Below are 48,375 nucleotides of genomic sequence, written 5' to 3'. Positions count from 1 at the left end.
TCGAGGTAAGCGAGCATGGCCTCCGCATCCTCAGCGGCCTTCAAGGGGCTGGTTGTGGCCATCAGCGGTCCAAGGATTGCGCGAAAGTCACCCGCGAACACCGCCTTGGGCACGAATGGCCCGTAGGGTCCGTACCGGTAGCCCGACATCGAGGGCCGCATCTCGCAGATCAAGGCGCAGATCGAGGAGACCACCTCGGACTACGACCGGGAGAAGCTGCAGGAGCGTCTGGCCAAGCTCGCGGGCGGCGTCGCGGTGATCCGCGTCGGCGGCGCGACCGAGGTCGAGGTCAAGGAGAAGAAGGATCGCGTCGACGACGCCCTCAACGCCACCCGCGCGGCGGTCGAGGAAGGCATCGTCCCCGGCGGCGGCACGGCCCTGCTGCGCGCCAAGAAGGCGGTCGCCGAGCTGAAGAGCGAGATCCCGGACGTCCAGGCCGGCATCAAGATCGTCCTCAAGGCCCTCGAGGCGCCGCTGCGCCAGATCGCCCAGAACGCGGGCGTCGAAGGCTCGATCGTGGTCGGCAAGATCACCGACAACACCTCCTCGGAGACCTACGGCTTCAACGCCCAGACCGAAGAGTACGTCGACATGATCCAGGCCGGCATCGTCGACCCGGCAAAGGTCGTGCGCACCGCCCTGCAGGACGCGGCTTCGGTCGCTGGCCTGCTGGTGACCACCGAAGCCATGGTCGCCGACGCCCCGAAGAAGGATGGCGGCGCCCCCGCGATGCCGGGCGGCGGCGGCATGGGCGGCATGGACTTCTAAGTCCACATCACCCGTAGAGATGAGGAAGGGGGTCGCCGAGAGGCGGCCCCTTTTCTTTCGTTGTATCGAGATCCAAGCGTTGCGGGAGACACCGTCCAAATTTCATATTCGGCGCCTGTGATGGGCATACAGAGGAGCCGGATGCAGCCAACCGCCATGTCTAAGCCCGTCCACCTCGCCGTTTGGGTGAGGTCCTGCAGAGACGGCAGCGGCATGCTGCGGGCGTCGGATCCCTGCGCGATCTGTCCAGACGCGTCGCTTCCCTCTCCGAATTCCTGCTGACGCTAGGGCTACCCTCCCGGCATGGGGGGCAGGAGACGCGCGTTGCAGTTCCGAAATGATCTCGACAGCGTCGTGCGAAAACACGCGCCCGCACGACCGCGGCGTCTGGAACACCTCACCAAAACAAAAAAACGGGACGGCTCGCGCCGTCCCGTCGGTGGTGGTTCCTATCGGCCTAAGAAGATCGAGGCCAGTCGCTGGAGCAGGCCCCGCGGTGCGGGCGGCGGCTCAATCTGCCCAGGACCGTCCCCGATCTAAGCGTTGGCGGCGAAGGGGTGCTGCGCCGAGTTGCGCTGCTCGGTGACCGTCGCGGCCTTCGGCTCGCCGTTGACGGCGCGCTGGATCGACAGCTTGGTCGCCTCGTAGTTGTACTTCTGGATCTTGGCGTCGTCGGCCGCCTCCCAGTGGATGAACACGCCGACCAGGATGAACAGGTCGTCGGCCTCATCGGCGGGGATGATGCCCTCGGCGACCGCGTCCTGCACGGCCTTGGCGACGCCGTGCTGAGCCGGGCCGAACATCTGGACGGCCTGACGGGCGTCGTTGATGGTGACCTTGTTGAACATCAGGGTGTTGGGCTTGCACGGCAGGTTCGGCGCGATGACCGCGAGCAGGCTGGTGAAGCCGTGCTTGTTGTTCACGAGGCCGTTGCAGAAAGCCGTCTCGGCGGGCGAGCCGCGCGGTCCGATGATCAGGTCGATGTGAGCGACTTCGTTGCCGTCGCCGACGAGGGCTTCGCCAACCTGAACCTTGGTGATCTTCGCCATTCGGTGTCTCTCCCTGGATTCCGAAATAGGGCCGCGGCGCCGGACGATGCCAGCGGCCGGGAAGCCATCCTTGTTATCGGCGCCCGATCCTCCGGCCGTGCCGGTTGGGCCGAGCCGGTTGGGCCGGACAGCGCGCCGGACCCTACAGCGCGACCCTGCGGCTCACAACCCGCAAGGCCCTGCCGCGACGGAATTTCTATTGCTCCGCCCGGGGCACCACCGGAACGGGGGCGCGACTCAGGCCAACCCCGCCCCGGCCCTCGCGAGTGCGTCCCAGAACAGCGTCGCCACCGTGAAATCCGCGCTCGTGCCCGGGTTGAGGCCGCGCGCCTTCATCGACGCGTCGAGGGCGAGGAGCGGTCCGGCCGGCGCCCTGGCGAGATCGATCCCGCGCGTGGCTTCCGCGACCTCCCGGCGAAGATCCTCGGCGGCATCGGCACCGGCCTTGCGGGCCACGTGGCTGTCCGGCACCGCCGTGAGGTAGGCGAGATGCACGGCGGTCGTGCACCAGGACGGATCGAGCCCCCGCCGCCGCGCCTCGGCCAGCGCGGGCAGGCCGATCGCCGGGATATCCGCGAAGCCGGTGACGTAGGCCCGGGCGATCCGGTCCCGGTCGGCGGCCTCCTGCATCGCGTCGCGGAGCGCATCGGGCGGGGCGGCGGCGACATCGTGCCGGGCGGCCCGGCCGAGGCCGCCGGGATTGGCGATCCGAATCGCGGCGAAGACCGCTTCGGAATCGGCGCGGTCGAGGGCGTCCAGGACCGCCCCGAGCGGCTGCCCGCGCTCCGCCGCCGCCGCCAGCGGAGCGCAGAGCAGCAGGATGCCGAGATTGGTGTTCTGTCCGACCGCCGCCATCGTCGCGGCGATTCCGGCGCGGACCCGTGCGCCGACTCCGGCCCCGGCCTGTGCCAGAGCCGGTGCGGAGACCTCGGCGCTGGTGACGAAATCGGTTACCACCATGCGGTGCCCCGCCGCGAAGGCGTGGACGTTGCCGGGCTTGAGGGCGTCGAGTTCGGCGCGGCAAGCGGCCCGGTAGACCGTCCCGATCAGCGCCGGATCGAGCCGGGTCATGCCACCACGCGCCGCGGACGGCTGGCGCTGCGGACGGCGGCGAGGAACCCGCGGACGATTGCGGCGGCGATGTCGGTCTCGCAGACGGTCTGCAGCCCCGACCAGGCCGGCATGGAATTCACCTCCAGGATCGAAAAACCGCCCTCCCCGTCCTCGACGAGGTCGATTCCGGAATAGGCCACCCCGACCGCGCCGGCCGCCGCCTCCGCAAGCTCGGCGGCGGAGCGCGGCAACGCCCAGGGCAGCGGCCGCCCCCCCCTGTGGACGTTGGTGATCCAACCGTCGCCCTCGCGGATCATGCCGGCGACCGCCCGGCCGTCGCAGACGAACACCCGGTAATCGCGCCACAGGCCGTCCCGGCGCGGCATGTAGCGCTGCAGGTAATAGACCCGCGCCACCGCCTCCTCGTCGGGGAGATCCTCCGGTCGCTCGATCAGGGCGAGCCCCTCCCCCTGCGAGCCGAACAGCGGCTTGAGGACGAGCGGCGCCCCCGGCCGGGCCTCGGCGGCGACCAGGGCGGCGGCGGCCTCGCGCTTCGAGAACACCCAGGTGGCGGGTGTCGGCAGGCCGGCCCGGGCGATGAGCAGCGAGGTGGCCGCCTTGTCCACGGAGCGCTCGATGGCGGTGGGGGCGTTCCAGACGGTGACGTCCGCCGCAACCAGGGCATGGAGGACGCCGAGGCGCATGGTCGTCGCCTCGAAGGTGCCCCCCGCGATCGTGCGCATCAGCACGCCATCCGGCAGCGCGTCGGGGAAACCCGGGACCCGGAGCGGCTCGCCGCGGCCGGTGACGATGGCCACGTCGGCGAGCGAGAACAGAACCGGTTCGACACCCTGCGCCTGCAGGGCCGCCAGCAGCCGGTTCTTGTGCCAGGTGCCGTTATCGGCGGCGAGCCCGATGCGCATAGGGGGCCTGATCGTCACGGGAGAGACTGGTTTGCAGGGGTGGGCCCGGCGGGGTTGCCGCGCGCGGGTCCTCTCTGCCGGAGGGAGTGGACCCAGGTCGGGTGGGCGCATTTCATAGGCAGGTCCGATCCGCGCAAGCCTTGCCTTCTGACAGGCGCACCACGCTTTCCTCCCCTTGCGGGGAGGAAAAATGCGCTGTGTGTCAATGGCTTGATGCCGGGCGGTCCCGATGCGTAAGTCCCATAGCCCGCAGGGGGTTAGGGAGACGGGCCGCGGTGGCCGTGCCCCCTCTCGCGCCGCCCCGAATCGGGAGGCGGCGCGCAAGGCGCCTCAGGTGAAGGACGCATCCACCAGCGTCGGCTCCAGGCGCCCGCCGCGATAGGTGGCGCCGGAGCGGATCGACGTGACGATCGCCTCGGCCGGCGAGAACAGGGCGCCGTCGATCTTGTAGAAGTCGCCGTTCACCCGGCCGAAGATCTCGGCGAAGGGGGCGCCGTGATCGCTCGAGGTCGTGGACGGCAGCTGCTCGGCGAGCTGGCGGGCGTCCGCGTCGTCCGCATCCACGAACAGCTGGACGCGGCCGCCGTAGATGATCGCGTCGTTGGTCCGGCCCATCGCCTTGATGAAGTCCGGATGCGGCGGCGAGAGCGGCGCCGATCCGATCCCGTCCACGATGGCGTGCAGGTCGAAGCCAACCGTGTGGGCCTTGTGGAGCGCCACCTCCAGCACCCGGGCAACCACCTGGGTCGAGCCGGCGAGGCTCTGGGTCGGGGCGAAGATGAAGGTCAGATCCTCGGGCCGCAGGCCGGACGCCTCGGCGACCTTGGCGACGACGCTGTCGGGCGGCCCGCCGGCCGCCTCGAGCACCAGCGCCGTCCGGGTGGCGGAGTCGCGGTAGCCGAGTTCCTGGTACAGGTCTTCGACGGCCGCCACCGCCCGGCCCGGACCCGAGCCCAGGGCGAAGAATCCGGAGTCACCCCCGTCGTCTGCGAGGCTCCAGCCCGCATACTGGCTTCCGAGGCAGGCGAGCACCGGATCGGCGGCATGCACCGTCACCGAGTACGGCCAGGAGGCGATCGGCCCGCTCGGGGCGATGGTCACGGTGCCGAGGCCGCCGAGGCAGATCTCGGCGATGCGCCGCCCGGCCTCGATCGACCCCCTCGCCTGCGCGCCGGCATCGACCATGCGGGCGCCCCCGGCCGCCTGCGACACGGAAAGACGCAGGGTGGCGGCATCGGCCACGAACCGCTCGATCAGCGGCGCCGAGAGCGCGTTGACGCTGGGATAGGATTGGCTGGCACTCATCACAGGGCTTCCTCGGGATGTGTTTTCTTCGCCGCGTGGACGGCCCGCAGGCGCGCCGTTCGCGTCTCCAACAGGGCGAGCACCTCCGCCCGGTCCGCGCCTTCGGCCAGCACCGTGCAGAGCGGCGCGTCGCGGCGGACCGCCGAGCCGGGGCACGGGCGGTCGCGCACGTAGTCCGGCCAAGCGAGGTCCGGGACAGGCGCAAGCTCCCGATCGGCGTAACAGATCTGCGCGGCCGCTGCACCCGCCGGCTGCGGGCCGGGATCCGGCATGGCGCCGAGACAGGCCGCGATATGGGCGGCCAGCAGCGGCGTCGCGCTTCGGTCGAGGATGTCGAGCGTCGCCCCGGGGCGGGGATTGATCTCGGTGAGCCACCAGTCCGACCCATCGACCAGCACGTCGCCGCTGCCGAGCCCCTTCAGCCCGGTCGCGGCGACGATCCGCGCGATACCCGCTGCGATCGCCCCCACCATCTCGGTCGGGAGCGCTGGAGGCTTCCCGGCGCCCTGGACGAGTGCGCCGCCGTAGCGATAGGGTCGGATCGGCGTGGGGGCGCACCATTGCTCGGTGACGGCGAGAATCCGGATCGTGCGGCCATCGGCCAGGAAGTTCAGGGCGTGGGGCCGGCCCGGGACGCGGGCCTGGAGATAGTGCCCGTCCGGCGCCGGCGACCGGGGGGCCGGGCGGATGTGGCTCCCGCCGCTGCCGCCCGCCCGCTTGAGCAGCCAGGCGCCCGGCTCCGGCGGCGGGTCCCGGCGCACAGCCGGGTGCGGTACGCCGAGGCGTTCGCACAGGGCCGCGAAGGCGAAGGGATCCTTGAGCGCCGCCACGGTGCCGGCCCCGGCTCCGATCAGCCGATGCCGCCGGGCGAGACGCTCGATCAGGCCGGGCGCGTCCTCGAAGCCGCTGCCGAGCACGAGGCCGATCGGACGGGGCGCGGCCTCCGCGAGGGCCTCGATCGCCGCCAGCGTCGCCCCGGCGGCGGGCGCCGCGCCGAACCGGCCCGGCAGTGGCCGGTAGCCTTCGGCAAGGGCCAGCGTATCGGAATCGCCGAACAGGTCCGCCACGTAGGGGCGCAGCCCGGCGCGCCGGGCCGCCTCGGCCAGGGCGCGGCCGGCCTGGGCGGCGATCAGAATCGCCTCCGCCATCCGGGTCGGGCTAGCCGGCGATCTCGACGGCGAGGCTGTAGGCGTCGCGGAAGTCGAGGCAGAGCGGCGTGTCGGCGGCGAGCATCCGGTCGAACAGGCGCCGCTGCGTCTGGTACTTGACGTTGCCCACCGCGAGCGCCCCGATGCCCACGCCCTTGCCGGTGGGCAGCGGTACGTCCACGGCGTTGACGTCGATCCCCGCGATCCCCGCGGGGGGCACGGCGTTCACGTCCGACGCGACGAGGAGCTTCGGCGCCGACTCGAGATCCTCCGCCGTAAGGATCGGGATGCCCGCCGGGCCGGCCGACAGGATCACGTCGGCGTCGCGGATCGCGGCGCGGCGATCGTCCGGGGTCGTGCCGTCGACGGCACCGACCTCGATGCCGAATCGCCACTTCATGGTGAAGGCGATCTTCGAGACGCGCTCCTCGCCGTCGTGGCCGACGAGGACGGTCGTGGCCCCCTGCAGGGCGCCGATCACCGCGGCGACATAGGCGACGACGCCGGCCCCGCCGAAGATCACGATGCGCTTGCCGGTGAGATCCGTGTTGTATCGCTGCCGCAGGGCGCGGGAAACCTGGGCCACCATGGCGGCGCCGGTGGTGAACGAGCCCGCCGGGTCGGCAAAGACGTGGTTGACGAAGGGCGGCACGAAGGCCTTCTTGGCGCGGTCGACCATGTCGAGGGCGTCCTCGGCGTTCTTGCCGCCGATGAAGATGCCCGTGCGGGTGCCGTCGGCCGGAGCGCGCGAGAAGATCGAATCCTGCGTGAGCGAGACCACGTCGGCGAGGCTGACCTCCGTGTAGGTCACCACCGTCTCGAAGCCGGCATCCACGGCCATGTTCACGTCGAACGGGCTCATGTGCCGGAGCGGCGTCAGCATGTGGAGGATCGAGCGGGCCATGGAATCCTCGTTCGGCTTGCGACGGATGTGCCTGCGCACCGTCCAAACCCGGAGCGGCCCCCCGGGTCAAGTCCGGGCTGCGGGCTCAGCGCGGTCCGGTCACCGAAGCGCCGCTGTTGCGGCCCCGCGCGATGATGAATCGCAACGGACCGCCCCGGTCGAGGCTCGCCACGAGGGCGCGGGCCTCGGCCTCGGACGGAACCAGCGCGAAGCCCGTGGGCCCCCAGGAGGACTGGCCGTAGCCCGGGACACCCTGCGCGGCGACGCTGGACAGGGCCTGCGCCACCGCGGCGCTGGCATAGCGGCCGCCCTGGTGGGGGGCGAAGTGATCGCCGATCAGGTCCTGGATCCGGGTGATCCCCGCGCCGAAGCCCTGCGGCTCGGCCAGAGCCAAGGCGGGCAGGATCTGCATCAGCGCGATCCGGCAGATCTCCGCCGCCTGGGCTTCGGGGAATCGCGGCAGGTCACGGAACGCCTCGACCTCGCGGGTGCCGTGCACGCCGGACATGCTCGGATCGAGGATGAGGACGATCCGCCAGGCGTCCGGGTAGGGGAGCCGCGCGATCACCGGAGGCGGGCCCCCGTCCGCCCCGCGACCGCCGTCGACGACCAGCCCGCCTTCCGTGAAGGCGCAGAGCCCGACGCCGGACCGGTTGCCCCGGTCCAGGGTCGCCGCGAAGGTCTCCGGCGCGAAGGGCTCGCCGGTCAGGCGCGCCATGGCGGCCGCGACCGACAAGGCGAGCTGCGTGCCGGAGCCGAAACCGGCATGGGCCGGGATGACCCGCTCGACCGTGATCGCCACATCCGCGCCGCGCCCGAGATGGGCGGCGGCGGCCCGGGCGTAGCCGCGCACACGCTCGGCCTCGGGACCCTCCACCGCGAGATGCGCGGACCTGCGGGCAGTCAACGCGAGGGCGGGCGCGTCGATGGCAAGCCCGATACTGCCGAAGCGGCGGCCCAGGCCTCCGTGCAGGTCCAGGAAGCCGAAATGCAGGCGGGCCGGTGCCTCGACCCGCACGGCTCCGTCCGCCGCCAGCCTGTTCCGTTCGGGGACCCCGCCCAACACAATACCCTCGAATCCCGGCCCTCGAATCCCGCCGGCAGGCCGCATGATCGGCGCGCTTTTCACATGCGGCGCGGCGCCGGGGCAACGGGAACGGCGAGGTCGAATGACTCGACCCCCTTGCCGCGGTGCGCGGATGAATGCAAACCTAGGCCCGCGACGGCGCGCCGAGCTTGCCGCCTGCCCGGACCTGCCGGGCGGACGCGCCATTCCGATTCGGTGGGTAACCCTCGTCCTGAGGTGGACCCGCTTCGTCCGGTCTTACGGCCGTCGCCCGCTCCGAAACCAAGCAAGAACGTTGCGAGAGGGAGCATGGCAGCCTGGGTGAAGGGTGGCGCGACGGGCGCGGACACCGCCATCGAGGCGGCCGCAGCCCTGCTCGCAAAAGCGCGCGCGCCGGTGATCGCCGGCCTCAGCGCCGATGTTGCTGCGATCCGTGCGGCTTACGATCTCGCGGGGCGCATCGGCGCCTCCGTCGACACCGCCGGATCGTTCGGGACCTACGCCGAACTCGGCGCCCTGAGCCGGGTCGGCGCGCTGACCACGACCCCCGCCGAGGCCGTCGGACGCGCCGACGTGGTGCTGGTGGTCGGCGCCGCGCCCTGGCAGGCGTCGCTTCTCGAGCGTCTGATCGACGCCAAGCCGACGCGTGGCCGCGCCGCCGGATCGGAGCGCGCGTTCCTCGCGCTCGGCGCGAACGCCACCGCGTCGCTGGCCTGGCCGGCCGAGGGTGGCCTGCCTGAGGCCGTCGGCGTACTGCGCGCCTATGCCCGCGACCATCTCGCCGGCGACGCGCTGCCGGGCCAGATCGCCGCCCGGCTCGCCGCCGCCCAGTACGGCGTCCTGCTCTACGACCCCGCCGAACTCGGCGAGGCCGGTATCGAGATGCTCCAGGGCCTCGCCATGGCGTTGAGCGAGACCACGCGCTGCTTCACCCTCGCCGTCGGCGGCGTCGGGCAGGACCGGGCCGTGGTGCCGGTCTCGGCATGGCTGACCGGCCAGGCGCCGCGCAGCGGTTTCGGACGCCGCGTGCCCGAGCACGATCCCTGGCGGTTCGACGCCGCACGGCAGGTCGCCGCCGGTGAGGCCGATGCCGTCCTCTGGCTCGCCGCCGTGCCGGTGGCGCGGCCGGATTGGCTGTCGGCGGTCCCATCCGTGGCCCTGGTGGCGGAGGCAGAGGCGCAGGCCGCCGAGGTGGTGATTTCGGTCGGCCAACCCGGCCGCGACCATGGCGGCGTCCTGTGGAACGAGCAGCGCGCCGCGCTGACCTTCTGGCCGGCCTCGGCGCCGTCGAATATGCCGTCGGCCGCGACGGTGCTGGGCGCCCTCACGGAGCGTCTCGCCGCGGGTCAAGCGGCATCGAGGAGTGAACCCGCATGCTGAGCGTGATCCGGGGCGGGCGCGTCGTCGATCCGACCGCGTCCCGCAATTCCGTCGGTGACGTCTGGATCGAGGACGGACACGTCGTCGACCCGCAGAGCCGCGCGCCCGACGCGGTGATCGACGCGGCCGGCTGCGTGGTGATGGCCGGTGGCGTCGAGGTGCATTCGCATATCGCCGGCGGCAACGTGATCACCTCGCGGCTGCTGTTGCCGGACCTCTACGTGAGCGAGGCGGCGCCCGAGGGACATCCCTTCGCCCATGCGGGCGGGGCGGCGGCCTGGATCGGCTCCACCTACGCGCGGATGGGCTACACGACGGCCGTCGAGCCGGCGATGCCGCCGACTCATGCGCTCGGGACCCAGCTCGAGCTCGCTGACATCCCGCTGCTCGACCGCGGCGCCCTCACGGTGATGGGCAACGACGATCAGCTCCTCCAGTTGCTCCGCGAGCGCCAGGGTGGGAATGCCGTGCGCGACCTCGTGGCGCTCTCGGTCGCGCAGTCGCGCGGCCTCGGGGTGAAGTGCATCAACGCGGGCGGGGCGTCGGCCTTCAAGGACGGGGCGCTGCGCCTGTCGCTGGACGACGAGATCCCTTGCTACGGCCTCTCGACGCGGCAGATCATGGGCTCGCTCCTCGACGCGGTCGAGGAGATCGGCGTCCCGCACCCGCTTCACGTCCACTGCAACAACCTGGGCCTGCCCGGGGCGGACGACAGCTTCATGGCGACCCTCGATGCGGCGGAAGGCCGGCGCATCCACTTCGCCCACGCCCAGTTCTACGCCTACGGCGCCGTCGATCCGGCCAATCCGGGGACCGGCGGGTTCCGGTCGGCCGCCGAGCGGATCGCGCAGGCGATCACCGACAATCCGAACGCCACCCTCGATATCGGGCAGGTCGTGTTCGGCCAGACCGTGACCGTGTCCCTCGACATCCTGCGGCAGTTCGCCGGGCGGAAGGGTGCGAAGCCGAAGAAGTGGGTGCTGAACGCCGGCGATGCGGAGGGCGGCGGCGTGGTGCCGTTCCTCTACAGACCCCGGGGTCCGACAAGCTCGCTGCAATGGGCGATCGGCCTGGAAATCATGTTGCTCTCCACGGACCCAGAGCGGACGATCCTGACCACGGACCACCCGAACGGCGGGCCGTTCACCCAGTACCCGCGGATCATTCACCTGCTGATGGACAAGTCGGAGCGTGACCGCGAGATCGCGACCCTGCCCGGTGTCGTGGGTGAGCGCTCGAGCCTGCCCGGCCTCGAGCGCGAGTACACGCTCTCGGAGATCGCGCAGCTGACCCGGTCCGGACCGGCCAAGCTTCTGGGGCTCGCCGACCGCGGGCACCTGCGGGCCGGCGCCCGGGCGGACGTCGCGGTCTACCGGGACGACACCGACCGCACCGCCATGTTCACGGCCGCGAAGCTCGTCCTCAAGGATGGCGTGCCGATCGTCGAGGACGGCGAGGTGGTGGAGTGGCGTGCGGGCCGCACCCTGTCGCTGGCCGTCGAGTCGGACCGGGCCATGGCGACGCGCGCCGATGCCTATCTGACGGAGCGGTTCGGCGCGGGTCTCGACAGCTTCGCCGTGCCGGACGCGGCGTTCGGCGAGGGCACGGAGACCTTCGAGGCGGTGCCATGCCGGGTTTGATCAGCGGGGCGAGCCGCGGGATGAACGATGTCTGACCTCTCCCTCAACGGCATTCCGGTCGTCGATACCTTCGCGGAGGCGTTCGACGTGGCCGGCACCGCCATCGTCGTCACCAACGACACCGCGAAGTGGGCGATGATCGCCGCGACCACGATGACCGGCTTCGCCACGTCGGTGATCGGCTGCGGCGCCGAGGCGGGGATCGACGCCGAGCTGACCCCCGAGGAGACTCCGGACGGCCGTCCGGGCGTGCGCATCCTGCTGTTCGGCTTCGAGCCGAACGGCCTGAAGGAGCAACTGATCAAGCGGGTCGGCCAGTGCATCCTGACCTGTCCCGGCACGGCCTGCTACGCGGGCGTCGAGGGTCCGACCAAGATCAAGCTCGGCGGCGCGATCCGCTATTTCGGCGACGGGTTCGCGGTGGCCAAGCGCCTGCCGGACGCCTCCGGCAAGGCGCGGCGCTACTGGCGCATCCCGGTGATGGACGGCGAGTTCCTGTGCGAGGATTCCGTCCGCGCCGTGGACGGTGCGGTCGGCGGCGGCAACCTGCTGTTCCTCGGCCGGACCCACGCCGAGACGCTCAAGGTGGCCGAGATCGCCGTGGAGGCCGCCAAGGCGGTGCCCGGGGCGATCCTGCCCTTCCCCGGTGGCATCGTGCGCTCGGGTTCGAAGGTCGGTGGGCGGACCAAGGGCATGATGGCCTCGACCAACGACGCCTATTGCCCGACCCTGAAGGGCCGTGCGGGCTCGGCGCTCCCCGCGGAATGCGGCGTGGTGCTGGAGATCGTGATCGACGCCCTGACCTCGCAGGGCGTGTCCGATTCGATGCGGGCCGGCCTGCACGCGGCGACCGAGATCGGCGGCCGGCACGGGCTGGTCGCCGTGACGGCCGGTAATTACGGCGGCAATCTCGGCCGCCACCACTATCACCTGCGCGACCTGATCGCGCGCGACGATTCCAAGCCGGAGGGCTGAGCCGTGAGCACTCTCACCCTGCGCGCGGCGCCGCCCGAGCGGATCGACTTTCTCAACATCAATCCCCTGGCTCTGCGGGGCCTCTCTCAGGGCGAGGCCGAGCGGCTGGAGGTCGGGACCACCCGGACCGGCGTGCGCCTCGGCGACTGCTTCGCGGTCGCCCTCGACGGGTCCGACAGCCTGACCATCGAGGGCGGTCACGAGCGACTGGACCGGGTCGGCGCATCCCTGTCCGCGGGTACGATCCGGGTGACCGGCGATGTCGGCCAGCGCCTGGGCGCGGGCATGGCCGGCGGCAGCCTGACGGTCACCGGCCATGCCGGCCCCTACGCGGCCTCCGGCGCCACCGGCGGCACGATCACCGTGGAGGGCGATGCCGGCGACTATGCGGGCGGCGCGGTCTACGCGGCCAAGGCGGGACTCGACGGGGCGACGTTGATCATCCGCGGCACTGCGGGGGCGCATCTCGGCGACCGGATGCGGCGCGGGACGATCGTGGCCGGCCGCGCCGGCGCCTTCGCGGGCTCGCGCATGATCGCCGGCACCCTGGCGGCGCTCGCCGTCGGCGATCACCCGGGTCTCGGCATGCGCCGCGGCACGCTGGTGATCGGCGCGCATGGGCGGATGGCGCAGACCTTCGTGGAGACCGGCGCGCACGATCTCGTGTTCCTGCGCCTGTTGGCGACAGCCCTGCGCGGTCTCAGCCCGGAACACGCTGCGCTCCTCGGCCGGCCCCTGCGGCGCTACTCGGGCGACCTCGCCACGATCGCCAAGGGTGAGATCTGGGTCGCGGCCTGACGCCGCCTGGGCAAGGGGCGTGAACGCGCTTTATGCTCCCCCGCAAGCCGGCCCGTACGAGGCCGGCATTGCGGGACACGCCCATGCTGCTGCTGCTGTCGGTCTGCCTCGTCGCCCAGCCCTCGACCTGCCGCGAGGACCGGATCGAGATGTCCTTCGAGGCTTCGAGCCCCTTCGTATGCCTGCGCAACTCGCAGAGCGCCCTGGCGACGTGGCAGGCGTCGCATCCCGAATGGCACGTCGAGCGCTGGCGCTGCGTCGCCAAGGGCAGCGTGCCGAAGGACCTGTGACGGCGCCTTGGTTCCCTGGCCGGGGGGTGACATGCTCGCCCGCGCCATGAGAGCGGGACCGGAACCATGCGCTCGCTGAAGGTCCGCTTCGCGCTGCTGCTGGGCGGCACCGCCATCGTGGTCGTGCTGGCCGCCGCCGCGGCGCTGACGGCGATCGGTGCGGCCGAGCGCACGGTCGATCGGACCCTCGCGGCCCAACGCCGGCTGGAACTGCTGGCCGAATTGTCCGGCCGCCTCACGCAGTTCGGCCTCGCGGCCGTGGAGACCGTGGGCAATCCCGACGGCCAGCCCGAGGCGATGGCCATCGCCCGCGACAACGCCGACCGCGCCCTCAGGACCGTCGACGAGGCCCTGGCGACGAGTTTCCCGCCGAGCGACGATCCGGCCGACCGGATGCAATACGCCGCGCGGACGCGCCCGATGGCGCAGTTGCGCGCGGCCCGCGCCGTCCTGGACCGTCAGGTCGCCTTGATCAGCCGCCAATCCGATTCCGAGAAGCGCCAGGATTCGATCAAGGGCGCGCTCAATGGCTTCGGCGCCATGACGGGTCAGCCCCTGTCGTTCCTGATCGAGGCGGAGCGGCGCAGCATGGCGCTCGGCTCCGAGCAGGCCCGGGCCCTCTCCGAGCGCCTGCGCCTGGCCGCCGCGGCCGCGGTGATGGCAGCCCTGGTCCTGCTGGCGATCCTCTATCGCGGCGTCACCCGGCCGACCTTGGCCCGGATCGAGGAGGTCCGCCGGGCGGCGAGCGCCATCGGGCACGGCGCCCTCGACACCCGCCTGTCCGTGGCCACCCGGGACGAGCTCGGCCTGCTGATGACCAACGTCAACCGCATGGCGGCGCGGCTCGCCCGGCGGGAATCGCGGGTTGTGGCCGATCGGGCGGCTTTGGAGGATACGGTGGCGGCCCGGACCGCGGACCTGCGCGCCGCCAATGCCCGACTGGAGGCAGTCGACCAGTCGCGGCGGCGCTTCTTCGCCGATGTCAGCCACGAATTGCGCACGCCGCTCACCGTCATCCTGGGCGAGTGCGACCTCGCCCTGCGTGGCGCCACCCGCGGTGCCGATCCCGGGCCGGTCTTCGCCACGATCAAGAAGCGTGCGCAGCGCCTGAAGCTGCGCGTCGAGGACCTGCTGCGCGTCGCCCGCTCGGAGACCGGCGAGATCGCCTTCGACAAGCGCCCGCTCGGGCTTGCCCTGGTGCTGTCGGAGGCGGTGGACAACATGGCCTCCGAGGCCGCCCGGCGGCGCGTGGCGCTGGCCCTCGATCCCGGGGATCGGGACGTGGAATGCCTGGCCGACCGCGAATGGATCCGCCAGACGGTGGAGAGTCTCGTGGACAATGCCCTGCGCCACGCAACCGGACGGACCCGGGTCGTGGTCGCCCTCGCGGCGGGACCCGGCCCGGTCGGACGGATCACCGTGACCGATGACGGGCCCGGCCTGGGTGCCACCGAGGCCGAGCTGTTCGAGCGCTTCCGGCGCGGCAAGGGGCCGAGCCCCGATGAGACCGGCTTCGGCATCGGCCTCGCCCTGGCGCGCTGGATCGTCGAGCAGCATGGCGGCACGATCCGGCTGGGGGGCGGTCCCGACGGGCGCGGCGCCCGCGTCACCCTGGACATTCCGGCGCTCGATCCGGCATGGGAGGCGGGCACGGCCGGGGACGCGGCCGGCGACGCGCAGGTGAGGGAGCCGGCCGCATGACGCGGATCCTGATCGTCGAGGATGACATCGACATCCGCGGCCTCCTGGCCCGCGGCCTGGAGGCGGAGGGTTTCGAGGTCGGGACCGCGGCCTGCGTCGACGAGGCGCTGAAGGCGGCGCACGATCCCGCCCCCGGAGCGATCCTCCTCGACATCAACCTGCCCGACGGGTCGGGCCACGATGTCTGCCGATCCCTGCGGGAGGGGGGCTTTCCCGGGGCGATCCTGTTCCTCTCCGCCCGGGACGAGATCCGGGACCGCGCCGAGGGGCTGGCGCTCGGCGCCGACGACTACATCGTCAAGCCGTTCGAGTTCGACGAGCTGGTGGCGCGCCTGCGCACGCATCTGATGCGGCGCGAGCAGGCGGAGGCGCCGCGCTCACGCATCGTCGCGGGCAAGCTGATGCTCGACCTCGACACCCGGCAGGCGATCTGCGGCGAGGCCAGCGCCCGCCTCACCCCCCGCGAGGCCGACCTCCTGGCCATGCTGATGGCGAGCATCGGCAAGCCCGTGTCCAGGGCGGAGATCTTCGACCGGCTCTGGGCCAGCCAGGGCGGCCTCTCCCTCAACGTGGTCGACGTCTATATCGGCTATCTGCGCTCGAAGATGGCCGATTTCGTCCGCTACGGCGGCCCCGGATTGGTCACCGTCCGCAGCAAGGGGTTCATGCTCGAACTGCGTGGACCTGACTTCCGTCAATGAGCGACTGTACTTAGGTCCTAATTGGCAGGGTTTCCTGCGGGTTTCCGGGTGTTTCGGAAGTGTCTCACGAAAAATTTGGGAGGATCCGGCAACTTCGTGCTTGAAGCGGACGCCTGAATCGCCGATACCGGTGCCGCGCCGGAAACGAGAGCGCCATCAGTGTCTTAGGGTCCTCTTAGGATTCGCCGGACACTCGGTGAGGATAACGCCAAGGAGAAACACCATGAAGTGGGCTGCCCCCGTCGTGTCCGAGATCTGCGTCGGCATGGAAGTGACGAGCTACGAGTCGGCCGAGATCGACACCTTCAACTGAGTTTCACGGGCCGGGGATCTCGGGAGCCGCACCATGCGCGTCGTGATCCTCGGTTCCGCGGCCGGCGGCGGCCTTCCTCAGTGGAATTGCCGCTGCCCCATCTGCACATTGGCGCGGTCCGAGCCGGACCGGGTGCGGCCCCGGACCCAGTCAAGCATCGCGGTCTCCGCGGACGGGTCGGATTGGCTGCTGATCAACGCCTCGCCGGATATCCGGCAGCAACTCTTCGACAATCCGGACATGCACCCGCGCGAGGGTCTGCGCCACTCGCCGATCCGGGCCGTCCTCCTGACGAATGGCGACGTCGACCACGTCGCGGGCCTTCTGACCCTGCGCGAGGGCCAGCCCTACACGCTCTACGCCACCAACGGCATCCTCGACTCGGTGAACGCCAACCGCGTCTTCGACGTGATGGCCGAGGGCGTGGTCGCCCGGCGGGCAATCGGCATGGACGAGCCCTTCGAGCCCCTGCCCGGGCTGTCGGTGACGCTCTTCCCGGTTCCCGGCAAGGTGCCGCTGTGGCTCGAGGACGAGACCATGGAGATCGGCGCCGAGACCGAGACCACGGTCGGCGCCCTGATCGAGGCGGGCGGGCGCCGCCTCGCCTACATCCCCGGCTGTGCCCGGGTGACGGACGGATTGCGCGCGCGCATCGCCGGCGTCGACGCCCTGCTGTTCGACGGCACCGTGCTGCACGACGACGATATGATCCGGGCCGGGGTTGGCACGAAGACCGGGTGGCGCATGGGGCACGTGCCGATGCGCGACGAGAACGGTGCCATCGACGCGCTGGCACAGGTCGAGATCGGGCGGCGCATCTTCGTGCACATCAACAACACCAATCCGGTGCTGGTCGAGGGATCCCCGGAGCGCAAGGACGTGGAGGCGGCAGGCTGGACGGTGGCCCATGACGGCCTGAGCTTGTCGCTGTAGGGCGGCCATTCGGTGGACACGGTTGCGACCCGTGATTTGCCTGAGGCACCCTCACCCTGAGGCGTCGGCGTCAGCGGGCCGCGAAGGAGGGTTCTTTCGCGGCCGGCCCCACGCTCCGGCACCTCAGGATGAGGGTGTGATCTGGAGCCCGGTTGCCGGGCTCGCCATTCGCCCGAGAACGCAAGGGTCGGGCGCAAACCGGGATGACGAGCTCCATGCGCCCTGTGCCGCAGGCGTCTGTGCCGGGAAGCGTGATCTCGGCGGGGACCGAAGGTTGGGCGCGCCGGCTGCCGGCACTATATCGTACCGGAGCCAAGACATTCGCCCCGCACATGAGGGCGGGATCGGGATACAGGAAACGCGAGCCGAGAACGGACGCCGGAAACGCCATGAACGCAGCCTTCCCAACCCCCGATGCCGCCGAGAGCCAGCGTCTCCTCAGCCCCGAGGAGCTGGAAGCGGCCCTGCGCGACATCGGCGCGCGTCGCTACCACATCCTGCATCCGTTCCACCGGCTGCTGCACGACGGCAAGCTGTCGAAGGATCAGGTCCGGGCCTGGGCGCTGAACCGATACTATTACCAGGCGATGATCCCGGTGAAGGATGCCGCCGTCCTCGCCCGGATGACCGACGCGTCGCTGCGGCGGATCTGGCGCCAGCGGATCGTCGACCATGACGGCGACCATGAGGGCGATGGCGGCATCGAGCGCTGGCTGAAGCTCGCCGAGGGAGTCGGCTTCGATCGGGACTACGTCCTGTCGACGCGCGGCATCCTCTCGGCGACCAAGTTCTCGGTGGAGGCCTACGTCCATTTCGTCGCGGAGAAGAGCCTCCTGGAGGCGATCGCCTCGTCGCTGACCGAGATGTTCTCGCCGACGATCATCTCCGAGCGCGTGGCCGGGATGCTGAAGAACTATGACTTCATCACCAAGGACACGCTGGCCTATTTCGACAAGCGCCTCACCCAGGCGCCCCGGGATGCCGACTTCGCCCTCGACTACGTCAAGCGGCAAGCGACCACGCCGGAGCTGCAGCGCCAGGCGATGGAGGCGCTGACCTTCAAGTGCAACGTCCTCTGGACGCAGCTGGACGCCCTGTACTTCGCCTATGTCGCCCCCGGGATGATCCCCCCGGATGCCTGGACCCCCGGCACCGGCCTCGTCGCCGAGGTTGCTCCGGCCGGGGCAGGAGGCGGAATCCGCAGGATGGTGGCCGAGGACCGTCCGCGCCTGCCCCGCGGCGTGCGCCTGCGCCACGACGAGACCCGTGGCAAGTACGTCCTGCTCGCCCCCGAGCGCACCTTCGACCTCGACGACAACGCCGTGGCGGTGCTGAAGCTCGTCGACGGCAGCCGCACCGTGGCGGCCATCGCGGACGAGCTGGGCAACACCTACGCGGCCGACCCGCGGGCCATCGAGGCCGACATCCTGGTGATGCTCGACGGCCTGGCCGAGAAACGGGTGCTGGAGCGATGAACGCGCTGACGCCGAACCGGCCCGACCTGCCCGCACCGGTGGGTCTGCTCGCGGAGCTGACCCATCGCTGCCCGCTGCGCTGCCCCTATTGCTCCAACCCGCTGGAGCTCGACCGCCGCTCCGGCGAGCTCGATACGGCAACGTGGCAGCGCGTCCTCACCGAGGCGTCGGGCCTCGGGATCCTCCACGTCCACCTGTCCGGCGGCGAGCCGACGGCGCGCAACGACATCGTCGAGATCACCAAGACCTGCGCCGATCTGGGCCTGTACTCGAACCTGATCACCTCCGGGGTCGGCGGGGCCCTGTCCAAGCTGCAGGCGCTGTACGATGTCGGCCTCGATCACGTGCAGCTCTCGGTCCAGGGCGTCGATGCGCAGAATGCCGAGCGGATCGGCGGCCTGAAGAACGCGCAGCCCCAGAAGTTCGCGTTCGCCGCCAAGGTGGTAGAACTCGGGTTGCCGCTGACGCTGAACTCCGTGATCCACCGCGGCAACATCCACGAGGTGGCGGGCTTCATCGACCTCGCCGTCAGGATGGGCGCTAAGCGCCTCGAAGTGGCGCACACGCAGTATTACGGCTGGGCCTACGTCAACCGCGCAGCCCTGATGCCCGACAAGGCGCAGGTGGACGAGTCGATCCGCATCGTCGAGGCGGCAAGGGAGCGGCTGAAGGGCCAACTCGTCATCGATCTCGTGGTGCCCGACTATTACGCAAAGTACCCGAAGGCCTGTGCGGGCGGCTGGGGCCGCAAGCTGATGAACGTGACGCCCCAGGGCAAGGTCCTGCCCTGCCACGCCGCCGAGACGATCCCGGGCCTGGAGTTCTGGAACGTCACCGACCGTTCGCTCGGCGAGATCTGGCGCGACTCGCCGGCCTTTACGGCCTACCGCGGCACCGACTGGATGCAGGAGCCCTGCCGCTCCTGCGACCGGCGGGAGAAGGATTGGGGCGGCTGCCGCTGTCAGGCCCTGGCGCTGGCCGGCGATGCCGCGGCCACCGATCCGGCCTGCTCGCTCTCCCCACTCCACGCCAAGGTGCGGGCGCTGGCCACCGAGGAGGCGGCCGAGAATCCGCCGGATTACGTCTATCGGACGATCGGCAGCAACGTCCGGTCGCCGTTCGAGGAGGATGTGCACCCGTGAGAGTCTTTGCCACGAGCGCCCTGGCGCTGGTGCTGGCCGCGCTGCCGGCGTTTGCCGAGGACGCGCCGAAACCCGCGACCGTGACCCAGGCCAATGCGGGGGTGCCCGCTGCCGCGGATCTGCTGTTCGACCAGCCGCAGATGAAGAACGCGGCGCCGGGCTCGACGATCACCTACGATTACCTGCGCCGCTCCGGCATCGCGGGGGGGCCGTTCGGGCAGCCGTTGCAGGACACGGTGACGCTGAAGGTCGAGCCGGGGAAGAGTCCGGAGGCCCGGGATATCGGCGTCACCATGTTCTCCGGCCTGAACCGCGTTCCGGCCGGCCCCTTCGAGGACATGACCGGCAATCCGGTGGTGTCGCTGTTCTTGGAGAACCACCTGCGGGCGCTGGCCAAGGTCCTGGAGGCGAATCCGCGCTACCTGAAGCTCGCGATCCGCAAGGGTCTGCGCGACAACGCGACCGTTACGCCCACGAAGGTGAGCATCGGCGGTCGAGAGGTCGACGGCTGGCGCGTGGTCACGAAGCCCTTCACAGGCGACGGGATGGCGCAGCGCATGCGCGGCATGGACGACATGACCTATACCTTCGTGACCGTCCCGTCGGTCCCGGGCGAGATCGTCTCGATCGAGGCCTCGTCGAAGAACCCGGACGGCGGCGAACTGCTTGAGGAGAAGCTGAGCTATGATCAGAAGGCTGGCTGAACGCGGCGCGCTGGCCGCCCTCGCCCTGACCCTGTCGGGCCTGGCCGGCTGGGCCGCCGAGGACAACGATTATCCCACCGACGCCCGGGTCGACTACGTGTTCGGCTGCATGGCGGCCAACGGGCAGACCCGCGACAGCCTGCAGAAATGCTCCTGCTCGCTCGATCAGCTGGCCGCGATCCTGCCCTACGACAAGTACGTCCAGGCGAGCACCATCCTGTCCATGCGCCAGGGCATCGGCAACCGCGCCAACGAGTTCAAATCGACCAAGGTCTTCGACGACCGGGTCGCGGACCTCCGGCGCGCTCAGGCCGAGGCCGAGATCCGCTGCTACCACGGCTGAGACGCGGTCGAGGTGCGATGGGAGGCCGGCGTTGCGCCGGCCTCGCGATTCGCGCACACCGGCTCCCGAACCGCGCTCGTGAACGGGACCCGCACCGTGCCCCCCTCCTCCGGCCTGTCCGACCTGCTGCCCGCCCTCGGCGGGCGGACGCTGGTCATGGGCATTCTCAATGTCACGCCCGATTCCTTCTCCGATGGCGGCTTGTTCGCCGGTGAGAGCGCCGCGGCGACCCAGGCCGAGCGGCTGGTCTCCGAGGGGGCGGCGATCCTCGACATCGGCGGCGAATCCACCCGGCCCGGTCACGTTCCAGTCCCGGCCGAGGAGGAGCAGGCGCGTGTCCTGCCGGTGATCCGCGCCCTGGCCCCCCGGCTGGCGGTGCCGATCTCCATCGACACCTACAAGGCATCCACGGCCCGGCTGGCGCTCGAGGCCGGTGCCCGAATCGTCAACGACGTCTGGGGCCTCCAGCGCGAGCCCGATATCGCCACCGTGGCGGCGGCGCATGGCGCGCCGGTGGTGATCATGCACAACCGGGACACGATCGCGGCGGATCTCGACATCGTCGCCGACATGCTCGCCTTCTTCGAGCGATCGTTGACCATCGCGCACCGCGCCGGCATCGCCGATTCTGACATCGTGCTCGATCCGGGTGTCGGCTTCGGCAAGACCTGGGCGCAGCATCTCGAAGCGCTGAGGCGGCTGCCGGAGATCCGCGCCCTGGGATTTCCCGTCCTGGTCGGCGTCTCCCGCAAGTCGCTCCTCGGCCGCCTGCACGACCGCGACACCCGGCCGGCGGACCGGCTCACAGGCTCCCTCGCGGCCCATGCCCTCGCCGCGACGCTGGGCGCCGATATCGTGCGGGTCCACGACGTGGCAGCCCATGTGGACGCCATGCGCGTGGTCGATGCCGTGATGCGGCCGGAGGCGCATTGAGGATGGCGGGCGATCTCATTCGCGTCACCCGGATCGCCGTCTTCGGCCGACACGGCGTGCTGCCCGAGGAGGCGGTGCTCGGGCAGCGCTTCTACATCTCACTGGAAGCAAGTCTCGACCTCGGCGCGGCGGGGCGTTCCGACGATGTCGCCGGCACGGTGAACTACGCCGATCTGACGCAGGTCGCGGTCGAGATCGCCACCGAGCGGCGCTTCAATCTGATCGAGGCCCTCGCGGAGACCATCGCGGCTACGATCCTCGAACGATTTACGCGCGTGGAGGCGATCACCGTGCGCATCGACAAGCCGAGCGCACCGGTCCCCGCGATCCTGGAGGGCGTGAGCATCGAGATCGTTCGTCGGCGCGGAGGGCGCGGATGAGGGCTTATCTCGGAATCGGCAGCAATATCGGCGACATGGCCGCGATGCTAGACCGGGCCGTGGAGGGCCTCGCGGCGACAGCTGGCATCCTCGTCCTGGCCCGGTCAGCCGATTACCGGACTCCGCCCTGGGGCAAGACCGATCAGCCCTGGTTCCTCAACGGAGCGGTGGCCGTGGACACGGACCTCGACCCGCACGGCGTGCTCGATGCCTGCCTGAGGGTGGAGCACGACCTGGGGCGCGTGCGCGAGGAGCGCTGGGGACCGCGGGTGATCGACATCGACGTCCTGGCCTACGAGGGCGCCGCCATCGACGACGCACGCCTCGTCCTGCCGCATCGACACGTGCGCGAGCGGGCTTTCGTGCTGGTTCCGCTGGCCGAGATTGCCCCGGATCTCGTCATCGGTGGGGAGCGCGTCAGCGACGCGCTGGCGAAGCTCGACCGCACCGGGATCGCGCGCGTCTGAGCCGGCTCAGCGCTCGCCGGGCTGGGTGAGCTTGTTCTCCTCCTCGTCGAGGAGCGGCACGTCGTAATCGCGCAGGACCTTGTCGATATCGGCCTTGCGCTTGCGCAGCACCGTGTTGAGCGAGCGCTTCCAGTCGTTCTCGCCGAGCCGGACGCCCATGGCGATCCGGTAGGCCATAGGCGGTCGCTCCGGCTCCTTGAGCAGCGGCACGACACGCATCGGCGTGCCCGTCTGCTTGGCGAGCCAGCCGGCCGCCGGCCCCCAGAGAACGGCCGCGTCGATCTCCTTGGCGGCGAGCGCCGCGACGATCTCGGCGCCAACCGTCTGGTACTTGCGGGAGGGGTCGAGCTGATAGGGCGCGTAGGCCTTCATGGTCGAGACCAGGCCGAGGTCGCCCATCCGGTTCACGGGGGGCGTGCCGGCGATCACGCCGATGCTCTTCCCCTTCAGGCGCGGATCGTCGAGGGCGGTGACGCCGTCGAACTCGCCCGCACGGGTCACCAGGGTGTAGGCCGAGCGGTAGTAGGGGTTGGTGGTCTGGACGAGGTCGCTGCCAAAGGCTTGGCCCATGATCACGTCGCAGAGGCCGGTCCCGAGCGTATTGCGCACGAAACCCGGACCCTGGGTCAGCCAGTAGTAGCGGAGCTTGACCTTCAGTTCGTCGGCGATAATCGCCGCGATCTTGTTCTCGAAGCCGTCATCCTTGCGCTCGGAGAACGGCATGTTGCCCGGATCGCCACAGACGCGGAGCACGTCCGTCGTCACCGTGTCCGGAAGATGTTGAGCGAGGGCTCCCTGCGCCGCTGTCAGGGACAGGGCGCAGAGGGCGATCCGAGCGAGGGACGACATCAGCCGCCCATGCATTCCTTCTCGGCCTTCTTGGCCGTTTCGGGCTTGTCCTCGTGCTCGGAGGGACGAATACGGCCGATCGCTCCGGCGGCACGCGCCTTCAGATAGACGTAGAGGTCATCCGAGTAGCACATGACGTTCTTGTTGTCGCCGAAGGCCGGCATGACCTTCTGCTCGGAGGCGCTGACGTCCTGCTTGCCGCCGACCAGAATGCCGATGAATTCCTCGTAGGAGAGGTGCTTCAGCGAATCCTTGAGGGCCGGCGCATAGGTCGAGCCCATGCCATCGGGACCGTGGCAGACGTGGCACTCCGCGTGATAGCGGCGGTAGCCCGAGTAGGTGTACCAGTCGAGCATCTTGCCGTCCTGGGTCACGTGGAAGGTCGGGTGACCGTCGGCATCCGTGTACTTGCCGTCATCGTCCTTCACGGCAGCATCCGTCGCGAGAAGCTTAGGATCCTGCTCGGCGGTCTTGTCGTTCGCGTTCAGCGAATTGGCGAGCTTGGGGTCGGCAGCGGGCTTGGCATCCTCAGCATGTACGGCAACCGCAGAAACGGTCGCTAGGGCGAGGGCGGCGATAACCGGCCGCGTTACGATCTTGCTGAGGTTAAGCAACGCATCTGTCTCCCTGGAACGAGGCCCTTCGTCTCCCTTCGAGCCGTAGCCTCTTACAAACGAGTCTAATCATAAGGATGCCGGCGCGGAAGCCCGCGCCGGCACCATTTCCGTACTCTGGCCCTGCGGCCGATTAGTTCGGAAGAGCGAAGACGGTCAGCTGGCCGCCGAGGTTGGTGTACTGCGACAGAGCCGCATAGCCACCCACCGCGCCGAGGCCGGCGTTCGGGTCGGTCAGGCCGGCCGCGAGGCCGATGCCGGCCCAGCCGCCGACGCCCGAGAGGACGCCCACGTACTGCTTGCCCTTGTGCTGGTAGGTCATCACGTTGCCGATGATGCCCGACGGGGTCTTGAACTTGAACAGCTCCTTGCCGGTCTTGTCGTCGACCGCCTTCAGGTAACCCTCAAGCGTTCCGTAGAACACCACGTCGCCGGCGGTGGCCAGAGCACCGGACCACACCGAGAACTGCTCGGCGTCGGACCACTTGATCTTGCCGTTGACGCCATCCCACGCGATGAAGTTGCCCATGCCGCCGTGCGAGTTCGGGGCCGGGTACATCGAGAGGGTCGCACCGACGTAGGGCTGGCCCGGGGTGTAGGTCACCCGGAACGGCTCGTAGTCCATGCAGACGTGGTTGGTGGGCACGTAGAACAGGTTGGTCTTCGGCGAGAAGGCCGCAGGCTGCTGATCCTTCGACCCGAGGGCCGCCGGGCAGATGCCCTTGGAGTTAGTGTCCTCACCGTTCTGCTCGGTCGAGTATTTCGACACGACCAGCGGGCGACCGTAGGTCTTCGACCCCTTGTCCATGTCGACCTTGGTCGCCCAGTTGACGGCCGGATCGTACTTCTCGGCGACCAGCAGGGCACCGTTCTCGCGGTTCAGCGTGTAGCCGAAGCCGTTGCGGTCGAAATGGGTCAGGAGCGGCTGCTCCTTGCCGTCGATCTTCTGATCCGTGAGGATCATCTCGTTGATGCCGTCGTAGTCCCACTCGTCGTGCGGGGTCATCTGGTAGACCCACTTGGCGACGCCGGTGTCGGGGTTACGCGCCCAAACGGTCATCGACCAACGGTTGTCACCCGGACGCTGCTTGGGGTTCCAGGTCGAGGGGTTGCCCGAACCGTAGTACATCAGGTCGAGCTTGGGGTCGTAGGAGAACCAGCCCCAGGTGCAGCCGCCGCCGGTCTTCCACTGATCGCCTTCCCAGGTCTTCAGCGAGGAGTCCTTGCCGACCGGCTTGCCGAGGTAGGTGGTCTTCTCCGGGTCGATCAGCATCTGATCGTCCGGGCCCTCAGAGTAGCCGCGCCACACCTTCTTGCCGGTCTTCAAGTCGTAGGCGGTGACGTGGCACTGCACGCCGAACTCGCCGCCGGAGATGCCGACGATGACCTTGTCCTTGATCGGAATGACCGTCGCGGTGTTGGTCTCACCCTTCTTCGGGTCGCCGTTCACGACCGACCAGTTGACCTTGCCGGTCTTGGCGTCGAGCGACACGACGGTGGTGTCGGCCTGGTGGAGGATGATGGTGCCGTCGGCGTAGGCGAGGCCGCGGTTGACCGTGTCACAGCACATGACCGGGATCACGGACGGATCCTGCTTCGGCTCGTACTTCCAGACGATCTTCGCCTCGTGGTCGAGGTCGAGGGCGTACACGATGTTCGGGAACGGCGTGTGCACGTACATCATATTGCCGACGACCAGGGGCGAGCCCTCGTGGCCGCGCAGGACGCCGGTCGAGAAGGTCCAGGCAACCTGGAGGTTCTTCACGTTCGACGCGTTGATCTGGTCGAGCTTCGAATACCGAGTATTCGCGTAGTCGACGGTCTGAAGGACTTGCTCCGCCGGGTTGGCGATGCCCTTCAGCACGCTTTCATTGGCCAGCGCCGGCGCGGCCACTGCCGCGACGCCTGCGCCGAGCGCAAGGAGATGTACCGCTCTCATGGGTTCCTCCGACAAGTCTTTGAGCGATCTCACGACACACTTCGAGAAGAGTATCGCTTAGACTCCGACCTGACTGTTTGCGACAGGGATGGACGCCTCGGTAGCGGGCTTGGTCGACTCAAGGAACTCTTAAGATCCTCTAGCCAGGAACCGCCATCCCTGAGGCGGCCCCCTCGAAACCGAGGCTTGCCCGGACCTTAAGAGATTTTTGAGCGCCGTCAACTCGCCGTTCTGCGCATGTCGCCACAGGGTGAAAGCTTCGTCCCAGGTTACAACCGGGGGCCAATCGTCATCATTCTGCGAAAAGAAATGCTGCGTTGCACAACGAGGCTCGCGTTCTTTGGCGTCGTTCTCACGGCGACGTGAGCGCACTCCATGCAAGACTTGCAAACGGAGAAGCTTTGCTGGTCGGCACCATGTGTTCACTGCGGGCCACGCCGTGAACGCGGCGGGCGCGCGAGCCTCTGAGCGAGTCGCGCGGACTGCGATGCGGGATGTTTGAGAGACCGCACGCGACGGCATCCGAGCGCGTCGCGGCCGTGCGCCCAGTCGCCGCACGCCTCCATCCCGCGCCGTCGAAACGCTTTCGGGCCGATGTGGCGCGACAAATTGCCGGATCATCCCGGCCGATCGGGTTTCCGATGGCTGGGGGCATCCGGACTGAGCGTGCCGGGGCACCTTCAGAGGATGCCGACCGGGCCGGTGCTCTCGAAGTCTGCCGTGTCGCCGATCAGATCGGTCAGGGAGATGTTGAGCCGCCGCCCGTTCGCCAGTCGGAGCTGTGCATCCGGCTCGAGCCAGATCGGCCGGAGATGGGCGTAGCTGCCGTGCAGGTTTCCGTAGGCGACGATCCCATCGGCCCGTCGCTCGACGATGATGCGGTAACGGACCCGCGCCGGGCCGCACCCTTCCGCCGACACGAGACCACGGCCGGTCAGAGTCTTGAGGACTTCGTTCGGCTCGAACATACGCGTGACGCGGAGGCGGGACTGAATGGCAATCGCATTGCCACTTAATCCTACCCCGTGGGCAAGTCACGCCGGGGCAACCGGATTGTCCTTCGGCCAGCGCGGGCCCTTCAATCCGCCTGGATGGACGGCTCCGCGATCGGAGACGCTTCGAGCGTCCGCACCACGATGCGACCGGCCTCGATGGAGAGTGCGAGCCGGCCCTGCTTCAGCGCCAGGGCCTTCTCCCCGAACAGCATCCGCCGCCAGCCGTCGAGGGCCGGGACCTCAGCCGCATCATCATCCGCGATGGCCTCCAGATCATCGACGGAGGCGATGATCTTGGGCGCGACGCCTTCGGCCTCGCAGACCGCCTTCAGCAGCACCTTCAGCAATTCCACGATGGCGCCGTTGCCGCCGCTCCGGCGCAGGCGCTCGGGCAGGCGGATGTCACTCGTATCGCGCGACAGGCCGCGCTCCACCGCAGACAGGATATCGGTGCCCGTCCGGGATCGCTCGAAGCCCGCCGGGATCGTGCGCAGACGGCCGAGGGCTTCGGCGCTGCGGGGCGCGGCCGATGCGATGTCGATCACAGCCTCGTCCTTCAGCACGCGCCCGCGCGGGACGTTGCGGGCCTGCGCCTCGGCCTCGCGCCACGCCGCCACTTCCATCAGGACGGCGATCTCCCGCGGCTTGCGCATGCGACCCGAGAGGCGCCGCCACGCCTGGGCGGGGTCGGCCCGGTAGGTCTCCGGCGAGGTCAGCACCGCCATCTCCTCGTCGAGCCAGGCGCCGCGATCGGTGCGCAGCAGCTCGGCGACGAGAACCTCGTAGACGGTGACGAGGTGAGTGACATCCGACAGGGCGTAGGAGAGCTGAGCGTCCGAGAGCGGGCGTCGGGACCAGTCGGTGAAGCGGGACGACTTGTCGATCTTCGCCTTCGCGACGTCGTTGACGAGCTGCTCGTAGGACACGGAATCGCCGTAACCGCACACCATGGCGGCGACCTGCGTATCGAAGAACGGGTGCGGCAGGATCCCGCCCATCAGCCAGACGATCTCGAGATCCTGGCGGGCGGAATGGAAGACCTTGACGGTCCGCACATCCGCCATCAGGTCGATGAATGGCTGGAGATCGATACCCGGCGCCAGGGGATCGACCAAGACGGCCGTCCCGTCCGGAGCCGCCATCTGGATCAGGCACAGCTTCGGGTAATATGTCGTTTCACGCATGAACTCCGTGTCGACGGTCACAAAGGGCTGCTCGGCCAGACGCGCGCAGGTCTCGCGCAGCGTGTCGGTGGTGCTAATCAGGTCCATGGTCCGGCTATACGCAAGCTGCGCGACCAAGGGGAGTGAGCACTGCGCAGGTCCCCATCTTTCCCGCTTTCCCTGTCACGCAACCGCATCGGCCCACCCGGCGCGCGCTTGACTTGGGGGGCCTCGCGTGAATGGTGCCGGCCTTCCCATAGAAGAAGCCCGTCATGCACCGTTACCGTTCCCACACCTGCGGGGCGCTCCGCCCGTCCGATGTCGGGCAGACCGTCCGCCTGTCCGGCTGGTGCCACCGCATCCGCGACCACGGGGGCGTGCTGTTCGTGGACCTGCGCGACCATTACGGCCTGACGCAATGCGTGGTGGATTCGGACTCGCCCGCCTTCAAGGCCGCCGAGGCGGTGCGCTCGGAATGGGTCGTGCGGATCGACGGCCGCGTCCGCACCCGTCCGGCGGGCACCGAGAACGACGAGCTGCCGACCGGCGCGGTCGAGGTCTATATCGACGACCTCGAGGTGCTGGGCCCCGCGGGCGAGCTGCCGCTGCCGGTCTTCGGCGACGTGGAGTACCCGGAGGAGACGCGGCTGCGCTACCGCTTCCTCGACCTGCGCCGGGAGAAGCTCCACGCCAACATCATGAAGCGCGGGGCGATCATCGACTCGCTCCGCCGCCGGATGCGCGAGGGCGGCTTTTTTGAGTTCCAGACCCCGATCCTGACGGCCTCCTCGCCGGAGGGTGCGCGCGACTACCTCGTCCCGTCCCGGGTCCATCCCGGAAAATTCTACGCGCTGCCGCAAGCCCCGCAGCAGTTCAAGCAGCTGACGATGATCGCGGGCTTCGACCGCTACTTCCAGATCGCGCCCTGCTTCCGCGACGAGGATGCCCGCGCCGACCGCTCACCGGGCGAGTTCTACCAGCTCGACATCGAGATGAGCTTCGTTACCCAGGAGGACGTGTTCCAGGCGGTGGAGCCGGTGCTGCGCGGCGTCTTCGACGAATTTGCCGAGGGCAAGCGCGTCACGAAGGCGTTCCCGCGGATCACCTTCGCGGAGTCGATGCTGAAATACGGCGTCGACAAGCCCGACCTGCGCAACCCGCTGATCATCGCGGATGTGACCGACCTGTTCGCCCGCGAGGACGTGGCGTTCAAGGCGTTCAAGGGTGTGATCGGCGGCGGCGGCGTGGTCCGGGCGATCCCGGCGACCGGGGCTGCGGCGCAGTCGCGCTCGTTCTTCGACAAGCTCAACGACTGGGCCCGCTCCGAGGGGGCGCCGGGCCTCGGCTACATCGTGTTCGAGGCGGAGAATGGCGCGCTGGTCGGCAAGGGCCCGATCGCCAAGTTCATCCCGGCCGAGGTCCAGGCCCTGATCGCCGATCGGGCCGGCGCCAACGCCGGCGATGCGGTGTTCTTCTCGGCCGGCACCGAGGCCAAGGCCGCGGCCCTGTCCGGCAAGGCGCGGATCCGCATCGGCGACGAGCTGGCCCTGTGCGACAAGGACCAGTACGCGTTCTGCTGGATCACCGACTTCCCGATGTACGAGTGGAGCGAGGAGGAGAAGCGGATCGACTTCTCCCACAACCCGTTCTCGATGCCGAACATCGACCGCGAGGACTTTCTGGGGCTCGACCTCGACACCCTCGCCGCCGAAGGCGAGACCGGCGACATCACGAAAAAGATCCTCGGGATCAAGGCCTTCCAGTACGACATCGTCTGCAACGGCGTGGAGCTCTCCTCCGGGGCGATCCGGAACCATCGGCCGGACGTGATGGAGAAGGCGTTTGCCATCGCGGGCTATGGCCACGAGGTGCTGGAGCAGAAGTTCGGCGGCATGCTGAACGCCCTGCGCATGGGCGCCCCGCCGCACGGCGGCATCGCCCCGGGAGTCGACCGCATCGTCATGCTCCTGTGCAACGAGCCGAACATCCGCGAGGTGGTGCTGTTCCCCATGAACCAGCGCGCCGAGGACCTGATGATGGGCGCGCCCTCCGAGGCGACGGCGAAGCAGCTGCGTGAGCTGCACATCCGCCTCAACCTGCCCGAGAAGAAGGCCTGAGGCGCGGCTAGTCCCGCCGCGCGGTGGCGAGCCTCGTCGCGATCGTCGTGGCGCATGACAGCGCCGCGGTGCTGCCCGCTTGCCTCGCGGCGCTCGCCGGTCAGCACGTGCCGGCGATCGTGGTCGACAATGCCAGCCGGGATGCCTCGGCGGCGGTCGCGGAGGCCGCCGGCGCCGCGGTGATCCACAACGTCCGCAACGAGGGCTACGGCCGCGCCAACAACCGGGGCGTCCGGGCCGCCGGGACGGCCGAGCACATCCTGATCGTCAATCCGGACGTGGTCCTGCGCCCCGGGGCGGTGGACGCCCTGCTGCAGGCAGCCCGGTCCTGGCCGGATGCGGGCCTGTTCGCGCCGCGGCTGGTCGAAATCGACGGACGCTTCTTCTTCCAGCCACGCTCGCTCCTCGCGCCCTATCTCACCAATCCCGGCGGCCGCCTCGCCCTGCCGCAGGGCGATGCCTGCGCGCCGTTCCTCTCCGGGGCCTGCCTGATGATGCCGCGCCGCCTGTTCCTGGACCTCGGCGGCTTCGACGAGCGCATCTTCCTGTTCTACGAGGATGACGACCTGTGCCGGCGCATCGCCGATGCCGGCCGTGCCCTCGTCCATGTCCACGGCGCCGAGGCGCTGCACGGCCGCGGCCGGTCCTCGGCGCCGGAGCGGGGCCGTGTGTTCCGCACGCGCTGGCATCAGGCCTGGTCGCGGGCCTATGTCAGCCGCAAATACGGCCTGCCCGATCCGAGCCCCGCGACCCTGATGACCAACCTGCCGAAGGCGCTGCTCTCGGCCCTGGTCCTGCGCCGGGCGGGCGTCGAGCGCTACGGCGGCTCTGCGGCCGGCGCCCTCGCCTTCCTGCGCGGCCGGGACGCGCTGACCCGCGAGGGACTGCACGAATGAGGGCGCCAACCATCGCGGCCGCCCTCGGTGCCGGGCGCAACGGCTTCACCGGCCTGCGGCTGGCCCTAGCCCTGGCGGTGGTCGTGTCCCATGCGTTCAGCGTCGCGACCGGTGCGGCCGGCGACGAACCCCTGGCCCGACTCACCGGCTACACATTGGGTGAGCACGCGGTGAATGGGTTCTTCGCCGTGTCGGGTTTCCTGGTCACCCTAAGCTGCGATCGGCGCGGGATCCGCGATTATGCGATCGCCCGGACCCTGCGGATCCTACCCGGGCTCGTGGCGGCGACGCTCGTGGTGTCGCTGGGGCTCGGCGCGGCGCTGACCCGTCTGCCGCTCGCCGAGTACCTGCGCGATCCGGGCCTGTGGTCGTTCATCCGCGGCACGCTGACGACCTTCAAGAGCAACGCCGCCCTCCCCGGGGTCTTCGAGGCCAACCCCTATCGGGCGCCGCTCGGGACGGTCTGGACGCTGAAATACGAGGTGCTCTGCTACCTCGGCGTTCTCCTCGCCGCCCTGTGCGGGCTGCTCCGGCGGCGCTGGCCAGCGCTGCTGATCGTCGTGGGGCTCGCGCTGGCGCTCTCCATCATGAGCGGACTGCGGGGTGTCGATCTGCCCAAGGGCATCGAGACCGCCCTGCGCCTGCCGCTGATCTTCGCGGCGGGTGCGGGCCTCTACCTTTGGCGCGAGCGCCTGCGGGTCTCGGGGGCCGCCCTCGTCTGCCTCGCCTTCGGGGCCTTCGTTCTGGCGCGGACGCCGGCCTATCCGGCCCTGCTGTTCCTGGCGGAGGCCTACGGCGTCGTCTGGCTCGCCCTCGGACCCCTGGCGCGGAGGCTGTTCGATCCGCCCGCGGACCTATCCTACGGGATCTATCTCTATGGCTGGCCAGTGCAGCAGACCTTGCACACCCTGTGGCCGGAATTCTCCGGAGTCGCGCTGCTGGTCCCTGCCCTCGTGGTAACCCTGCCGGTGGCGGCCCTGTCCTGGTACGGGATCGAGCGGCCGGCCCTGGCGCTGAAGGCGCGGGCGCTCGGGCGGCGGCGCATCGGCACGATCGAGCCGGCGGGGCCGTGAGTGCTCACGACAGGCTGCTCTCGCCCGCCGCAGCCCTGGCGTTGGTGGCGGAACTGCTGGAAGCGCAGGGCTTCGTGGTGGTCGCACGGAACGAGCGTGGCGACAGCCTCTACCTCGCGCTCCCGGGCCAGGACGCCACCCTTCGCCTGTCCAACCATGCCCGCCGTCCCCGGCAGCGACGGACCCATCCCGAGGTCGTAACCAGCCTGGTCGTGGCCACGCCGAAGCGGATCCGTCAGCTTGAAGCGATGATCGCGGCAGCCCAACGGGACTACGCGGCTCGCGCGACCAAAAGCCTGATTGCGTCGCCGAAACATCCTATGACGCGTCCTCCGGTGCAGATGCGAAGAACAGTGCGAGAGGATCCATAAGGTTGGACGTGCTGGAATACTCGCGACCATCGACCGTATGCGTCTACGATCGCAAAACAGGAGATGCTTATCTCAGGGGAGGACGCGCCGTCGATGTTGTCACTGCTGCGCAGAGGCGTTACCCAGGTGTGCCGCGATACATCCCAATCGAGATAAAGCCGTCAGTATGACAAACTCGCGTCAGATCCGGCTGATCTTTCGCGAGCTGAGAAAGAGACATCCGCAACTCGTGCAGACGAGCAGTCGCTTCGTGATTGAAACGCCTGTTCGTCATATAGCGCGCGGCATTTTTATAGAGCGGAGCTCCGATCCAGACTGCTGCTGGCCGAGATTGTTTCTGTCCGTCCTCTATCTCGCGGGATTGAGCGGAGATATCGCCATAGGGACATACTTCGAAGCTTTGGATCGGCCTCCGACAGCCGCGGAACGGTTTTGGCTTTGGTCTGACCCGACGATGGTACCGGAGGCGGTCGCGGTGATGGAGGCTGTCGCGCTTCCGAGACTCGCTCGCTATGGAACTCCGGAAGGCTACGCCACGCTGCCGCCGAGGCCCCATACGGTCCACGACGAGCCCTACGAAGACCGCATGATCGTTCACATCGCGGCCGGCAACCTCGACGCCGCGCGAGCGATTTGGCACGAACGACAGCGGTGGCACACCGGCAAGTCGTTCCCGCCAGGGACGCGAGCAGATCGCTGGCGACTGCAACTCGCCGCGGTGGCGGAACCCCTCATGGCGGGCGATCGCCCCGCATTGGCCAAGATCCTGCACGCATGGGAGGCGGCCAACGTCCGGGGAACGGAACTCGAGCCCTATTGGGAGCCCACGTCCTTCCCGCTGGAGCGATGAGCCCGCCAGAATCTCATTCCGCGTCCGCCGCGTCGCGGAGATAGGGCTCCACCGGGCCCTTCAGCTTCACCGTCATCGGGTTGCCGGCCCGGTCCAGGGTCTTGCCGGCGGAAAGCCGCACCCAGCCCTCGCTCACGCAATACTCCTCGACGTTGGTCTTCTCGACGCCCTTGAAGCGGATGCCCACGCCGCGCTCCAGCAGGGCCGCGTCGTAATACGGGCTGTCCGGGTTGACCGAGAGGCGGTCGGGCAGCGCGAGGTCGGACATGGTCTGGCTCCGGGTTCGGCGTGAGCGGCGAAGGTGGGCAGCGGATTACGCAATCCCCTGCCGGCCCGCAACGCCGCGCGCAGCCGCGATCAGGCCGGCCACGTCGCCGCTCTGCAGCAGCGGCACGAGCCGGGTCACGTCCGCGTGCGGCAGGTCCCACCACGCCGTCGCCACCAGGGCCTCCACGCATTCCGTGTCGAAGCGGTGCCGCACCACCCGCGCCGGGTTGCCTGCCACCACCGCGTAGGGCGGCACGTCGCGGGCGACCACCGCCCGGGCCGCCACCACGGCCCCGGGGCCGATCGTGACGCCCGAGAGGATCATGCAGCCCGACCCGAGCCAGACATCGTGGCCGATCACCACGTCGCCCCGGGAGGCGTGAAAATCCTCCGGCGCCCGTGCGTCCGGAAACAGCCCGCGCATCGCCGCGAACGGGTAGGTCGACACCCAGTCGAGCCGGTGGTCGCCGCCGAGCAGGATTTCGACCTTGTCGGCGATGGAACAATAGCGGCCGATCGTCAGCCGGCGCCCGCTCTCGGGGAAGCGGACTTTTGGACGCCCATACGAATAAGCGCCTATGGAGAAGCCGTAGGTCCTCGCCAGCCTGGCGAGATGGATCCGGGTCTCGTTGTGCGGGTTGCGCCCCCTGCGCAGCCGGTGCAACAGACCGATCAAGACGCGTGCCCGTGCGATGCGCGACCGCGTCGTCCTCGGGAAAGCGGGTGAGTGGGAGCGTGGGCGATGGCCGATAACATGTCCGAGGACCTCAAGGCCGGGGCGCTCGTCTACCACCGCCTGCCGCAGCCCGGGAAGCTCGAGATCCAGGCGACCAAGCCGCTCGGCAATCAGCGCGACCTCGCGCTCGCCTATTCCCCCGGCGTGGCCGCGGCCTGCATGGCGATCTACGACGATCCCCAGGAAGCCGCGACCCTCACCATCCGCCAGAACCTCGTGGCGGTGCTCTCCAACGGCACGGCGGTGCTGGGCCTCGGCGATATCGGCCCCCTCGCCTCCAAGCCCGTGATGGAGGGCAAGGCGGTCCTGTTCAAAAAATTCGCCGGCATCGACGTGTTCGACATCGAGGTCGACCAGAAGGACGTCTCCAAGCTCGTGGACGTGGTCTGCGCCCTGGAGCCGACCTTCGGCGGCATCAATCTCGAGGACATCAAGGCGCCCGAGTGCTTCGAGGTCGAGGAGCAGTGCCGGGCGCGCATGAACATCCCGGTCTTCCACGACGACCAGCACGGTACCGCGATCATCGTCGCCGCGGCCGTCCTCAACGGCCTCGAACTCGCCGGCAAGAACCTCTCCGACGTCCGGATCGTCACCTCCGGGGCGGGCGCGGCGGCCCTGGCCTGCCTGAACCTGCTGGTGTCGCTGGGGGCGACCCGGGAGAACATCACGGTCACCGACATCAAGGGTGTGGTCTACAAGGGCCGCCCGGAGCTGATGGACCGCTGGAAGGACATCTACGCCCAGGAAACTGACAAGCGGACGCTCGCCGAGGTGATCCCGGGGGCGGACGTGTTCATCGGCTTGTCGGCCGGCGGCGTCCTCAAGCCGGAATACCTGAAGGAGATGGCCGAGAAGCCGCTGATCATGGCGCTGGCCAATCCCTACCCGGAGATCATGCCGGATCTCGCCGAGAAGGAGCGGCCGGACGCGATGATCTGCACGGGCCGGTCGGACTTCCCGAACCAGGTCAACAACGTCCTGTGCTTCCCCTACATCTTCCGCGGGGCGCTGGATGTCGGCGCCCACAAGATCAACGAGGAGATGAAGAAGGCCGCCGTCAAGGCGATCGCGGGCTTGGCCCACGAGACCACCTCGGACGTGGTCGCCCGGGCCTATGGCGGAGAGGCCCGGCCGTTCGGACCGAAATCCCTGATTCCGAGCCCCTTCGATCCGCGGCTGATCCTGCGCATCGCCCCGGCGGTGGCCAAGGCTGCGATGGATTCGGGCGTGGCCGGCCGGCCGCTCACCGACTTCTCCGCCTATATCGATAGCCTCGACCGGTTCGTGCACCGGTCCGGCCTCATCATGAAGCCGCTCTTCTCCAAGGCGAAGGCCGAGCCCAAACGCGTGATCTACGCCGAGGGTGAGGACGAGCGCGTCCTGCGCGCCGTCCAGGCGATTGTCGAGGACAAGGTCGCGCTGCCGATCCTGGTCGGCCGGCCGCGGGTGGTGGAATCGCGCCTGAAGCGCTTCGGCCTCTCGATCCAGGAGGGCCGCGACTTCGAGCTGATCGATCCCGAGGACGATCCCCGCTACCGCGACTATGTCCAGACCTACATGGAGGTCGCCGGCCGGCGCGGCATCACCCCGGATGCGGCCCGGACCCTGGTGCGGACCAACAGCACCGTGATCGGCGCCATCGCGGTCCGCCGCGGCGAGGCCGATGCCCTGATCTGCGGCCTCGAAGGCCGGTTCGAGACCCGCCTGCGGATCATCCGCGACGTGATCGGGCTGGCGCCCGGCGTGGAGCAATGCGCCGCGATGAGCCTCGTGGTGACCCATACGGGCGCCTACTTCCTGGCCGACACCCATGTCCGGCCGAACCCGACCGCCGAGGAGATCGCCGACGTGGCGCAGGCCTGCGCCAACCACGTCAGCCGGTTCGGGATGACGCCCAAGATCGCGCTCCTCAGCCACTCGGATTTCGGCCAGTCGGATTCGGCTTCCGCGATGAAGATGCGGGAGGCCCTGGGGCTCCTGCAGAGGCGCGATCCGAACCTGATGGTCGATGGCGAGATGCAGGCCGATTCGGCGCTGTCCGAGATGGTCCGCGACCGGGTGCTGCCTGGCTCGCGCCTCAAGGGCGCGGCCAACGTGCTGATCTTCCCGAATCTCGACGCCGCCAACATCGCGTTCCAGTTCGCCAAGGTCCTGGCCGATGCCCTGCCGGTCGGCCCTCTGCTGATCGGTCCGGCCAAGCCCGCCCATATCCTGACGCCGTCGGTGACCGCCCGAGGCATCGTCAACGTCACGGCCGCGGCGGTGGTCGAGGCGCAGGCGGATTCGGCGTTTCCGGCGCCGACGGGCGAGGCCGGGGCCGGCATGATTTCGGAGTGAGCCGCCCTGTCGACGGCCGTCCCGATGGCCGTCGAATTGCTTGTCCGCGTCCGGGACATACGGTCGGCGGAAGCGAGGCTCCATGTGCGCGGGCGATGATCCAACCTGCCAGGCGTTCGAAGAGCACCGGCGACGGTTCCGGTACGACCTGGAACCGGAGCGCCGCGCCTTTTTGAAGAGCGGCTTCGCGGCGACCGGTGCGGCCGCCGCCTTCGCAGCCGGCGGCGCGTCTCTGGTGAGCCCGGCCCTCGCGCAGGCTGCCGGCGCCAAGTTCGCGGCGACCGCGCATTATCACCTGCCGGCCAACGCCGAGACGGTGCATTGGGGCTTCTTCAGCCGGAGCCTCAAGCCGCAGGTCGAGATTGGCTCGGGCGACTTCGTCACCATCGAGACGCTCACCCACCAGGCGAGCGACGATGCCGAGCGGATGATCGCCGGCGATCCGGGGGCCGAGAGCGTCTATCTCTGGACCAAGGACAGGATGGCCGTCTCCCCCCGCGGTGCCGGCCCGATGGACGCCAAGATCGGCCCGGGCGGCGGCCTCGGCGTGCATATCTGCACCGGTCCGGTGGCGATCCGCGGCGCCGAGCCCGGCGACGTGCTGGAAGTCCGCATCCTCGACGTGGCGCCCCGGCCCTGCGCCAACCCGCAATACAAGGGTCTCGCCTTCGGCAGCAACGCGGCGGCGTGGTGGGGCTTCCACTACAAGGACCTGATCACCGGCGACAAACCCCGGGAGGTGGTGACCATCTACGAGGTCGATGCCACCGGCGAGCGCGACTGGGCGCGGGCGGTCTACAGCTTCCGCTGGCCGGGCGTCACCGACCCGTTCGGCGTCACGCACCCGACCATCGATTATCCCGGCCTGCCGGTGGACCACACGAAGACGCAGAAGACCTTCGAGGTCCTGAAGGGCATCCGGGTGCCAATCCGCCCGCATTTCGGCACGATGGGGGTGGCGCCCGCGGAGGCGGACCGGGTCAACACCATTCCGCCGAGCTATACCGGCGGCAACATCGACAATTGGCGGATCGGCAAGGGGGCGACGCTCTATTTTCCCGTCGCGGTGCCGGGGGCGCTGTTCTCGGTGGGGGATCCCCATGCCAGCCAGGGCGATTCCGAGCTGTGCGGGACGGCGATCGAGTGCTCGCTCACCGGCACCTTCCAATTCGTCCTGCACAAGAAGGCCGACCTGCCCGGCTCGCCGCTGGAAGCCCTCGACTTCCCGATGATCGAGACCCGCGAGGATTGGGTCCTGTCCGGCTTCAGCTACCCGAACTACCTCCGCGACCTCGGCCCGGACGCCCAGGCGGAGATCTTCCAGAAATCCTCCATCGACCTCGCCATGCGCGACGCCTTCCGCAAGATGCGCCAGTTCCTGATGCACGCGAAGGGGCTGACCGAGGACGAGGCGATCTCGCTGATGTCTGTGGCAGTGGATTTCGGGATCACGCAGGTCGTGGACGGCAACTGGGGCGTCCACGCGGTGGTCAAGAAGGCGATCTTCGCCGACCGGGCCGCCTGATCGCGATCCGGCCCCTGCGGCGCGTCAGGCCGGATCGTCTGCGATCGCGATCCGGCCTTCGAGGCCGACGGTGCGGCCCAGGCCGCGGACGCGGTTGAGCAGGCGGTCGCCGCTCAGGGCCGCCCAGTCCCGCGGCAGCCGCAGGGTGACGCGCCCGTCCTCGACCGTCAGCGGTGCCCGGCCGAGCGCCCCGTCCATCCCGGCCGAGATCGGGAAGGCGACGCGCAGCAGGCCGCCGAGGAGCCGCGCCCGCTCGAACAGGCGCGGCCCGGCGACGCCGCGCAGGATCGGATTGGCCTTCTCGGGGGCGAGCCCGCTGTGCCGGAGCGAGACCGCGAGGGCCAGATAGGCCCGTCCCGGATGATCGACCCCCACGAAGGCGGCGTTCTGGATCGCCGCGATGCTCTGCTCGTCGCGGTAATCGGGATGGGCCCGCCAGCCGACATCCGAGAGCAGGCAGCCCGCGTGCCGCAGGCGCCGCTCGTCCGCGGTCTCGTGGCCGTCCAGGGTCGTCACGAACCGGTCCGTCCAGGCGATCAGCTCCTCGCCGTGCCGGGGCGCGCGGGAGCGCAGGGTGTTGAACTCCGCCGCGGAGGCGAGCAGCGGGTCGATCAGCCGGGCGTCGCGGTCGAGCTGCTCGAACAGCAGGCCCTCCCGGACGCCCGAAGCCGAGATCGCCACCTCCCGCGGGCGGCCGACCCGGATGATCTCCTCCAGCACCGCAGCCCCATAGGCGAGGAGCGGGCGCCGGGCCTCGGAGATGGTCTCGACGTCCTGGAGCAGGGCAATGTCGGTCTGCTCGACGACCTGCAGGAAGCTGAGCTCGTCGGAGGGCTCGACGGTGTAGCCGTGCATCACGTGGACCGGATAGCCGCGGGCGGCCTGGTGCAGCCGCGCCAGGGCGCGCCACGTGCCGCCGACCGCGTAGAAGGTCCGCCCGCGCAGGGTTTCGAGCTGCGGCGCGGCCTTGCGCATGTGCTCGCGCACGATCTTGGCGGCCTTCTTGACCGAGCCGCCGGAGAGATCCTGAAGGGCGAGGCCGCCGAGGGGCATGGTCACGCCCTGGCCGACCACGGTACCGCGGACATCCACCAGTTCCAGGGATCCGCCGCCGAGATCGCCCACGACCCCGTCCGGCGCGTGGAAGCCGGAGATCACGCCCAAGGCCGAGAGTTCGGCCTCGCGCCGGCCGGACAGAAGCTGGATCTCCTGTCCGCAGGCCGCTTCCGCGGCGCGCAGGAAATCGGGGCCGTTCTCGGCATCCCGGGCGGCCGCCGTGGCGAGAACGAACACCCGCGACACCCGCATCGTCTCGCAGAGCACCCGGAATCGAGCCAGGGCAGTGAGTGCCCGGGCGACCGCGTCCTCGTTCAGCCGGCCCGTGGTCAGGACGTTGCGTCCCAGGCCGCAAAGCACCTTCTCATTGTACAACGGCGTCGGCGCCCGGCTCAGGCCGTCATAGGCGACGAGCCGGACCGAGTTCGAGCCGATATCGACGATCGCCACCGGGGCGTGCGCGGCGCGCACAGCCCGGTCCGCGGAATGCGCGAGGATGAGATTGGCGCCAGGGCTGCCCAAACGTCCGTGTCCTTGATCGAGAGCGGCAGGCCCGTCCGGCGGACCGCCCGTGCAATCTAGAGCCGTGGCCGATCGCGTTGCAATCGAGGTCGACCCGAGATCCGTCATGTCCCGTGCCGCCTGACGAACGGGAATCCGGGGCTGCGATACGGAAACGACGCGCCGTTGCGTCCGCAGACGGGCCCTTCGTTTGCGCAGATCTTGGATCGTGCGCAAGTTCTTCACGCAGAACCGGAGGGCGTTTCTGCGAAACCTGTCGAGCCTGTTGCGCACGGGGGGCGCTCAGGCGCGTTGCGCCCGCCGGCTCAATGCCCGGGGGCTGGATTTCTTCGACGCCTTGCCGCGGCCCGAGAGACTCGGGTTCGTCATGAAGTATTTATGCGCGTTGAAGGGTTCCTCGCCCTCCGCCGGCTGAACACGCTCGCAGCCCCCCGAGGCCAGCAGGCGCCAGCTCTGGCGGTTGTCGAGGAGGTTCGCCAGCATGATCTGGTCGAGCACCTGCTGGTGCACCGTCGGGTTCGTGATCGGCAGCAAAGCCTCGACCCGCCGGTCGAGATTTCGGCTCATCAGGTCGGCGGACGAGATATAGACCGTCGCCTTCGGGTGGGGCAGGCCGACGCCGTTGCCGAAGGCGTAGATGCGCCCGTGCTCGAGGAAGCGCCCGACGATCGACTTCACCCGGATCGTCTCGGACAGGCCCGGGATGCCCGGCCGCAGGCAGCAGATGCCGCGGACGACGCAGTCGATCTGCACGCCCGCCTCCGAGGCGTCGTAGAGCGCGTCGATGATCTGCGCGTCGACCAGGGAGTTGCACTTGATCCAGATCGCGGCCGGGCGGCCAGCCTTCGCGTGCGCCACCTCTGCCTCGATATGCTCCAGGAGCCGGTTCTTCGCCGTCAGCGGCGAGACCGCCATCCGCTCCAGCTCGGCCGGCTCGGCGTAGCCGGTGATGAAGTTGAAGATCCGCGACACGTCCCGGGCGATCGCCGGGTCCGCCGTGAAGAACGACAGGTCCGTGTAAACCCGCGCGGTGATCGGATGGTAATTGCCGGTGCCGACATGGCAGTAGGTGACGAGCTTGTCGCCCTCGCGCCGGACCACCAGCGACAGCTTGGCGTGGGTCTTCAATTCGACGAAGCCGAACACCACCTGGGCGCCGGCCTTCTCTAGGTTGCGCGCCCAGCGGATATTCGCCTCCTCGTCGAAGCGCGCCTTCAGTTCCACCAGGGCGGTCACGGACTTGCCGAGCTCGGCCGCCTCCGCCAGCGCCGCGACGATCGGGGAGTTCGACGAGGTCCGGTACAGGGTCTGCTTGATCGCCACCACGTTCGGGTCCCGGGCCGCCTGGGCCAGGAACTGCACCACCGAGTCGAAGGACTCGTAGGGGTGGTGGACAATGAAGTCCTTCTGCCGGATCGCCGCGAACACGTCGCCGCCGCTCTCGCGGATGCGCTCCGGGAAACGCGGGTTGTAGGGCTTGAACTTCAGGTCCGGCCGGTCGATCCCCACCACCTGGGACAGCTCGTTCAGCGCGAGCATGCCCTCCACCAGGAAGATCGCGTCCTGGGCGATCTCCAGCTCGTCCGTCACGAAGCTGCGCAGGTCCTCCGACATCCCCGCCTCGACCTCGAGGCGGATCACGACGCCGCGGCGGCGCTGCTTGAGCGCCGTCTCGAAATGGAGGACGAGATCCTCCGCCTCCTCCTCGATCTCCAGATCGGAATCACGCACGACCCGGAAGGCGCCGCTCGACCGGACCAGATAGCCGGGAAACAGCCGGCCGGTGAACATCCCGATCACCTGCTCGATCGGGATCAGCCGCGCGGCGGTCTCGCTGTCGCTCACCGGCAGGCGCACGAACCGGTCGATGACGCCGGGCAGGCGGATCAGGGCGCGCAGCACCCGGCCATCCTTCGGACGCACCAGCATCAGCGCGATGGTGGTGCCGAGGTTCGGGATGAACGGGAACGGATGGGCCGGATCGATCGCCAGCGGCGTCAGGACCGGAAAGACGTGGTTGAGGAAATACTCCTCGAGCCAGCTCGACTGCTCCGCCGACAGGGAGGCCGGCTCGACGATGTCGATATCGGCGGTGTGCAGCTCCTCGCGCAGCTCGCGCCAGCGCGCCTGCTGGTCTGCGGCGAGACGAGAGACCTCCGTGCCGATGCGCACCAGCTGCTCGGTGGGCGACAGTCCGTCCTGGGACGGGACCGTGAGGCCGGCGCGGACCTGATCGATCAGCCCGGCCACCCGAACCATGAAGAACTCATCGAGGTTGTTGGCCGAGATCGACAGGAAGCGCAGCCGCTCCAGCAGCGGGTGATTGGGATTCGACGCCTCCTCAAGCACGCGACGGTTAAATTGCAGCCAAGACAATTCGCGGTTCACGAACCGCTCCGGCGTGTGCCGCAGGGCGCGCCCGGCTTCCAGCACCGTCTCCCGCGCCACGTCGGCGGTGGGTTCCTCGGGCGCCTCGGGCTGCGCGACGGCCGGCCATTCATCGTTCGTGTCCTGGGCAGCGCCCGTCGCCGCCGGAGCGGTCGCGGTCTGCGCGGCGGCTGCCGGCGCGCGCCGGGCGACCGGAGCGCGCCGCGGCGTCGGATTGGCCGCCGGACGCCGACGGGGCTCCGCGGCCTCATCGGCGGCTTCGCGGTCCACGGGCTTCTGCGTCGAATCCATCCCCGATCCCGTCCCTCTTCGTGCCATCGCGCTGCGGCGGCGTTCTACATCGTACACCGGCGACCATCACGACGATTTCATGACGGGCACAGGTTTCCGCCTCAACCGCCCGGTTCGGCCTCCTCATCCAGCCCCATACGCCGCAGCACGGCGAGGGCGAGCGGCCGGCTGATCCGGCGATGGCGTCCGAGGGCATCGCGGTCGAGCTCGGCGACGACGTCCCGGGCCCGGCCGAGGGAGCGGTCTATCCGCAGGGCCAGCGAATCGATCACGCCCAGATCGACCACGAGCTGACGGTCGACGAACAACTTCACCAGCACGGCGCGCAGCAGGGCGTCGTCGGGCTCCGCGATGGCGATCCGGGGCGCCAGGCGCAGGCGCGAGCGCAGGTCCGGCGTCGCGAGGCCGAGGGCGTCGATGCCGGTGGCACTGGTCAGCAGCACCGGGCATCCCCGCTCGCGCGCCCGGTTCAGGAGGTGGAACAGGGCCGCCTCGTCCCGGCTCTGCGCCCGGTCGATATCCTCGATCACCAGCGCCCCGTTCGACACGAGGTGCTGGACCGCGTCCGCGTTCACCTCGGCGACCGGGAGGGTCCAGGCATGGGCGCGCTCGGCCCAGATCGCCGCGAGATGGCTCTTCCCGCTGCCCGAGGGGCCGGTGAGCACCAGCACGCGGTCCGGCCAGTCCGGCCAGGCCTCGATCAGCGCATAGGCGGCCTCGTTCGCCGGCCCCACGAGGAAGTCCTCGCGTCCGTAACGGGGATCGAGCGGCAAGTCGAAGGCGAGCTGCCGCGGTGGAGCATTCTCAGGCATGAAGGCGCAGGATCACCCCGGACCCGCGCAGGTCAAGGGCCGGTCCGCCCCGGCAGGTCCAACCGGTGCCGACTCGCGCAACGCGCGGTTAGCCGCTAGAGCGGGCCCAGCAATCACCGAGGTGGCGCGGGCATGACGGCCAAGGACGGCGGAGAGCCGACGACGGGGATGACCTACGCGGCGGCGGGTGTCGACATCGATGCCGGCAACGCCATGGTCGAGACGATCAAGCCGCTGGTGCGCTCGACGCGGCGCCCCGGCGCCGATGCCGAGATCGGCGGGTTCGGCGGCCTGTTCGACCTGAAGGCTGCGGGCTTTCACGACCCGATCCTGGTGGCGGCCAATGACGGCGTCGGCACCAAGGTCAAGATCGCCATCGAGACCGGGCGCCACGCCACGATCGGCATCGACCTCGTGGCGATGTGCGTGAACGACATCATCGTCCAGGGTGCCGAGCCGCTGTTCTTCCTCGACTACTACGCCACCGGCAAGCTGGTGCCGGGGGTCGGTGCCGACATCGTGCGCGGCATCGCGGAGGGCTGCCGCCAGGCCGGCTGCGCGCTGATCGGCGGCGAGACCGCGGAGATGCCGGGCCTCTACGACGGCTCCGACTACGACCTCGCCGGATTCGCCGTGGGGGCCGCCGAGCGCGGCACGCTGTTGCCGCGGCCGGGCATCACCCCCGGTGACGTCGTGCTCGGCCTGCCGTCCTCGGGGGTGCATTCCAACGGCTTCTCCCTGGTCCGCCGGATCGTCGCCAAGACCGGACTCAGCTGGGACGCGCCCGCGCCGTTCGCGCCGGAGCAGAGCCTCGGCGAGGCGCTGCTGGCGCCGACACGGATCTACGTGAAGCCCCTGCTCGCAGCTCTGGGCGCCACGGACGGCATCCGGGCCCTCGCCCATATCACCGGCGGCGGATTCCCAGACAATCTGCCCCGGGTCCTGCCGGACGATGTCGGGATCGCCATCGACCTCGACGCGGTGACCCCGCCGCCGGTGTTCGGCTGGCTTGCCCGGGAGGGCGCTGTTGCCGAGCCGGAGATGCTGCGCACCTTCAATTGCGGGATCGGCATGGTGGTGATTGCCGCCGCCGACGCGGTCGACGATGTCGACGAGGCCCTGACGCGGGCCGGCGAGACGCCGGTGCGCCTCGGACGGATCACCCCGCGCGGGTCCGAACCCGTAACCTTCCGCGGACGTCTCGCGCTCTGATGGCGGGCGGCGGGAAGAGACGGGTCGCGATCCTGATATCGGGCCGCGGCTCGAACATGGTGGCGCTGATCGAGGCGGCCCGGGATCCGACCTTCCCGGCCGAGATCGTTCTGGTCCTGTCGAACCGGCCGGACGCGGCAGGCCTCGTCCGGGCGGCGGAGGCCGGCATCCCCGCACGGGCGATCGACCACAGGGCCTATCCGGACCGCGCCACCTTCGATGCCGCCCTCGATGCGGAACTCCGGGCCGCCGCGGTCGATCTGGTCTGTTTGGCGGGCTTCATGCGGATCCTGACGCCGGGATTCGTGGCCGGCTGGGCGGGGCGGATGATCAACATCCATCCATCCCTGCTGCCCCTGTTCAAGGGCACGCACACGCACAGGCAGGCCCTCGACGCCGGGGTGCGCCTGCACGGCTGCACGGTCCATTTCGTCGTGCCGGAACTCGATGCCGGTCCGATCCTGGCGCAGGCGGCGATCCCGGTCCGCCAGAACGACGATCCCAACAGCCTCGCAGACCGGGTGATCGTGCAGGAGCGCCGGCTCTACCCCGCAGTGCTGGCTCTGGTCGCGGGCGGCCAGGCATGGCTCGAAGGCGGCCGCGTCATCCTCGCTGCCCAGGCTCCTGACGGAGCGCTCCTCAGCCTCTAGCGGGACCGCGAGGGGACGGCCCCTTCGGCGGGGTCCGGGGCGGTGCCCCGGGGCCGTCTCAGATCGGCCGCTGCAGCTTGCAACTGTCCAGCGCCGACAGCGCCTTGGCGCGCGCGGAATCGTTGAAATAGCCGGTGGCCCGGTAGGCTTCGATCTCGGATTCGTCGAGGCTGCGCAGGGTCTGCCGGGCGTAGCAGCCGCAGGGGCGCTCCAGGGACGCCTCGGTGGCGCTGGTCAGGCGGGCCTGGACGATCGTGCAGGCATGGCGGACGCGGCCTTCGAGATTGGCCTTGGTGGCGCTCCTGAGCGCCGGATCCGGCTCGTATTGCTGGAATGGGGCCGAGGATCCGCCCGCGAGGGCGGCGGTCGCGCCGAGCGCGACGAGGCCGGTCGCGATCAGGAGGGGCAGGCGGCGTAGCGTCATGGTCGTCAGGGTCCAACGGGCTGAGGTATCTGAAGTCAGCCGTTGGACGCTTCCGGGCTCCGCCCCGTCAATGGCCGGCCGGACACACAAGGCGGCATTTGCCCCGTGGCCGGACGCGACGCCGGACGATGGCCGGGCGGTGTGCCCGCCCCGCCACCGTCCCCGGGATCACCCGACGATGTCGGAATCCTGGAAGAACTGCGCGATCTCGATCTTGGCGTTCTCGGCGCTGTCCGAGCCATGGACGGTGTTCTCGCCGACCGATTCCGCGAACTTCTTGCGGATCGTGCCGTCCGCGGCCTGGGCCGGGTTCGTGGCGCCCATGACCTCACGGTACTTCGCCACCGCGTTCTCGCCCTCCAGGACCTGGACCACCACCGGGCCGGAGGTCATGAAGCTGACCAGTTCGCCGAAGAAGGGGCGCTCCTTGTGGACCTCGTAGAACGTCTCGGCCTGCGCCTGACTCAGGTGGATGCGGCGCTGGCCGACGATGCGCAGGCCCGCCTCCTCGATCACCGCGTTGACCGCGCCGGTCAGGTTCCGCCGCGTGGCGTCGGGCTTCAGGATCGAGAAGGTGCGCTCGGTGGCCATGGTGCGTCCGGTCTGTCTGTGGAAAAGGCGGATGGCGTGCCGGGATCCCCGACGCGCCTGGGGAGCGAAAATTTCGCTTCGGCGCCGGGCTTATAGCGGTCGGCCCCTACGGTCTCAAGCGGCGCTGGGCAGACCCCGGGGCAAGCGTGGCCGTGGCTCCGCCGCAACACCGCCGAAAAATCGCCTGAATGCGACGGCTCTGTCGTGTCCATCGACTTCGTCCATCCCCCGGGCGTCCGCGACGCCCCTTCCCCGGAGACGAACCATGCGCCTCGCCTTCAGTGCCGCCCTGCTCCTCGCCGGCCTTTCCGCCGCCGCCGCAGACACCGCCAAGGACCCCTCCGGCACCTGGCTGACCGGAGACGGCCGCGCCAAGATCCGGATCGACCGGTGCGGGCCGGGCCAGACGCTCGTCTGCGGGAAGGTCGTCTGGCTGAAGACGCCGACCACCGAGGCCGGCGCCCCCCGCACCGATCTGAAGAACCCGGATCCGAAGAAGCGCAGCCGCCCGGTGATCGGCCTGCAGCTCATCGACGGCCTGAAGCCCGACGACGAGAAGTTCACCGGCGAACTTTACAACGTCGAGGAGGGCAAGATCTACACGGTCAGCCTCGAGCGCGAGAGCGCGGCTGAACTCAGCGTCTCCGGCTGCATGCTGCGGATCCTGTGCGGCTCCCAGACCTGGACGCGGGTGCCGGATGTGAACCAGCAGGCCGCCAACAAGAACTGACCGCTCGTCAGATCGCCGCGAGGCCGCGCTGGACCGCCGGCCTCGCCAGCACGGCCTCCAGCCAGCGGGTCACGTTCGGCAGCGCGCTGATATCGACGCCCTGCTTGAAGTTGAGCTTCGCCCAGGTGATCGTCGCGATGTCGGCGATGGAATAGTCGTCGGCGAGATAGGCCCGGCCGGCGAGGCGGCGCTCCAAGACCCAGTAAAGACGCTTGGCCTCGGCGGTGAACCGCTCGATCGCGTACGGGACCTTCTCGGGCGCGTAGATCTTGAAATGGTGGGTCTGCCCCAGCATCGGCCCGAAGCCCGCCACCTGCCAGAACAGCCATTCGTCCACGGCGACGCGGGCGCGCTCGTCCGAAGGGTAGAAGCAACCGGTCTTCCGACCGAGATATTGCAGGATCGCGCCCGACTCGAACACCGAGATCGGCTGGCCGCCCGGCCCGTCCGGATCGACGATGGCGGGGATCTTGTTGTTGGGCGAGATCGCCAGGAAGTCGGGGGCGAACTGCTCGTTCTTGGCGATATCCACCGGGACGATCCGGTAGGGGAGCCCGCACTCCTCCAGCATGATCGGAATTTTCCAGCCGTTCGGCGTGCTCCAGGTATGGACGTCGATCGGACGCCCCGACACCGCTGCCATGCTCAATCTGCTCCTCGACCGAACCGTCGGCGGCGCGGCGCTCCTGGGCCGGGTTCGGACAATGCCGGCAGTGAAGACGATTTCCCGGCCGCGCTCAAGGGCAACGCCGCCGCCACGCTCACGATTGCGAGATCGATCGCCGCGCCTGTTGGCAGTGTGCGGTACACCCTTGCCGGGCCGGCCGGTCAGCGGCGAAACTCCGCGCCCGGGCGCCGAAGCGGCGCGTGGGGGGATTCGAGGATGATCGACCGACTTGTGAGGTTTGCGGCCCTGGCCGTGCCGCTGCTCGTTATGCAGCCCGTGATGGCCAAGGAGGCGCCCGCGAAGGCACCGGCCGCCGCCGAGGCGCCTGCCGCGGCGCCGAGCGCCCCGGGCGCGAAGGAACCGAGCCCCGGTCAGGCCGCCGCGCGCACGCGTCAGAAGACCTGCGGCGCCGAGTGGCGCGCATTGACCGACGTGCAGAAGACCGCTCAGGGGCCGAAATGGCCGCAATACTGGAGCAAGTGCAACAAGCGCCTGAAGGGCGGCGACAAGGCTTGAGACGGTCGCGAACCGTCGCGCTGCTCGTGTGTTCCTATCGCCGGAACAGGGATCACCGGGGAGACGCACCATGACGGACCGCTCGCCGCGCCGGCGGATAGCCAGCATCGGGCACGGCCGGGGCCGGCATGGCTGAGGCTGCAGCCGGCGCGGACCGGTCTTCCGGCTCCGTCGCCGACCGCCTGATCGCGTTCCTCGACGCCTGGGTGCCCAAGCCGGCGGCCTGGGCCTTCGCCCTGCGCATCTGGATCGCCATGATAGTGGCGCTCGGTGCCGCCTTCTGGCTCCAGTTGGACAGCGCCTCGTCGGCGGCGACCTGCGTGGCGATCCTCGCTCAGCCGAAGCGCGGACAGGCGATCTCCAAGGCTGTGTACCGGCTCCTCGGCACGCTGA

At 69.6% G+C, this 48,375-nt stretch carries 48 protein-coding genes and 1 pseudogene (1 of these 49 cut by a window edge); 29 read left to right on the top strand and 20 right to left on the bottom strand.

All coding sequences use genetic code 11. The annotated features are described in order from the left end of the window. Window positions 1-144: 144 nt before the first annotated feature. Window positions 145-768 (top strand): annotated as a pseudogene (locus tag MKK69_RS06095) (TCP-1/cpn60 chaperonin family protein); the annotation flags it as partial. Between the two features lie 536 nt (window positions 769-1,304). Here the strand turns inward: MKK69_RS06095 and fae are convergent. From fae to MKK69_RS06060, 7 genes are all read right to left on the bottom strand, one after another. Further along, window positions 1,305-1,817 (bottom strand): 5,6,7,8-tetrahydromethanopterin hydro-lyase, encoded by a 513-nt coding sequence (fae, locus tag MKK69_RS06090; RefSeq protein ID WP_243966825.1) that lies wholly within the window; start codon window positions 1,815-1,817, stop codon window positions 1,305-1,307. Window positions 1,818-2,054: 237 nt separating this feature from the next. After that, on the bottom strand, window positions 2,055-2,888 hold the full coding sequence (locus MKK69_RS06085; RefSeq protein WP_243966824.1) for a triphosphoribosyl-dephospho-CoA synthase: 834 nt from the start codon (window positions 2,886-2,888) through the stop codon (window positions 2,055-2,057). Continuing rightward, the gene (locus MKK69_RS06080; protein WP_243966823.1) at window positions 2,885-3,793 is read right to left on the bottom strand and encodes a RimK family alpha-L-glutamate ligase; all 909 of its coding nucleotides are present in this window, start codon (window positions 3,791-3,793) and stop codon (window positions 2,885-2,887) included. The genes MKK69_RS06085 and MKK69_RS06080 overlap by 4 nt, the downstream gene beginning before the upstream one ends. A gap of 330 nt (window positions 3,794-4,123) precedes the next feature. Further along, entirely contained in the window at window positions 4,124-5,098 is a 975-nt protein-coding gene (gene mch / locus MKK69_RS06075) for a methenyltetrahydromethanopterin cyclohydrolase (RefSeq protein ID WP_243966822.1), read from the bottom strand. Then, window positions 5,098-6,246, bottom strand: a complete 1,149-nt coding sequence (locus tag MKK69_RS06070; protein WP_243966821.1) for an ATP-grasp domain-containing protein — start codon at window positions 6,244-6,246, stop codon at window positions 5,098-5,100. The genes mch and MKK69_RS06070 overlap by 1 nt, the downstream gene beginning before the upstream one ends. A gap of 10 nt (window positions 6,247-6,256) precedes the next feature. After that, window positions 6,257-7,150: an NAD(P)-dependent methylenetetrahydromethanopterin dehydrogenase gene (locus MKK69_RS06065; protein WP_243966819.1), complete on the bottom strand. Its 894-nt coding sequence runs from the start codon at window positions 7,148-7,150 to the stop codon at window positions 6,257-6,259. Between the two features lie 85 nt (window positions 7,151-7,235). Continuing rightward, complete coding sequence (locus MKK69_RS06060) at window positions 7,236-8,213, bottom strand: beta-ribofuranosylaminobenzene 5'-phosphate synthase family protein (protein WP_243966818.1); 978 nt, start codon at window positions 8,211-8,213, stop codon at window positions 7,236-7,238. 312 nt (window positions 8,214-8,525) lie between these two features. On the opposite strand from MKK69_RS06060, the gene MKK69_RS06055 reads away from it, so the two are divergent. The 16 genes from MKK69_RS06055 to folK all read left to right on the top strand — a co-directional run bounded on the left by MKK69_RS06055 (window position 8,526) and on the right by folK (window position 22,391). Next, on the top strand, window positions 8,526-9,596 hold the full coding sequence (locus MKK69_RS06055; RefSeq protein ID WP_243966817.1) for a formyltransferase: 1,071 nt from the start codon (window positions 8,526-8,528) through the stop codon (window positions 9,594-9,596). Next, window positions 9,590-11,236 carry a formylmethanofuran dehydrogenase subunit A gene (locus MKK69_RS06050; RefSeq protein ID WP_243966816.1) on the top strand — a complete coding sequence of 549 codons (1,647 nt, stop codon included), beginning with the start codon at window positions 9,590-9,592 and terminating at the stop codon, window positions 11,234-11,236. Before MKK69_RS06055 ends, MKK69_RS06050 begins: the two co-directional genes overlap by 7 nt. Before the next feature lie 27 nt (window positions 11,237-11,263). Beyond that, the gene (gene fhcD / locus MKK69_RS06045; protein WP_243966815.1) at window positions 11,264-12,211 is read left to right on the top strand and encodes a formylmethanofuran--tetrahydromethanopterin N-formyltransferase; all 948 of its coding nucleotides are present in this window, start codon (window positions 11,264-11,266) and stop codon (window positions 12,209-12,211) included. Window positions 12,212-12,214: 3 nt separating this feature from the next. After that, window positions 12,215-13,009, top strand: coding sequence for a formylmethanofuran dehydrogenase subunit C (locus MKK69_RS06040; protein WP_243966814.1), 795 nt, complete (start codon window positions 12,215-12,217; stop codon window positions 13,007-13,009). 83 nt (window positions 13,010-13,092) lie between these two features. Continuing rightward, entirely contained in the window at window positions 13,093-13,299 is a 207-nt protein-coding gene (locus MKK69_RS06035; RefSeq protein WP_243966812.1) for a hypothetical protein, read from the top strand. Between the two features lie 66 nt (window positions 13,300-13,365). After that, entirely contained in the window at window positions 13,366-15,000 is a 1,635-nt protein-coding gene (locus MKK69_RS06030) for a sensor histidine kinase (RefSeq protein WP_243966811.1), read from the top strand. After that, window positions 14,997-15,701 (top strand): response regulator transcription factor, encoded by a 705-nt coding sequence (locus MKK69_RS06025; protein ID WP_243966810.1) that lies wholly within the window; start codon window positions 14,997-14,999, stop codon window positions 15,699-15,701. The genes MKK69_RS06030 and MKK69_RS06025 overlap by 4 nt, the downstream gene beginning before the upstream one ends. 223 nt (window positions 15,702-15,924) lie before the next feature. Beyond that, window positions 15,925-16,014: a pyrroloquinoline quinone precursor peptide PqqA gene (pqqA, locus tag MKK69_RS06020; protein ID WP_007564431.1), complete on the top strand. Its 90-nt coding sequence runs from the start codon at window positions 15,925-15,927 to the stop codon at window positions 16,012-16,014. 33 nt (window positions 16,015-16,047) lie between these two features. Further along, the gene (gene pqqB, locus MKK69_RS06015) at window positions 16,048-16,947 is read left to right on the top strand and encodes a pyrroloquinoline quinone biosynthesis protein PqqB (RefSeq protein WP_243966809.1); all 900 of its coding nucleotides are present in this window, start codon (window positions 16,048-16,050) and stop codon (window positions 16,945-16,947) included. A 389-nt stretch (window positions 16,948-17,336) separates the two neighbouring features. Next, window positions 17,337-18,422: a pyrroloquinoline-quinone synthase PqqC gene (pqqC, locus tag MKK69_RS06010; RefSeq protein ID WP_243966808.1), complete on the top strand. Its 1,086-nt coding sequence runs from the start codon at window positions 17,337-17,339 to the stop codon at window positions 18,420-18,422. After that, complete coding sequence (pqqE, locus tag MKK69_RS06005) at window positions 18,419-19,564, top strand: pyrroloquinoline quinone biosynthesis protein PqqE (protein WP_243966807.1); 1,146 nt, start codon at window positions 18,419-18,421, stop codon at window positions 19,562-19,564. Before pqqC ends, pqqE begins: the two co-directional genes overlap by 4 nt. After that, on the top strand, window positions 19,561-20,268 hold the full coding sequence (locus tag MKK69_RS06000) for a hypothetical protein (RefSeq protein ID WP_243966806.1): 708 nt from the start codon (window positions 19,561-19,563) through the stop codon (window positions 20,266-20,268). The genes pqqE and MKK69_RS06000 overlap by 4 nt, the downstream gene beginning before the upstream one ends. Beyond that, window positions 20,249-20,611, top strand: coding sequence for a hypothetical protein (locus MKK69_RS05995; RefSeq protein ID WP_243966805.1), 363 nt, complete (start codon window positions 20,249-20,251; stop codon window positions 20,609-20,611). The genes MKK69_RS06000 and MKK69_RS05995 overlap by 20 nt, the downstream gene beginning before the upstream one ends. Window positions 20,612-20,767: 156 nt before the next feature. Next, window positions 20,768-21,544, top strand: a complete 777-nt coding sequence (folP, locus tag MKK69_RS05990) for a dihydropteroate synthase (RefSeq protein ID WP_243966838.1) — start codon at window positions 20,768-20,770, stop codon at window positions 21,542-21,544. A gap of 2 nt (window positions 21,545-21,546) precedes the next feature. Further along, complete coding sequence (folB, locus tag MKK69_RS05985) at window positions 21,547-21,924, top strand: dihydroneopterin aldolase (RefSeq protein ID WP_243966803.1); 378 nt, start codon at window positions 21,547-21,549, stop codon at window positions 21,922-21,924. Continuing rightward, window positions 21,921-22,391: a 2-amino-4-hydroxy-6-hydroxymethyldihydropteridine diphosphokinase gene (folK, locus tag MKK69_RS05980; RefSeq protein ID WP_243966802.1), complete on the top strand. Its 471-nt coding sequence runs from the start codon at window positions 21,921-21,923 to the stop codon at window positions 22,389-22,391. Before folB ends, folK begins: the two co-directional genes overlap by 4 nt. A 6-nt stretch (window positions 22,392-22,397) precedes the next feature. Here folK and xoxJ read toward each other — a convergent pair whose 3' ends face one another. The 5 genes from xoxJ to rnd all read right to left on the bottom strand — a co-directional run bounded on the left by xoxJ (window position 22,398) and on the right by rnd (window position 28,059). Beyond that, the gene (xoxJ, locus tag MKK69_RS05975) at window positions 22,398-23,255 is read right to left on the bottom strand and encodes a rare earth element methanol dehydrogenase accessory protein XoxJ (protein WP_243966801.1); all 858 of its coding nucleotides are present in this window, start codon (window positions 23,253-23,255) and stop codon (window positions 22,398-22,400) included. Continuing rightward, complete coding sequence (locus MKK69_RS05970; protein ID WP_243966800.1) at window positions 23,240-23,854, bottom strand: c-type cytochrome, methanol metabolism-related; 615 nt, start codon at window positions 23,852-23,854, stop codon at window positions 23,240-23,242. Before MKK69_RS05970 ends, xoxJ begins: the two co-directional genes overlap by 16 nt. 133 nt (window positions 23,855-23,987) lie before the next feature. Beyond that, a complete protein-coding gene (xoxF1, locus tag MKK69_RS05965) occupies window positions 23,988-25,793 on the bottom strand; it encodes a lanthanide-dependent methanol dehydrogenase XoxF1 (protein WP_243966799.1) in 1,806 nt (601 codons plus the stop codon). 680 nt (window positions 25,794-26,473) lie between these two features. After that, window positions 26,474-26,761: a hypothetical protein gene (locus tag MKK69_RS05960; protein WP_243966798.1), complete on the bottom strand. Its 288-nt coding sequence runs from the start codon at window positions 26,759-26,761 to the stop codon at window positions 26,474-26,476. Window positions 26,762-26,871: 110 nt separating this feature from the next. After that, window positions 26,872-28,059: a ribonuclease D gene (rnd, locus tag MKK69_RS05955; RefSeq protein WP_243966797.1), complete on the bottom strand. Its 1,188-nt coding sequence runs from the start codon at window positions 28,057-28,059 to the stop codon at window positions 26,872-26,874. A 164-nt stretch (window positions 28,060-28,223) separates the two neighbouring features. Between rnd and aspS the strand changes: the two genes are divergently transcribed. The 5 genes from aspS (at window position 28,224) to MKK69_RS05930 (ending at window position 33,258) form a co-directional block, all read left to right on the top strand. After that, window positions 28,224-30,068 (top strand): aspartate--tRNA ligase, encoded by a 1,845-nt coding sequence (gene aspS / locus MKK69_RS05950; RefSeq protein WP_243966795.1) that lies wholly within the window; start codon window positions 28,224-28,226, stop codon window positions 30,066-30,068. A gap of 23 nt (window positions 30,069-30,091) precedes the next feature. Then, a complete protein-coding gene (locus MKK69_RS05945; protein WP_243966794.1) occupies window positions 30,092-30,964 on the top strand; it encodes a glycosyltransferase family 2 protein in 873 nt (290 codons plus the stop codon). After that, window positions 30,961-32,037: an acyltransferase family protein gene (locus MKK69_RS05940; RefSeq protein WP_243966792.1), complete on the top strand. Its 1,077-nt coding sequence runs from the start codon at window positions 30,961-30,963 to the stop codon at window positions 32,035-32,037. The genes MKK69_RS05945 and MKK69_RS05940 overlap by 4 nt, the downstream gene beginning before the upstream one ends. Then, window positions 32,034-32,408, top strand: coding sequence for a hypothetical protein (locus MKK69_RS05935; RefSeq protein ID WP_243966790.1), 375 nt, complete (start codon window positions 32,034-32,036; stop codon window positions 32,406-32,408). The genes MKK69_RS05940 and MKK69_RS05935 overlap by 4 nt, the downstream gene beginning before the upstream one ends. A 586-nt stretch (window positions 32,409-32,994) precedes the next feature. Next, window positions 32,995-33,258: a hypothetical protein gene (locus MKK69_RS05930; RefSeq protein WP_243966789.1), complete on the top strand. Its 264-nt coding sequence runs from the start codon at window positions 32,995-32,997 to the stop codon at window positions 33,256-33,258. Window positions 33,259-33,271: 13 nt separating this feature from the next. Here the strand turns inward: MKK69_RS05930 and MKK69_RS05925 are convergent, their stop codons facing one another. Together MKK69_RS05925 and MKK69_RS05920 are read right to left on the bottom strand one after the other, a co-directional pair. Then, window positions 33,272-33,526: a DUF3297 family protein gene (locus MKK69_RS05925; protein ID WP_050732716.1), complete on the bottom strand. Its 255-nt coding sequence runs from the start codon at window positions 33,524-33,526 to the stop codon at window positions 33,272-33,274. Window positions 33,527-33,571: 45 nt separating this feature from the next. After that, window positions 33,572-34,189, bottom strand: a complete 618-nt coding sequence (locus MKK69_RS05920) for a CatB-related O-acetyltransferase (RefSeq protein ID WP_279598209.1) — start codon at window positions 34,187-34,189, stop codon at window positions 33,572-33,574. Window positions 34,190-34,267: 78 nt separating this feature from the next. Between MKK69_RS05920 and MKK69_RS05915 the strand changes: the two genes are divergently transcribed. Then, complete coding sequence (locus MKK69_RS05915) at window positions 34,268-36,598, top strand: NADP-dependent malic enzyme (protein ID WP_279598206.1); 2,331 nt, start codon at window positions 34,268-34,270, stop codon at window positions 36,596-36,598. Window positions 36,599-36,680: 82 nt separating this feature from the next. Next, the gene (locus MKK69_RS05910; RefSeq protein WP_243966788.1) at window positions 36,681-38,123 is read left to right on the top strand and encodes an acetamidase/formamidase family protein; all 1,443 of its coding nucleotides are present in this window, start codon (window positions 36,681-36,683) and stop codon (window positions 38,121-38,123) included. Between the two features lie 24 nt (window positions 38,124-38,147). Here the strand turns inward: MKK69_RS05910 and ppx are convergent, their stop codons facing one another. From ppx to MKK69_RS05895, 3 genes are all read right to left on the bottom strand, one after another. After that, window positions 38,148-39,701, bottom strand: a complete 1,554-nt coding sequence (ppx, locus tag MKK69_RS05905; RefSeq protein WP_243966787.1) for an exopolyphosphatase — start codon at window positions 39,699-39,701, stop codon at window positions 38,148-38,150. A 282-nt stretch (window positions 39,702-39,983) separates the two neighbouring features. Further along, window positions 39,984-42,380, bottom strand: a complete 2,397-nt coding sequence (locus MKK69_RS05900; protein WP_243966786.1) for an RNA degradosome polyphosphate kinase — start codon at window positions 42,378-42,380, stop codon at window positions 39,984-39,986. Between the two features lie 101 nt (window positions 42,381-42,481). After that, window positions 42,482-43,192: a DnaA/Hda family protein gene (locus MKK69_RS05895; protein WP_243966785.1), complete on the bottom strand. Its 711-nt coding sequence runs from the start codon at window positions 43,190-43,192 to the stop codon at window positions 42,482-42,484. Window positions 43,193-43,324: 132 nt separating this feature from the next. Between MKK69_RS05895 and purM the strand changes: the two genes are divergently transcribed. Together purM and purN are read left to right on the top strand one after the other, a co-directional pair. Further along, a complete protein-coding gene (purM, locus tag MKK69_RS05890; protein ID WP_243966784.1) occupies window positions 43,325-44,404 on the top strand; it encodes a phosphoribosylformylglycinamidine cyclo-ligase in 1,080 nt (359 codons plus the stop codon). Then, window positions 44,404-45,054 carry a phosphoribosylglycinamide formyltransferase gene (purN, locus tag MKK69_RS05885; protein ID WP_243966782.1) on the top strand — a complete coding sequence of 217 codons (651 nt, stop codon included), beginning with the start codon at window positions 44,404-44,406 and terminating at the stop codon, window positions 45,052-45,054. Before purM ends, purN begins: the two co-directional genes overlap by 1 nt. A gap of 58 nt (window positions 45,055-45,112) precedes the next feature. On the opposite strand, the gene MKK69_RS05880 is transcribed toward purN, so the two are convergent. Both MKK69_RS05880 and ndk read right to left on the bottom strand, forming a co-directional pair. After that, window positions 45,113-45,478 carry a hypothetical protein gene (locus MKK69_RS05880; RefSeq protein WP_243966781.1) on the bottom strand — a complete coding sequence of 122 codons (366 nt, stop codon included), beginning with the start codon at window positions 45,476-45,478 and terminating at the stop codon, window positions 45,113-45,115. 168 nt (window positions 45,479-45,646) lie between these two features. Beyond that, window positions 45,647-46,069 (bottom strand): nucleoside-diphosphate kinase, encoded by a 423-nt coding sequence (ndk, locus tag MKK69_RS05875; protein WP_243966780.1) that lies wholly within the window; start codon window positions 46,067-46,069, stop codon window positions 45,647-45,649. A gap of 265 nt (window positions 46,070-46,334) precedes the next feature. Here ndk and MKK69_RS05870 point away from each other — a divergent pair, with 265 nt between their 5' ends. Further along, window positions 46,335-46,799, top strand: a complete 465-nt coding sequence (locus MKK69_RS05870; protein WP_243966779.1) for a DUF2147 domain-containing protein — start codon at window positions 46,335-46,337, stop codon at window positions 46,797-46,799. Window positions 46,800-46,806: 7 nt separating this feature from the next. On the opposite strand, the gene MKK69_RS05865 is transcribed toward MKK69_RS05870, so the two are convergent. After that, the gene (locus tag MKK69_RS05865; protein ID WP_243966778.1) at window positions 46,807-47,442 is read right to left on the bottom strand and encodes a glutathione S-transferase N-terminal domain-containing protein; all 636 of its coding nucleotides are present in this window, start codon (window positions 47,440-47,442) and stop codon (window positions 46,807-46,809) included. 240 nt (window positions 47,443-47,682) lie between these two features. Between MKK69_RS05865 and MKK69_RS05860 the strand changes: the two genes are divergently transcribed. Further along, complete coding sequence (locus MKK69_RS05860; protein WP_243966777.1) at window positions 47,683-47,982, top strand: hypothetical protein; 300 nt, start codon at window positions 47,683-47,685, stop codon at window positions 47,980-47,982. Window positions 47,983-48,110: 128 nt separating this feature from the next. Continuing rightward, window positions 48,111-48,375, top strand: the beginning of a protein-coding gene (locus tag MKK69_RS05855) for an FUSC family protein (protein WP_243966776.1). It continues 1,769 nt past the right edge of the window; only the first 265 of its 2,034 coding nucleotides appear in the window; the start codon lies at window positions 48,111-48,113; the stop codon falls past the right edge of the window.

Source organism: Methylobacterium sp. J-026 (genome assembly GCF_022829585.1).
GTDB lineage: Bacteria > Pseudomonadota > Alphaproteobacteria > Rhizobiales > Beijerinckiaceae > Methylobacterium.
Note: the sequence above shows the minus strand (reverse complement) of the source record. Positions and strands in the feature narration are given on the sequence as shown.

Bases quoted from the DNA above. Each gene is read 5' to 3' on its own strand.
- pqqB (WP_243966809.1), top strand. From the start codon at position 16,048: ATGCGCGTCGTGATCCTCGGTTCCGCGGCCGGCGGCGGCCTTCCTCAG.
- MKK69_RS05960 (WP_243966798.1), bottom strand. From the start codon at position 26,761: ATGTTCGAGCCGAACGAAGTCCTCAAGACTCTGACCGGCCGTGGTCTC.
- MKK69_RS05865 (WP_243966778.1), bottom strand. From the start codon at position 47,442: ATGGCAGCGGTGTCGGGGCGTCCGATCGACGTCCATACCTGGAGCACG.
- fhcD (WP_243966815.1), top strand. From the start codon at position 11,264: ATGTCTGACCTCTCCCTCAACGGCATTCCGGTCGTCGATACCTTCGCG.
- aspS (WP_243966795.1), top strand. From the start codon at position 28,224: ATGCACCGTTACCGTTCCCACACCTGCGGGGCGCTCCGCCCGTCCGAT.
- xoxJ (WP_243966801.1), bottom strand. From the start codon at position 23,255: ATGCATGGGCGGCTGATGTCGTCCCTCGCTCGGATCGCCCTCTGCGCC.
- MKK69_RS05995 (WP_243966805.1), top strand. From the start codon at position 20,249: ATGATCAGAAGGCTGGCTGAACGCGGCGCGCTGGCCGCCCTCGCCCTG.
- MKK69_RS05860 (WP_243966777.1), top strand. From the start codon at position 47,683: ATGATCGACCGACTTGTGAGGTTTGCGGCCCTGGCCGTGCCGCTGCTC.
- mch (WP_243966822.1), bottom strand. From the start codon at position 5,098: ATGAGTGCCAGCCAATCCTATCCCAGCGTCAACGCGCTCTCGGCGCCG.
- MKK69_RS06055 (WP_243966817.1), top strand. From the start codon at position 8,526: ATGGCAGCCTGGGTGAAGGGTGGCGCGACGGGCGCGGACACCGCCATC.
- MKK69_RS06085 (WP_243966824.1), bottom strand. From the start codon at position 2,888: ATGACCCGGCTCGATCCGGCGCTGATCGGGACGGTCTACCGGGCCGCT.
- folB (WP_243966803.1), top strand. From the start codon at position 21,547: ATGGCGGGCGATCTCATTCGCGTCACCCGGATCGCCGTCTTCGGCCGA.
- MKK69_RS05910 (WP_243966788.1), top strand. From the start codon at position 36,681: ATGTGCGCGGGCGATGATCCAACCTGCCAGGCGTTCGAAGAGCACCGG.
- pqqC (WP_243966808.1), top strand. From the start codon at position 17,337: ATGAACGCAGCCTTCCCAACCCCCGATGCCGCCGAGAGCCAGCGTCTC.
- MKK69_RS05870 (WP_243966779.1), top strand. From the start codon at position 46,335: ATGCGCCTCGCCTTCAGTGCCGCCCTGCTCCTCGCCGGCCTTTCCGCC.
- MKK69_RS06065 (WP_243966819.1), bottom strand. From the start codon at position 7,150: ATGGCCCGCTCGATCCTCCACATGCTGACGCCGCTCCGGCACATGAGC.
- MKK69_RS05930 (WP_243966789.1), top strand. From the start codon at position 32,995: ATGATCGTTCACATCGCGGCCGGCAACCTCGACGCCGCGCGAGCGATT.
- purN (WP_243966782.1), top strand. From the start codon at position 44,404: ATGGCGGGCGGCGGGAAGAGACGGGTCGCGATCCTGATATCGGGCCGC.
- MKK69_RS05880 (WP_243966781.1), bottom strand. From the start codon at position 45,478: ATGACGCTACGCCGCCTGCCCCTCCTGATCGCGACCGGCCTCGTCGCG.
- ndk (WP_243966780.1), bottom strand. From the start codon at position 46,069: ATGGCCACCGAGCGCACCTTCTCGATCCTGAAGCCCGACGCCACGCGG.
- purM (WP_243966784.1), top strand. From the start codon at position 43,325: ATGACGGCCAAGGACGGCGGAGAGCCGACGACGGGGATGACCTACGCG.
- MKK69_RS06080 (WP_243966823.1), bottom strand. From the start codon at position 3,793: ATGCGCATCGGGCTCGCCGCCGATAACGGCACCTGGCACAAGAACCGG.
- pqqA (WP_007564431.1), top strand. From the start codon at position 15,925: ATGAAGTGGGCTGCCCCCGTCGTGTCCGAGATCTGCGTCGGCATGGAA.
- xoxF1 (WP_243966799.1), bottom strand. From the start codon at position 25,793: ATGAGAGCGGTACATCTCCTTGCGCTCGGCGCAGGCGTCGCGGCAGTG.
- MKK69_RS06030 (WP_243966811.1), top strand. From the start codon at position 13,366: ATGCGCTCGCTGAAGGTCCGCTTCGCGCTGCTGCTGGGCGGCACCGCC.
- MKK69_RS05895 (WP_243966785.1), bottom strand. From the start codon at position 43,192: ATGCCTGAGAATGCTCCACCGCGGCAGCTCGCCTTCGACTTGCCGCTC.
- MKK69_RS05940 (WP_243966792.1), top strand. From the start codon at position 30,961: ATGAGGGCGCCAACCATCGCGGCCGCCCTCGGTGCCGGGCGCAACGGC.
- pqqE (WP_243966807.1), top strand. From the start codon at position 18,419: ATGAACGCGCTGACGCCGAACCGGCCCGACCTGCCCGCACCGGTGGGT.
- MKK69_RS06025 (WP_243966810.1), top strand. From the start codon at position 14,997: ATGACGCGGATCCTGATCGTCGAGGATGACATCGACATCCGCGGCCTC.
- MKK69_RS06035 (WP_243966812.1), top strand. From the start codon at position 13,093: ATGCTGCTGCTGCTGTCGGTCTGCCTCGTCGCCCAGCCCTCGACCTGC.
- rnd (WP_243966797.1), bottom strand. From the start codon at position 28,059: ATGGACCTGATTAGCACCACCGACACGCTGCGCGAGACCTGCGCGCGT.
- MKK69_RS06070 (WP_243966821.1), bottom strand. From the start codon at position 6,246: ATGGCGGAGGCGATTCTGATCGCCGCCCAGGCCGGCCGCGCCCTGGCC.
- MKK69_RS06050 (WP_243966816.1), top strand. From the start codon at position 9,590: ATGCTGAGCGTGATCCGGGGCGGGCGCGTCGTCGATCCGACCGCGTCC.
- MKK69_RS05925 (WP_050732716.1), bottom strand. From the start codon at position 33,526: ATGTCCGACCTCGCGCTGCCCGACCGCCTCTCGGTCAACCCGGACAGC.
- folK (WP_243966802.1), top strand. From the start codon at position 21,921: ATGAGGGCTTATCTCGGAATCGGCAGCAATATCGGCGACATGGCCGCG.
- MKK69_RS05900 (WP_243966786.1), bottom strand. From the start codon at position 42,380: ATGGATTCGACGCAGAAGCCCGTGGACCGCGAAGCCGCCGATGAGGCC.
- fae (WP_243966825.1), bottom strand. From the start codon at position 1,817: ATGGCGAAGATCACCAAGGTTCAGGTTGGCGAAGCCCTCGTCGGCGAC.
- MKK69_RS05915 (WP_279598206.1), top strand. From the start codon at position 34,268: ATGGCCGATAACATGTCCGAGGACCTCAAGGCCGGGGCGCTCGTCTAC.
- folP (WP_243966838.1), top strand. From the start codon at position 20,768: ATGGGCATTCTCAATGTCACGCCCGATTCCTTCTCCGATGGCGGCTTG.